This window comes from Micromonospora sp. NPDC004704, from assembly GCF_053601675.1.
The window spans coordinates 1-55,779 of sequence record NZ_JBSGCD010000012.1 but is presented as its reverse complement, the minus strand read 5'-3'; the positions used below and the strand labels follow the sequence as shown (position 1 = coordinate 55,779).

General features: G+C 70.8%; 52 protein-coding genes, 1 tRNA gene and 1 pseudogene (1 of these 54 only partly in view). 21 read left to right on the top strand and 33 right to left on the bottom strand.

All coding sequences use genetic code 11. The annotated features are described in order from the left end of the window. Window positions 1-220, top strand: partial view of an NAD-dependent epimerase/dehydratase family protein gene (locus ACWEFB_RS18455; protein ID WP_452286912.1) — the 3' portion only. It extends 806 nt beyond the left edge of the window; only the last 220 of its 1,026 coding nucleotides appear in the window; the start codon falls outside the window, past its left edge; it ends in the stop codon at window positions 218-220. Window positions 221-256: 36 nt separating this feature from the next. Here the strand turns inward: ACWEFB_RS18455 and ACWEFB_RS18450 are convergent, their stop codons facing one another. From ACWEFB_RS18450 to ACWEFB_RS18435, 4 genes are all read right to left on the bottom strand, one after another. Then, window positions 257-469 (bottom strand): hypothetical protein, encoded by a 213-nt coding sequence (locus ACWEFB_RS18450; protein ID WP_326556912.1) that lies wholly within the window; start codon window positions 467-469, stop codon window positions 257-259. A 28-nt stretch (window positions 470-497) separates the two neighbouring features. After that, the gene (locus tag ACWEFB_RS18445) at window positions 498-1,091 is read right to left on the bottom strand and encodes an N-acetylmuramoyl-L-alanine amidase (protein ID WP_452286910.1); all 594 of its coding nucleotides are present in this window, start codon (window positions 1,089-1,091) and stop codon (window positions 498-500) included. Between the two features lie 221 nt (window positions 1,092-1,312). Next, on the bottom strand, window positions 1,313-2,179 hold the full coding sequence (locus ACWEFB_RS18440; protein ID WP_452286908.1) for a lytic transglycosylase domain-containing protein: 867 nt from the start codon (window positions 2,177-2,179) through the stop codon (window positions 1,313-1,315). 97 nt (window positions 2,180-2,276) lie between these two features. Beyond that, window positions 2,277-3,674 carry a VTT domain-containing protein gene (locus tag ACWEFB_RS18435; protein WP_326563232.1) on the bottom strand — a complete coding sequence of 466 codons (1,398 nt, stop codon included), beginning with the start codon at window positions 3,672-3,674 and terminating at the stop codon, window positions 2,277-2,279. A 131-nt stretch (window positions 3,675-3,805) separates the two neighbouring features. Between ACWEFB_RS18435 and typA the strand changes: the two genes are divergently transcribed. From typA to ACWEFB_RS18415, 4 genes are all read left to right on the top strand, one after another. Further along, window positions 3,806-5,674 carry a translational GTPase TypA gene (gene typA, locus ACWEFB_RS18430; RefSeq protein ID WP_326556909.1) on the top strand — a complete coding sequence of 623 codons (1,869 nt, stop codon included), beginning with the start codon at window positions 3,806-3,808 and terminating at the stop codon, window positions 5,672-5,674. 52 nt (window positions 5,675-5,726) lie between these two features. Next, a complete protein-coding gene (locus ACWEFB_RS18425; protein WP_452286906.1) occupies window positions 5,727-6,596 on the top strand; it encodes a serine hydrolase in 870 nt (289 codons plus the stop codon). A 27-nt stretch (window positions 6,597-6,623) separates the two neighbouring features. Continuing rightward, window positions 6,624-7,697, top strand: coding sequence for a mandelate racemase/muconate lactonizing enzyme family protein (locus ACWEFB_RS18420; protein WP_452286904.1), 1,074 nt, complete (start codon window positions 6,624-6,626; stop codon window positions 7,695-7,697). 192 nt (window positions 7,698-7,889) lie between these two features. Then, complete coding sequence (locus ACWEFB_RS18415) at window positions 7,890-8,831, top strand: C40 family peptidase (RefSeq protein ID WP_452286902.1); 942 nt, start codon at window positions 7,890-7,892, stop codon at window positions 8,829-8,831. A gap of 18 nt (window positions 8,832-8,849) precedes the next feature. Here ACWEFB_RS18415 and ACWEFB_RS18410 read toward each other — a convergent pair whose 3' ends face one another. Further along, window positions 8,850-9,848, bottom strand: a complete 999-nt coding sequence (locus ACWEFB_RS18410) for a TerC family protein (RefSeq protein WP_452286900.1) — start codon at window positions 9,846-9,848, stop codon at window positions 8,850-8,852. Window positions 9,849-10,396: 548 nt separating this feature from the next. Between ACWEFB_RS18410 and ACWEFB_RS18405 the strand changes: the two genes are divergently transcribed. The 3 genes from ACWEFB_RS18405 to ACWEFB_RS18395 all read left to right on the top strand — a co-directional run bounded on the left by ACWEFB_RS18405 (window position 10,397) and on the right by ACWEFB_RS18395 (window position 12,400). Beyond that, window positions 10,397-10,690, top strand: coding sequence for an antibiotic biosynthesis monooxygenase family protein (locus ACWEFB_RS18405; RefSeq protein ID WP_452286898.1), 294 nt, complete (start codon window positions 10,397-10,399; stop codon window positions 10,688-10,690). 160 nt (window positions 10,691-10,850) lie between these two features. Further along, window positions 10,851-11,171, top strand: coding sequence for a hypothetical protein (locus ACWEFB_RS18400; protein WP_326556903.1), 321 nt, complete (start codon window positions 10,851-10,853; stop codon window positions 11,169-11,171). Next, window positions 11,171-12,400: a DUF6745 domain-containing protein gene (locus ACWEFB_RS18395; RefSeq protein ID WP_452286896.1), complete on the top strand. Its 1,230-nt coding sequence runs from the start codon at window positions 11,171-11,173 to the stop codon at window positions 12,398-12,400. The genes ACWEFB_RS18400 and ACWEFB_RS18395 overlap by 1 nt, the downstream gene beginning before the upstream one ends. A gap of 23 nt (window positions 12,401-12,423) precedes the next feature. Here ACWEFB_RS18395 and ACWEFB_RS18390 read toward each other — a convergent pair whose 3' ends face one another. The 7 genes from ACWEFB_RS18390 to ACWEFB_RS18360 form a co-directional block, all read right to left on the bottom strand. After that, window positions 12,424-13,314: an STM4011 family radical SAM protein gene (locus ACWEFB_RS18390; protein WP_452286894.1), complete on the bottom strand. Its 891-nt coding sequence runs from the start codon at window positions 13,312-13,314 to the stop codon at window positions 12,424-12,426. Continuing rightward, window positions 13,311-14,699 (bottom strand): STM4012 family radical SAM protein, encoded by a 1,389-nt coding sequence (locus ACWEFB_RS18385; protein WP_452286892.1) that lies wholly within the window; start codon window positions 14,697-14,699, stop codon window positions 13,311-13,313. The genes ACWEFB_RS18390 and ACWEFB_RS18385 overlap by 4 nt, the downstream gene beginning before the upstream one ends. After that, window positions 14,696-15,517, bottom strand: coding sequence for an STM4013/SEN3800 family hydrolase (locus ACWEFB_RS18380; protein WP_452286890.1), 822 nt, complete (start codon window positions 15,515-15,517; stop codon window positions 14,696-14,698). The genes ACWEFB_RS18385 and ACWEFB_RS18380 overlap by 4 nt, the downstream gene beginning before the upstream one ends. After that, on the bottom strand, window positions 15,514-16,665 hold the full coding sequence (locus ACWEFB_RS18375) for an STM4014 family protein (RefSeq protein WP_452286888.1): 1,152 nt from the start codon (window positions 16,663-16,665) through the stop codon (window positions 15,514-15,516). Before ACWEFB_RS18375 ends, ACWEFB_RS18380 begins: the two co-directional genes overlap by 4 nt. Continuing rightward, a complete protein-coding gene (locus ACWEFB_RS18370) occupies window positions 16,662-17,612 on the bottom strand; it encodes an STM4015 family protein (protein ID WP_452286886.1) in 951 nt (316 codons plus the stop codon). Before ACWEFB_RS18370 ends, ACWEFB_RS18375 begins: the two co-directional genes overlap by 4 nt. Then, a complete protein-coding gene (locus ACWEFB_RS18365; protein WP_452286884.1) occupies window positions 17,609-18,532 on the bottom strand; it encodes an STM4015 family protein in 924 nt (307 codons plus the stop codon). Before ACWEFB_RS18365 ends, ACWEFB_RS18370 begins: the two co-directional genes overlap by 4 nt. 153 nt (window positions 18,533-18,685) lie before the next feature. Next, complete coding sequence (locus ACWEFB_RS18360; RefSeq protein ID WP_452286882.1) at window positions 18,686-19,579, bottom strand: GNAT family N-acetyltransferase; 894 nt, start codon at window positions 19,577-19,579, stop codon at window positions 18,686-18,688. Window positions 19,580-19,766: 187 nt separating this feature from the next. Between ACWEFB_RS18360 and ACWEFB_RS18355 the strand changes: the two genes are divergently transcribed. After that, window positions 19,767-20,405 carry an MBL fold metallo-hydrolase gene (locus ACWEFB_RS18355; protein WP_452286880.1) on the top strand — a complete coding sequence of 213 codons (639 nt, stop codon included), beginning with the start codon at window positions 19,767-19,769 and terminating at the stop codon, window positions 20,403-20,405. 20 nt (window positions 20,406-20,425) lie between these two features. On the opposite strand, the gene uvrB is transcribed toward ACWEFB_RS18355, so the two are convergent. After that, the gene (uvrB, locus tag ACWEFB_RS18350) at window positions 20,426-22,534 is read right to left on the bottom strand and encodes an excinuclease ABC subunit UvrB (RefSeq protein ID WP_452286878.1); all 2,109 of its coding nucleotides are present in this window, start codon (window positions 22,532-22,534) and stop codon (window positions 20,426-20,428) included. Window positions 22,535-22,879: 345 nt separating this feature from the next. Here uvrB and ACWEFB_RS18345 point away from each other — a divergent pair, with 345 nt between their 5' ends. Next, window positions 22,880-24,529: a hypothetical protein gene (locus tag ACWEFB_RS18345; RefSeq protein WP_452286876.1), complete on the top strand. Its 1,650-nt coding sequence runs from the start codon at window positions 22,880-22,882 to the stop codon at window positions 24,527-24,529. A 23-nt stretch (window positions 24,530-24,552) separates the two neighbouring features. Here the strand turns inward: ACWEFB_RS18345 and coaE are convergent, their stop codons facing one another. Together coaE and rpsA are read right to left on the bottom strand one after the other, a co-directional pair. Next, a complete protein-coding gene (gene coaE / locus ACWEFB_RS18340; protein WP_452286874.1) occupies window positions 24,553-25,734 on the bottom strand; it encodes a dephospho-CoA kinase in 1,182 nt (393 codons plus the stop codon). A 238-nt stretch (window positions 25,735-25,972) separates the two neighbouring features. Further along, complete coding sequence (gene rpsA, locus ACWEFB_RS18335; protein WP_329102247.1) at window positions 25,973-27,469, bottom strand: 30S ribosomal protein S1; 1,497 nt, start codon at window positions 27,467-27,469, stop codon at window positions 25,973-25,975. 333 nt (window positions 27,470-27,802) lie between these two features. On the opposite strand from rpsA, the gene ACWEFB_RS18330 reads away from it, so the two are divergent. From ACWEFB_RS18330 to ACWEFB_RS18320, 3 genes and pseudogenes are all read left to right on the top strand, one after another. Beyond that, window positions 27,803-28,621: a class I SAM-dependent methyltransferase gene (locus ACWEFB_RS18330; RefSeq protein WP_452286872.1), complete on the top strand. Its 819-nt coding sequence runs from the start codon at window positions 27,803-27,805 to the stop codon at window positions 28,619-28,621. Between the two features lie 55 nt (window positions 28,622-28,676). Beyond that, window positions 28,677-28,895, top strand: coding sequence for a hypervirulence associated TUDOR domain-containing protein (locus ACWEFB_RS18325; RefSeq protein WP_329102251.1), 219 nt, complete (start codon window positions 28,677-28,679; stop codon window positions 28,893-28,895). Further along, window positions 28,882-29,214, top strand: a pseudogene (locus ACWEFB_RS18320) (DUF3140 domain-containing protein); the annotation flags it as partial. The gene ACWEFB_RS18325 and the pseudogene ACWEFB_RS18320, both read left to right, overlap by 14 nt. An 18-nt stretch (window positions 29,215-29,232) precedes the next feature. Here the strand turns inward: ACWEFB_RS18320 and polA are convergent. The 8 genes from polA to ACWEFB_RS18280 form a co-directional block, all read right to left on the bottom strand. Then, window positions 29,233-31,947 carry a DNA polymerase I gene (gene polA / locus ACWEFB_RS18315; protein WP_452286870.1) on the bottom strand — a complete coding sequence of 905 codons (2,715 nt, stop codon included), beginning with the start codon at window positions 31,945-31,947 and terminating at the stop codon, window positions 29,233-29,235. 145 nt (window positions 31,948-32,092) lie between these two features. Further along, entirely contained in the window at window positions 32,093-32,803 is a 711-nt protein-coding gene (locus ACWEFB_RS18310; RefSeq protein WP_326556886.1) for an ABC transporter ATP-binding protein, read from the bottom strand. Further along, a complete protein-coding gene (locus ACWEFB_RS18305; RefSeq protein ID WP_452286867.1) occupies window positions 32,793-33,716 on the bottom strand; it encodes an ABC transporter ATP-binding protein in 924 nt (307 codons plus the stop codon). The genes ACWEFB_RS18310 and ACWEFB_RS18305 overlap by 11 nt, the downstream gene beginning before the upstream one ends. Beyond that, complete coding sequence (locus tag ACWEFB_RS18300) at window positions 33,709-34,854, bottom strand: branched-chain amino acid ABC transporter permease (protein ID WP_452286865.1); 1,146 nt, start codon at window positions 34,852-34,854, stop codon at window positions 33,709-33,711. The genes ACWEFB_RS18305 and ACWEFB_RS18300 overlap by 8 nt, the downstream gene beginning before the upstream one ends. Further along, on the bottom strand, window positions 34,851-35,792 hold the full coding sequence (locus ACWEFB_RS18295) for a branched-chain amino acid ABC transporter permease (RefSeq protein WP_452286863.1): 942 nt from the start codon (window positions 35,790-35,792) through the stop codon (window positions 34,851-34,853). Before ACWEFB_RS18295 ends, ACWEFB_RS18300 begins: the two co-directional genes overlap by 4 nt. 64 nt (window positions 35,793-35,856) lie before the next feature. Continuing rightward, window positions 35,857-37,011 (bottom strand): branched-chain amino acid ABC transporter substrate-binding protein, encoded by a 1,155-nt coding sequence (locus tag ACWEFB_RS18290; RefSeq protein WP_326556882.1) that lies wholly within the window; start codon window positions 37,009-37,011, stop codon window positions 35,857-35,859. 238 nt (window positions 37,012-37,249) lie between these two features. Then, window positions 37,250-38,443, bottom strand: coding sequence for a hypothetical protein (locus ACWEFB_RS18285; protein ID WP_452286861.1), 1,194 nt, complete (start codon window positions 38,441-38,443; stop codon window positions 37,250-37,252). Window positions 38,444-38,481: 38 nt separating this feature from the next. After that, entirely contained in the window at window positions 38,482-39,102 is a 621-nt protein-coding gene (locus ACWEFB_RS18280; RefSeq protein WP_326556880.1) for an ANTAR domain-containing response regulator, read from the bottom strand. Window positions 39,103-39,210: 108 nt separating this feature from the next. On the opposite strand from ACWEFB_RS18280, the gene ACWEFB_RS18275 reads away from it, so the two are divergent. Further along, window positions 39,211-39,284: transfer RNA gene (locus ACWEFB_RS18275), tRNA-Leu, on the top strand. Window positions 39,285-39,506: 222 nt separating this feature from the next. Here ACWEFB_RS18275 and ACWEFB_RS18270 read toward each other — a convergent pair. Together ACWEFB_RS18270 and ACWEFB_RS18265 are read right to left on the bottom strand one after the other, a co-directional pair. Beyond that, entirely contained in the window at window positions 39,507-40,244 is a 738-nt protein-coding gene (locus ACWEFB_RS18270) for a GAF and ANTAR domain-containing protein (RefSeq protein ID WP_452286859.1), read from the bottom strand. 35 nt (window positions 40,245-40,279) lie between these two features. Then, on the bottom strand, window positions 40,280-41,020 hold the full coding sequence (locus ACWEFB_RS18265) for a GAF and ANTAR domain-containing protein (protein WP_452286857.1): 741 nt from the start codon (window positions 41,018-41,020) through the stop codon (window positions 40,280-40,282). 613 nt (window positions 41,021-41,633) lie between these two features. Here ACWEFB_RS18265 and ACWEFB_RS18260 point away from each other — a divergent pair. Continuing rightward, window positions 41,634-42,236 carry a hypothetical protein gene (locus tag ACWEFB_RS18260; protein ID WP_452286855.1) on the top strand — a complete coding sequence of 201 codons (603 nt, stop codon included), beginning with the start codon at window positions 41,634-41,636 and terminating at the stop codon, window positions 42,234-42,236. Window positions 42,237-42,387: 151 nt separating this feature from the next. On the opposite strand, the gene ACWEFB_RS18255 is transcribed toward ACWEFB_RS18260, so the two are convergent. Together ACWEFB_RS18255 and ACWEFB_RS18250 are read right to left on the bottom strand one after the other, a co-directional pair. Further along, window positions 42,388-43,032 carry a response regulator gene (locus ACWEFB_RS18255; RefSeq protein WP_452286853.1) on the bottom strand — a complete coding sequence of 215 codons (645 nt, stop codon included), beginning with the start codon at window positions 43,030-43,032 and terminating at the stop codon, window positions 42,388-42,390. After that, window positions 43,029-44,240 (bottom strand): sensor histidine kinase, encoded by a 1,212-nt coding sequence (locus tag ACWEFB_RS18250; RefSeq protein WP_452286851.1) that lies wholly within the window; start codon window positions 44,238-44,240, stop codon window positions 43,029-43,031. Before ACWEFB_RS18250 ends, ACWEFB_RS18255 begins: the two co-directional genes overlap by 4 nt. A gap of 176 nt (window positions 44,241-44,416) precedes the next feature. Here ACWEFB_RS18250 and ACWEFB_RS18245 point away from each other — a divergent pair, with 176 nt between their 5' ends. Together ACWEFB_RS18245 and ACWEFB_RS18240 are read left to right on the top strand one after the other, a co-directional pair. Next, a complete protein-coding gene (locus ACWEFB_RS18245) occupies window positions 44,417-45,082 on the top strand; it encodes a DedA family protein (RefSeq protein ID WP_326563231.1) in 666 nt (221 codons plus the stop codon). A 48-nt stretch (window positions 45,083-45,130) separates the two neighbouring features. After that, the gene (locus ACWEFB_RS18240) at window positions 45,131-45,928 is read left to right on the top strand and encodes an SAM-dependent methyltransferase (protein WP_452286849.1); all 798 of its coding nucleotides are present in this window, start codon (window positions 45,131-45,133) and stop codon (window positions 45,926-45,928) included. Window positions 45,929-46,005: 77 nt separating this feature from the next. On the opposite strand, the gene ACWEFB_RS18235 is transcribed toward ACWEFB_RS18240, so the two are convergent. Next, window positions 46,006-46,836 (bottom strand): transglutaminase-like domain-containing protein, encoded by an 831-nt coding sequence (locus ACWEFB_RS18235; RefSeq protein WP_452286847.1) that lies wholly within the window; start codon window positions 46,834-46,836, stop codon window positions 46,006-46,008. A 163-nt stretch (window positions 46,837-46,999) separates the two neighbouring features. On the opposite strand from ACWEFB_RS18235, the gene ACWEFB_RS18230 reads away from it, so the two are divergent. Continuing rightward, entirely contained in the window at window positions 47,000-47,500 is a 501-nt protein-coding gene (locus tag ACWEFB_RS18230; protein WP_452286845.1) for a hypothetical protein, read from the top strand. A 172-nt stretch (window positions 47,501-47,672) separates the two neighbouring features. Next, window positions 47,673-48,023, top strand: coding sequence for a DoxX family protein (locus tag ACWEFB_RS18225; RefSeq protein WP_452286844.1), 351 nt, complete (start codon window positions 47,673-47,675; stop codon window positions 48,021-48,023). A gap of 88 nt (window positions 48,024-48,111) precedes the next feature. Here ACWEFB_RS18225 and ACWEFB_RS18220 read toward each other — a convergent pair whose 3' ends face one another. From ACWEFB_RS18220 to ACWEFB_RS18200, 5 genes are read right to left on the bottom strand one after another with little or no spacing between them, the layout of a single operon-like run. Next, window positions 48,112-49,089, bottom strand: coding sequence for a substrate-binding domain-containing protein (locus tag ACWEFB_RS18220; protein WP_452286842.1), 978 nt, complete (start codon window positions 49,087-49,089; stop codon window positions 48,112-48,114). Window positions 49,090-49,143: 54 nt separating this feature from the next. After that, window positions 49,144-50,145 (bottom strand): ABC transporter permease, encoded by a 1,002-nt coding sequence (locus ACWEFB_RS18215; RefSeq protein ID WP_452286840.1) that lies wholly within the window; start codon window positions 50,143-50,145, stop codon window positions 49,144-49,146. After that, the gene (locus ACWEFB_RS18210; protein ID WP_452286838.1) at window positions 50,142-51,674 is read right to left on the bottom strand and encodes a sugar ABC transporter ATP-binding protein; all 1,533 of its coding nucleotides are present in this window, start codon (window positions 51,672-51,674) and stop codon (window positions 50,142-50,144) included. Before ACWEFB_RS18210 ends, ACWEFB_RS18215 begins: the two co-directional genes overlap by 4 nt. Then, a complete protein-coding gene (locus ACWEFB_RS18205; RefSeq protein WP_452286836.1) occupies window positions 51,671-53,122 on the bottom strand; it encodes an aldehyde dehydrogenase family protein in 1,452 nt (483 codons plus the stop codon). Before ACWEFB_RS18205 ends, ACWEFB_RS18210 begins: the two co-directional genes overlap by 4 nt. A 21-nt stretch (window positions 53,123-53,143) precedes the next feature. After that, the gene (locus tag ACWEFB_RS18200) at window positions 53,144-53,974 is read right to left on the bottom strand and encodes an IclR family transcriptional regulator (protein ID WP_452286834.1); all 831 of its coding nucleotides are present in this window, start codon (window positions 53,972-53,974) and stop codon (window positions 53,144-53,146) included. A 349-nt stretch (window positions 53,975-54,323) separates the two neighbouring features. Here ACWEFB_RS18200 and ACWEFB_RS18195 point away from each other — a divergent pair, with 349 nt between their 5' ends. Further along, window positions 54,324-54,491: a hypothetical protein gene (locus tag ACWEFB_RS18195; protein WP_326556860.1), complete on the top strand. Its 168-nt coding sequence runs from the start codon at window positions 54,324-54,326 to the stop codon at window positions 54,489-54,491. 121 nt (window positions 54,492-54,612) lie between these two features. Next, window positions 54,613-55,608, top strand: coding sequence for an LLM class flavin-dependent oxidoreductase (locus ACWEFB_RS18190; RefSeq protein ID WP_452286832.1), 996 nt, complete (start codon window positions 54,613-54,615; stop codon window positions 55,606-55,608). The last annotated feature ends 171 nt before the right edge of the window (window positions 55,609-55,779 follow it).

Below are 55,779 nucleotides of genomic sequence, written 5' to 3'. Positions count from 1 at the left end.
GACGGCGAACCCCGTGGTGCTCGACATGAGCGTGGCCCAACGACAGCTCGGCTACCGCCCGGTCACCGACTACCTCCGGTCCCTGCCGGAGACGGTGAGCTGGCTGGTGGACGCCACCCGCGACCGGGACTGGCGTGACGTCTTCACCGACCTGCTGGAGTACCGGACCGACTACTTCGACTACGCCGCCGAGGACGCCTGGCTGGCCCGGCACCGCTGACCGGCGGACGGACGCCGGCTCCGGGCCAGGTGCGGCTCAGTTCTGCAGGTAGCCCTGCGAGACGCGGGCCTCGGCGAGCAGCCGGGCGAACGCGTCCGGATTCGGCTCCACCAGCAGCGGCACGGTCGCGCCACCGCCGAGGGAACGGAGGTAGTTGAATTCGACCGGGCCGATGTGCCGGACCTTGCCGCTGTCGTGCACGAGGAAGATGGGGCTCGGGTTCTGCGTCGTGCTCTGGATGAGATACATGGGACGGACCTTTCTGGTCGTCGATCTCCTAGTTGTCGATGATCCATCTGCGCCGGGGCCGATCCGGGGCCACCGGCACCACCTCCGAGCCGCTCAGCTCCAACGCCCGGGAGACGATGGCCGGCTTCTGGTCGATGATGGCGGGACCGGGACACTGGGGGTGTCCCCAGTCGACCCCGTTCTCGGCCCCCATGCTGTGGTGGCCGAGACCCCGCCCCGACGGACTGGTGGCGATCTGCAGTGGGATGTCGTAGACCTGGTTGGCGCGCACGAGCAGGCGCGCGTTCGCCTCGATCTGTTGTGGGGTGAGTGCGCCCGGAACGAAGCCCTCGTTCTCGACGCTGAGCCACGTGGGGTTCCCGGACCGTTGTGCCCAGGATCGGATGTCGGTGTCCACCATCTGCGCGATCCGGCCGTCCTTCGCGACTACGAAGTGTGACGACACGTTGGCCGCCGGGTTCTTCTGCCAGGCGATGGTGCCCTCGAAGTAGCCCTCGGCGATGTGCAACACGATGCCGCGGTGCTCGGTCATCCGGTCGCTGGCCTCATTGCCGTTCTTGTCGCCGTCACCAGAGTTGACGGTGGGACCACGCCAGGTGGCGAGATCGGTCCAGAGTGCCATTGAATTTCTCCTATCGGCGCGTCTTACCCAAATGGATTGACAATGCCGATCGTCCAACCTGTCCGACTTGAGAGTATCGTCGTCTATACGCCTCTGACCAGGGCAAACGTGTGCCATCTTCTGTCGGGCGCACGTCAGATCGACTACCGGCGCAGTGCCGGCAGCCGATTTACGACGACAAATTGATCACAAGGGACGGTGGACCAGGAGGGCCGTCCGGGTCAGAATCCGAGGCACTCGCACTCGGTCATCAACGTACGCACGTTGTCCGTGTACCGGATGTTCGAGACCTTCAGGTCGTACGTGCCGTCCGACTGCTGCACCAACACCGTTCCCGGCCCCATGTTGTACGCGGAGATCACCGCGTTGAGCATGCACGGGTCAACGTGATCAACACAGTCCGTAGCCGAGACCCCGTACCCCAGCCCGCTCAGGTCACCCAGGTACTTGATCAACCAGGCCAGATAGTTCGCGCCGAGCTTCGCGTTGTCCCCGTAGTCGCCGATCCGGTACGACTGGCCGAACCGGTTGTTGACCTGATCCGCCGTACCCGGCATCACCTGCATCAGGCCGACCCCGCCGTCACAGGCCTCGATGTTGGACTGCCAACCGCTCTCCTGCCAGGCAACCGCCTTGACCAGATCGACCGGCACCCTGATCTCCGGCGCCGAAGTCGGCCAGTACGTCACGTTCGCGGCAGCGGTCAGCGCCGCTTTCGACTCGGCCCGGCTCGCCTGCTCGCCCACGTACTTCGGCCCGGTGCAGTCGGCCGGAGCGGGTCGGACGGCCGGCGGGGGCGGAACGTCCTTCTTCGCCACCGGCTTCGGCGGGGCCTTCGGTTTGGTCGGCTTGGGCTTGGCGGTGGTCCTGCTCGGGCTCGGGGACGCCGACTTGGTCGGCCCGGTACCCAGGCCCTCGGCGACCGGGGCGGACGGCGGCACGCTCGGCTCACCGGTCGACCCGTCGGTGGTCACCCCGACCGGCGCGGCCACCCGATCGACCGGGGCGTCACCGCCGCACCCGCCCAGCACCAGGGCGAGCGACAGCGCACCCGCGGCCAGTCCGATCCGGCGCGTCGATCCAGTCATCGGAGCCCTCCCCGTCGAGTCCGAACGCACCGTAACAAGTGAACGACAACCGACCCCGACCCCGACCGCGGCGAATCATCCACTCAACGGGCACGGATCACGACCCGATCGGTTGAGGCTCCGGTGGCGCGGCGCCGCGTACGGCCCGGTCCCGGGTAGCCCAGGCGACCATGAACACCGCCGTCCAGAGCACCCCGAGCAGGATCGACGTGACCGTCTCGCTGGCCGAACTCCAACCGACGTAGAGCCGCGCCGCCCCGACCATGAGCACCCCGACCGCCGCACCCGTCCAGGCGGCCACCGCGAACGGCCACCGGTTCTGCCGGGCCAGCAACCAGGCCAGCGTGCACAGGCTGGCGGTGACGATCGCGTTCTGGTTCGGGAACGCCGCCACCCCCGCACCCGCCTCCTCGGGCGTGCGCTGACCCGGTTGGGTCAGGTCCGCGACCAGGGCCAGCAGCACCAACGGCAGGGACGCCCCGACCGTGCCGACCACGCTGACCAGGTCGGCCTGCCACGGCCGGGACCGCCAACCGACCAGCACCGCGACCAGGGCCACCGCGATGATCAGGAACGACCCGCGGAACACGTTGAGTACGGTGATCGCCGCGTCGGCCGTACCGCTGGCACGCTGTTCGGCGAACCACTGGGCGATCGCGTGGTCCACCACGTACAGGCCGCTCTGGTGGACCACCACGTCGACCAGGTACGCCAGCCCCAGACCGATGGCGAACAGCAGCCCGAGCCCGGCGAGCAGGTTGATCAACAGGGTCCAGCCGGGACCGATGTGCATCGCGAGCAGGAAGAACAGCACCCCGTAGCGGCCGGCGAGCCAACGCACCGGCGGCAACGCGCGGGCCCGGCCCAGCAGCGCGCGTACCGGATCGGGGTTGCGGCCCAGCCACCGCCCACCCAGCACGATCACCAGCACCGCGACCAGCAGCACCAGGACCGCCCCGGTCGCCTTGCCGAGATAACTGGAGACCGTCTCGTACGACTCCCCGGCCAGGTAGCCGACCACCACCGAACCGCCGACCCAGCTCACCACCCCGGCCAGGTTCCACGGGGCGAACCGCCGGTACGGCATCCCGGCGTTGCCCGCGAGCCGGGGCACCAGCGTCCGCGCGTACGCGATCCACCGGGCCGCCAGGACCGCCCGCCCGCCGAGCCGGTCCAGCATCTCGTCGGCCTTCGCCCACCGGCGCGCACCGATCCGCTGCCCCCACTTGCTGGCCCGGATCCGCGGCCCGTGCCGACGGCCGCTGCGGAACGCCACCGAGTCCCCGACCAGCGCCGACGAGATCATCACGACCAGCGCGGTGCCGAGATCCAGCGTCCCGGTGTAGGCGAGGAACCCGACCAGCAGCAGGGTCGCCTCACTGGGCACCAACAGCCCCAGCACCAACAGCCCGGTCTCACCCCCGACCAGCGCCGCGGCCACCAGGTAGACAAGCAGCGGCGGCAACTGCTCAAGCAGCGTCACCACCGTATGCATATCCACCCCCGGACCACGCCGGCCAGCATGCCAGCCCGGAACAACCCCATGACAGCGGTTTGAGGGAGATCCCGACCACCCCAGGGGTGACCCCGACGCAACCGCGCCGGAGGAGGAGGGAGGATAGTGACATGCAGACCCGCGCCGACCTACGCAACGTCGCCATTATCGCTCACGTTGACCACGGCAAGACAACCCTGGTCGACGCCATGTTGCGGCAGTCCGGGGCGTTCAGCGCCCGGGCCGAGATGGCCGACCGGGTGATGGACTCGATGGACCTCGAGCGGGAAAAGGGCATCACCATTCTCGCCAAGAACACCGCCGTGCGCTACGTGCCGGCGGACGGCGGCGACCCCGTCGTGATCAACATCATCGACACCCCCGGCCACGCCGACTTCGGCGGCGAGGTCGAACGCGGTCTGACCATGGTCGACGGCGTGATCCTGCTGGTCGACGCGAGCGAAGGCCCGCTGCCGCAGACCCGGTTCGTGCTCCGCAAGGCCCTCAAGGCCCGGATGCCGATCATCCTCGTGATCAACAAGGTGGACCGGTCGGACGCCCGGATCAAGGAGGTGCTCGACGACACCTACGAGCTCTTCCTCGACCTGGACGCCGACGAGGAGCAGATTGACTTCCCGATCATCTACGCCTGCGCCCGCGACGGCATCGCCTCGCTGACCCAGCCCGCCGACGCCACCGTGCCCGGCGACAGCACCTCCCTGGAACCCCTGTTCCGCACCCTGCTGACCACCATCCCGCCGCCCTCGTACACCGAGGGCGCCCCGATGCAGGCGCACGTCACCAACCTCGACGCCTCGCCGTTCCTCGGCCGGCTCGCGCTGTGCCGGGTCCGCGAGGGCACCATCCGCAAGGGCGAGACGGTCGCCTGGTGCCGTACCGACGGCACCACCGAGCGGGTCCGGATCTCCGAGATGCTGATGACCGACGGACTGGAGCGCAAGCCCGCCGACTCCGCCGGGCCGGGCGACATCATCGCCGTCGCCGGCATCCCCAACATCATGATCGGCGAGACGCTCGCGAACCTGGAAGACCCCCGACCCCTGCCGCTGATCACCGTCGACGAGCCGGCCATCTCGATGACCATCGGCACCAACACCTCGCCGCTGGTCGGCCGGGTCAAGGGCGCCAAGGTCACCGCCCGGATGGTCAAGGACCGGCTGGACAAGGAACTGATCGGCAACGTCTCGCTGCGGGTCCTGCCGACCGAACGGCCGGACGCCTGGGAGGTGCAGGGCCGGGGTGAACTCGCGCTGGCCATCCTGGTCGAGCAGATGCGCCGCGAGCAGTACGAGCTGACCGTCGGCAAGCCGCAGGTCGTCACCAAGGAGATCGACGGCAAGACCTGCGAGCCGGTCGAGCGGCTCACCATCGACTCCCCGGAGGAGTACCTCGGGGCGATCACCCAACTCCTCGCCACCCGCAAGGGGCGGATGGAACAACTGGTCAACCACGGCACTGGCTGGATCCGGATGGAGTGGCTGGTCCCGGCCCGCGGCCTGATCGGCTTCCGGACCGAGTTCCTCACCGACACCCGGGGCACCGGCATCCTGCACCACGTCTTCGAGTCCTACGAGCCGTGGTTCGGCGAGCTGCGTACCCGCAACAACGGCTCCCTGGTCGCCGACCGGTCCGGCGTGGTCACCCCGTTCGCGATGATGAACCTGCAGGAACGCGGGACCCTGTTCGTCGAACCCACCAGCGAGGTCTACGAGGGCATGCTGGTCGGTGAGAACTCCCGCGCCGACGACATGGACGTCAACATCACCAAGGAAAAGAAGCTCACCAACATGCGCGCCTCCAGCAGCGACGAGACGGAGAAGCTGATCCCGCCGCGCAAGCTGACGCTGGAGCAGGCCCTCGAGTTCTGTCGCGAGGACGAGTGCGTCGAGGTGACCCCGGCGGCAATCCGGCTGCGCAAGGTCGTCCTCGACCAGAACGCCCGGGGCCGGGCCACGGCGCGCCGCAAGCACGCCGGCTGACCCAACCCGCACCGCACCACGGAAGATCCGCCGATCGGCTACGGTCGGCGGCATGACCTGGGACAGGCTCGACCGTGAGCTGGCCGACACGGCCGGCACGGTCTCGGTGTACGCGGGCCGGCTCGACGCCGCGCCCGCGTACACCCGGCTGCCGCACCACACCCACTTCGCGGCCAGCACGATGAAGGTCGCCGTACTCGGCGCCCTCTACCGGGCCGCCGACACCGGCGCCCTCGATCCCGACGCCCCGGTCCCGGTCGAGAACGGGTTCGACTCCGCCAAACCCGGCGCATCCCGCTTCCGGTGCAGCCCGAGCTACGACAACGACCCGGCCGTCTGGGCCCGGGTCGGCGGCCGGGCCCCGCTCCGCTGGCTGGCCGAACGCATGATCGTCCGATCCAGCAACCTGGCCACCAACCTCGTCCTCGGACACGTCGGCCTGCCCGCCGTCGCCGCCGTCTGGGCCCTGGCCGGCGCCCGGCACAGCCACACCGGGCGGGGCATCGAGGACTTCGCCGCCCGCGAAGCCGGCATCGACAACCCGGTCACCGCCGCCGACCTGGCCGCCCTACTCCGCACCATCGCCCTCGGCACCGAGGCGCCCGGCCCACTGGCCAGCACGGCGGCCTGCACCACGATGCTCCGGGTCCTGCTCGACCAGGAACACCGGGAGGACCTCGCCGCCGGACTACCGGACGGCACCCGGGTTGCACACAAGAACGGCTGGGTACGCGGCGTACGGCACGCCGCCGGGGTGGTCTTCCCCGACGACGCGCCCCCGTACACGGTGGTGGTCTGCACCAGCGACCACCCGGACGGTGGCGATCCGGACGCGGCGGCCCGGCGGCTGATCGCCCGGATCTCCGCGACGGTCTGGGCCACCCGCCGGGACCTCGCCCCGATGCCGACACCGCCAAACTGAAGATCGCCGGCCGATAGGGTGCCGGACATGGCCATCGCCTCGGTCCGCACCCACCGGCTCACCGCCCCGCTGCACACCCCGTTCGTCACCGCGCTGCGCCGGGCGACCACCGTCGAGACGCTGGTGGTGGAGATCGTCGACACCGACGGCCGGTCCGGCTTCGGCGAGGCACCACAGGTATGGCAGGTGACCGGCTCCTCGATCGCCGGCGCCGAGGCGTGCGTGTCCGAGCTGCTCGCCCCGCTTCTGGTCGGTCGGGACCCCGACGACCTGGTCGCCCGGTGCGCCGAGGTGCACCGGGCCGTCGCCGGCAACGAGGCCGCCCGCGCCGCCACCGACACCGCCCTGCACGACCTGGCCGCGCGCCGGCTCGGCGTACCCCTGGTCCGGCTGCTCGGCGGCACGACCCTGCGGGTGCCGACCGACGTCACCCTGGCCGCCGGCGAGGCCGGCGCCCTCTCCGCCGCCACCACCGGGCGGGTGACCGACGGCTTCACCGTCCTGAAAATCAAGGTGGGTACGGACGCCGCCGGCGACCTGGCCCGGGTCCGGGCCGTCCGGGCCGCCGCCGGACCCGACATCCGGATCCGGCTCGACGCCAACCAGGGCTGGACGCCGAGGGAGGCCGTCCGGATCATCCGGGGCGTCGAGGACGCCGGCCTGGACGTGGAGCTGGTCGAGCAACCGGTGTCCCGGTGGGACCTGGACGGGCTCGCGTGGGTCAGCGACCGGGTCACCGTGCCGATCCTCGCCGACGAGACGGTCTTCGGGCTGCGCGACCTGGTCGCGGTGATCCAGCGGCGGGCGGCCGACATGGTCAACGTGAAACTCGCCAAGTGCGGGGGCCTCGGCGCCGCCCGGGGGCTGCTCGAACTCGCCGCCGCACACGGGATGGGGACCATCGTCGGCTCGATGATGGAAAGCCAGATCGGGGTCGGCGCCGCCGCCAGCCTGGTCGCCGCGTACGGCACCACCGCCGTCTCCGACCTGGACGCCGCCTGGTGGCTCGCCTCCTCACCCGTGCAGGGCGGGATCCGGTACGAGAACGCCTGCGTACTCCTGCCCGACGCGCCCGGCCTCGGCGTCGACGGCGTGCGCTGACGCCCCCACTGGGCAAGACGACTTATTGCCGCTCGTTCGGCTCTTCCGTAGGGTCGGCCGGGAAGACCGGGAGAAGGGTCCCCGCTGATGGCGCAGGCTGGAGTAACAACGCAGGCCGCCAGGACATCGCGATCCGACACGGCATCGCAGGTCGGCGCGGCATCGCAGGTCGGCACGGCAGCACGGTCCGGGATGACGTTACGGGCCGGTCAGGAGGCGGTGGTCCGGGTGGCCGTCGCGACCCTCTGGGCCGGGCCAGAGGCGGTCCGGCCGGTGGACGAGCCGGCCCTCGCCCCGCGGACCACCGACATCCCCGCCTGGATCTCCGCGATGACCGCGGACCAGCAGGTCGGCGACTGCGTGCTCAGTCAGTTGCTGCTCGGCGAACGGGTGCTGATCGAGGAGATCCGGCCGGACGGGTGGGCCCGCCTGATCGCGACCGAACAACCCGCAGCCAAGCTCGACCCGCGCGGTTATCCCGGCTGGCTGCCGGTGGAACAGCTCTCCCCCGCCACCACCGGTCCGGCCGGGGTGGCACAGGTCGTGGTCGACGCCACGGTCACCGCGCTGTTCACCGCGCCGGACGGAAACCCGGTGCTGCCCGGCGTGATCCTCGGAACCCGGCTGACCCCGGCAGGTCCGGCCCGCCACGGGTGGAGCCCGGTGTACGCCCCCGGCCACCACGACCCGCTCTGGCTGCCGACCGACCATCTCGCCCCGGTCCCGAACCGCCCGCCGAACGCGGTTGAGGTGCTCGCGGTGGCGAACCGCCTGCTCGACGTCATCTACCTGTGGGGCGGGGTGTCCGCGTACGGGATCGACTGCTCCGGGCTGGTGCACCTGGCCTGGCGCCGGTTCGGCGTACGGCTACCGCGCGACGCCGACGACCAGGCGAACGCCACCACACCCCTGCCGCTGGGCGCCGAACGCCCCGGCGACCTCTACTTCTTCGCCCGCCCCGGCCGCAACATCCACCACATCGGCATCGTCACCGCCGAGCCGGGCTACGGCGACGACAACCGGCGCATGCTGCACGCCTCGTACACCCAGCGGCGGGTCCTCGAGGAGTCGCTCACCGAGGACCGGCGGGCCACCCTGGTCGGGGTGCACCGGGTCCGCACCTGCGCCGACTGACCCGGTTCGCGCGTCCGGTCAGCGACCCGCGGCGGCGAGCTCCTTGCGCCGGTCGCTGGCCGATTTGAGCAGGCTGGCCACGGTGGCGACGCCCAGCGTGCCGAGGATGACCACCAGCGAGAGCCAGATCGGTACGTGCGGCGCCCAACCGACGTGCTCCCCGCCGTTGATGAACGGCAGGTTGTTGTCGGCCAGTGCCTCCAGGACCAGCTTGACCCCGATGAAGCCGAGCACCACCGCGAGGCCGATGTTGAGGTAGACCAGCCGGTCGAGCAGCCCGCCGAGCAGGAAGTAGAGCTGGCGCAACCCCATCAGCGCGAACACGTTGGCGGTGAAGACCAGGTACGCGTTCTGGGTGATCCCGAAGATCGCCGGGATGGAGTCGAGGGCGAAGATCAGATCCGTGGTGCCGATCGCGATCATCACGACCAGCAGCGGGGTGAACATGCGCTTGCCGTTCTCCCGTACGGTCAGCCGGCCACCGGCGAAGTCCTTCGAGATCGGCAGCGCCCGTCGGCTCCACCGGATCAGCAGGTTCTCCTTGAAGTCCTCCTCCTCCGGCTCACCCTGCCGGAAGAAGTTGATCGCGGTGTAGACCAGGAACGCGCCGAAGATGTAGAAGACCCAGGAGAACTGGGAGATCAGCGCGGCACCGGCCGCGATGAAACCGCCGCGCATCACCAGCGCCAGGACGATGCCGATCAGCAGCACCTTCTGCTGGTACTCCCGGGGGACCGCGAAGCGGCCCATGATGATCACGAAGACGAAAAGGTTGTCGACCGAGAGGCTGTATTCGGTCAGCCAGCCGGTGTAGAACTCACCCGCCGTGGACAGATCCGTGGTCAGCCAGAGTCCGACCCCGAAGAGCAGGGCGAGCGCGACGTAGAAGCCGACCCAGAGACTGGACTCGCGGATACTCGGCTCGTGCGGTCGCCGCCCGATGATCAGGAGATCAACGGTCAGTACCGCGCCCAGCGCGACCAGCGTTACGACCCACACCCAGGTGGACACGTTCAAATCATTCCTCCGGCAGACACTCGGTACACCCGAAACGGCACACCCGTGGGGGCGTGCCGTGGCTGGTGGTGCCGAATGTGGTGACTGTCGGAGGTCTCTTCCGCCACCGGCGCCCGGAGCACCGCTCCGACTACCACTGACCGACGGGCCGGGTCGACCACCGGGAAAGCCGGAGGTAGACCGTGTTGACGACGCCGCCGCAGGGGAATACTCCCCTCCTTGCCGCCATCATCCCCCATCCCGGACCGTTCAGACACCTCGGACCGATGCGTTCTTCCCCACCCTCACCCCACACCCCCTAACCCATCCTAGGAGGCTAGGCGCCACCATCCACCCGTCCCACCCCGCGCCGCCCCCACCCGCCCTCCCCCGGCGATCTTGCAGTTGTGGCGGTTGACATACGCCAACAAGGCGCCCAAATCCAGGCACCACAACTGCAAGATCGACGGGTGGGGTGGGCGGGGAGGGCGGGAGGGCGGGCGGGTGGGCGGGTGGGAGGGGTAGGGGGTGGGAGGGGGTGATGGGTGGGGGCGTGGGAGGGTGGGGGGATGGTGCTTGAGGTTGCGCTGATCGAGGTTGTTCCGGGGCGCGAGGACGAGTTCGCGGCGGCGTACGCCGAGGGCCACAAGGTCCTCGCCAGCACGCCCGGCCTCCGGTCGGTACGGATGACCCGGGGTGTCGAGTCGCCCTCCCGGTTCGTGCTGCTGGTCGAGTGGGACTCGGTCGCGGCGCACGAGGAGAACTTCCGTGCCACCGAACGGTTCACCACCTGGCGCGGGCTCATCGGCCCGTTTTTCGCCGCGCCGCCGGTGGTCGAGCACTTCACCGACGTACCTGCCTGAACCAGGGCGTTCTCCGGCCTGAACCGAGAATGTTCGCCGGTCTGAGCCGGGGACCTTCCGCGGTCTGAACCGGGACCGGCCCGGGCCGGAAGCCGGGGTGTTCTGTCGTACCGCACCGCTAGCCTCTCGTCGTCCACAAGCGACCTGAGGGAGCCGACGCATGTACCGACAGGGCGACGTCCTCGTCCATCCGATCGACCCCGCCACGGTGCCGGCCGGGCTGGTTCCCGCCGGCCGGGACGCGCGGGGGCGGTTGGTGCTGGCCCGTGGTGAGGCGACCGGGCACGCCCACGTGGTCACCGGTGCGGGCGTCAGCCTATGGACCCTGCCGGACCAGACCGAGCCGACGATCCTGCTGATCGAGGGCTACGGCCGCCTCGGGCACGAGGAGCACGGTCCGATCCCACTGCCCTCGGGGGCCTACCGGGTGGTCCGTCAGCGGGAATACCTGCCCGGCACGTGGCGACCGGTGGCCGACTGATGACCACCACTCTGCTCGACGAGACCGCCGCCGCCCTGCTGGCCCGTGCCGCCGACGAGTGGCTGGCCCGGGGACTGGCCACCGGGCCGGCGGGCCGACCGGCCGCGGAGGCCGCCGTCCGGGAGGCGTACGCCGCCGCCGGCCTCGCCGCCCCCGAAACCGTGCTCTGGCTCGGGTCCCCGTACGCCGGGGCGCTCGCGGCGGCACTCCTGTCCGATTCCTCCTCCGGCACCGCCGGACCCGGCGGGTTCGGGGCCGCCGGGCCCGGCGGGCCCTCCCCCACGACCGTCGACCCCGTCGGGGATGCGCCGGCCGCTGTTGACACCCCGTTCGGCCGGGCGCTGGCGCAGGTGATGACCGACCTGCGGGCACAGGGATTCGAGCCATGCGCCGGTGCCGCCGGTCGCTCGGTCCGGGCCCGGGTGCGTACGGCCCCGTGGGCGGCGGCTCGTGCCGACGCGGTGACCCGGCTCGGGGCCACCGGCTGGGCGACGCACTGGGCGGCCGGCGGACAACGTACGTGGCACCTGCTCAACGACCGGGTGGTCACCCCGCTGCGCACCCGGCTCACCGACGAGCTGACCGACGGCGTGCCGGACGGGTTCGCCCGCCGGACCCGGGCGGCACTGCTCGACGTGGTGTTCGGCCAGCACGACGCGGCCTGGTTGAGCGCGTTCGACGACACCCCCGGCCTGACCGGGCTGGCCGGGGTCGCCGGGGCGGCCGGCTGGTGGTGGCCGTACGAGCGGGTGGTGATCCTGTCCGAGCGGCCGGTCCGGGTCGAGCGGGACAATCTCGGCCGGCTGCACCACGGCGACGGTCCGGCGCTGCTCTACCCGGACGGTTTCGGGCTGCACGTCTGGCGCGGGATGCCGATCCCGGCCGAGGTCGCCGAGGAACTCCCCCGACTCAGCGTCGAGCGGATCCGCGCGGAGTCCAACGCCGAGGTCCGGCGAGTGATGCTGGAGCACTTCGGCTACGACCGCTACCTGCGCGACAGCAACGCGAGGGCGATCCACCGGGACGAGTGCGGTGTGCTGTGGCGGATCGAGCTGCCGCAGGACGAGCCCTTGGTGATGGTCGAGGTGGTCAACTCGACCCCGGAGCCGGACGGCACCCGGCGCACCTACTGGCTGCGGGTGCCACCGCAGACGCGTACCGCTCGGGGTGGGGTGGCATGGACGTTCGGTCTGTCCGAGGAGGAGTACGCCCCGCTGGTACAGACCTGAGCGACAGCGCTCGCGTACGCGACTCAGCGCAGGGCGCCGGCCGGTACGCCCCACCGGGCACCGGCCTGCCCCGGTGCCGGAATCCGCTCCAGTACCCCGCCGGCGAACACCTCGTACAGCGGCAGGGTCTTCAGGTGGACGTAACCGATGTGGCAGTCGCAGGCCGCGTTCGGGCACGGGCGCGGGCCCAGCCCGGAGCGGTACGAGCCGTCGTAGAGGTTGCCCAACGGGGTGTCCACGAAGTGGCAGCGCCTGACCTCGCCGTCCCCGCGTACGGAGATGACGCTCTCGCCGGCCCGGCAGGCCGCACCCGCCGACGGGTGCGGCCGGACGCTGTAGCCGAACAGCGGGTCGATCGCCGTCCAGTCGGCCTCCTCCGCCCCGGTGTACTGCCACCCGTCGGCGGCGTTGACCCAGAGGTACACCTCGTCGGGCAGGGCCGCGCGCAGCGCCCGTGCCTCGTCCAGGTGGTCCGGGAGCCCGACCACCCCGACCGAGTAGCGCACGCCCAGCTCCCGTAGCCGCTCGCAGCGGCCCAGGAAGGTCTCCCGGCGTACCTGGTCGGGATGGTAGGTCGCCCAGAGCGCGGCCGTCCGCCGATCGGCGTCGGCCAGCCACTCCACCCGGCCGGCGAGGTTGGTCTGGATCGCGACCCGGTCCACGTGGTCCAGTTTGGACAGCTCCACCAGGGCGTCGCGGTACCAGGACCGGGTCAGGCCCTCGCCCCACGGGGTGAAGAGCACCGAGATCCGGTCGCCGTCCGGGTTTCGCCGCACCCAGTCGACGAACCGGCGCAGCGCCTCCCGGTCCGCGCGCAACTGCGCCGGGGTGTCCCGGCGCTTCGCGAACGGGCAGTACGCGCAGTCGTAGTTGCAGCTCGCGAGCGGTCCACGGTAGAGGATGGAGAGGTTCACCGCAGTGCGTACTCCGCCATCGCGGTGCGTACCGGGCCGGAGACCAGCCACGGGCCGATCGCGTCGGCCCGTTCCAGCCCGGCGTCGGTCAGCGCCAGGCGCTCGGCACGGCCCGGGTCGCCGCTGAGCCAGCCCCGGTCACTGAGCCGGGCGAGCTGGGGGAAGTCGTCACCGACCGCGGTGCCGAACCGCTCCCGGTACGCCGTCGGCGCGAACCCCTCGGCCCGGAGCAGCGACTTCACCAGCCACCGCCGCCGCTGCTCCACCCCGTCGAGCCGGAAACCCACCTCGGCCACCTCGAAGTCGCTGGCCGGACGGCGCAGGTAGTCGTCGATGATGGCCCGGACCTGGCCGATCCCGACCGCGTAGTCGAAGGAGTAGTGCAGGTCGGTGGTGTACGACCGGGCACCGCAACCGAGCCCCACCATCCCGTCGTCCTGGCAGCAGTAGTCGGGCCGGTCACCACCGGTGCCGTCGTCGGCGGACAGGTCGGCCCGGCGGAAGTGGCGCAGCGAGAGCTGCCGGTAGCCGGCCGCCCTGAGCGTGTCCCGTCCCTGCCGGAAGAGGTCGAGCCGCTGGTTGTCCCAGCCTTCGTCGCGGCTGCCGGGCGCACCGTCGAGCGGGGCGGCCCCGGTCGTGGTGCCGCGCCGGCCCAGCCCGGTCAGGGGACGCACGTAGAGCGGGTAGAGGAAGATCTCCTCCGGTCGCCAGTCCAGCGCGGCGGTCAGCGACTGCGCCCAGGTACGGGCCGTCTGCCCCGGTATCCCGTAGATGAGGTCGAGGTTCAGCTCCACCGTCCGGTGCCCCCGGATGGTGGCAAGGGCCCGCTCCACCTCCTCCCGCCGCTGGGGGCGGCCGGCGGCGTGCGCCTCGGTGTCCAGGAAGCTCTGTACCCCGATGCTGATCCGGGTGGTGCCCCGCTCGGCGAGCACGGCGATCCGGTCCGGGGTGGCGGTCGCCGGAGACGTCTCGACCGCCATCGGCACCGCACCGAGCCGGGCACCGAACCCGGCCAGTACGTCGAACATCTCGGTCAGCTCGGCCGCGGTCAGGTACGTCGGGGTGCCCCCGCCGATCGCCACCCTGGCGAAATCGGCGTCGGCGCCGAGCGCGTCGCGTACGCGGTCGGCCTGGCGGGCCAACTGGTCGAGGTAACCGCGCACCTGCTCGGCCGGGGGATTGGCGCGGGTGAACAGGTTGCAGAAGCCGCACCGCATCTCGCAGAACGGCAGGTGCAGGTAGAGGAAGAGGGCGTCGACGGGCTCACCGGCCCAGACGTCGCGCAGCGCCGGCCGGGGCCGCAGCGGGCGGTACGCGGTCTTGTGCGGGTACGCGTACAGGTAGCCCTGGTACGGCGACCCGTCGAGCCCGTCCACCTCGTTCACTCCCAGTCCCCCGGTTTGCCCCACGCGCCCGGCTCCAGCACGAACTGCCCGTACGGCACCGTCCACACCACCTCGTGACCGAGCCGGTGTCCACTGTGGCCGTCCTCGCCGTACGCGGTGCCGTGGTCGGCGCAGAGCACCACCAGGCAGTTCCGGTCACGGGAGCTGGCCAGGGCGAAGAGCCGGCCGATGTGCCGGTCGACGTACTCCAGGGCGGCGGCGTGACTGTCCCGGTTGTCGCGTTCGGCGCCGGGCAGGTAGTGCCGGTTCGGCTGGTGCATCGCGGCCACGTTGACGAACAGGAACAGCGGCTGCTCGTCCGGGACGGTCGGTACGACGGTCGCGATCCGGTCGAGCTGCGCCTCGAAGCAACCCGGTGCGGCGACCCCGAACTCGGGTTCCCAGTGCGACTCGGCGAAGAGTCCCGGCAGGACCGCGCCGAGCGGTGGCTTGCGGTTGAAGAAGCCGACCCCGCCGACGCAGACGGTGTGGTAGCCGGCGGCGCCGAGCCCGGTCACCACGTCCGGGGCGTCGAAGACCCAGGTCTCGTCCCCGGTGCTCTCGCTGCCCGGGAAGGCCGCCGCGAACAGCCGGGGGTGCGGTCCCGGTGTGGTCGGGGTGGGCAGGAAACCGGCGAAGAACGCCTGGTGTGCGGCGTAGGTGAAGCTGGCCGGGCTGTGCCGACGTTCCCATCCGCCGGGCAGCGCACGGGCCAGGTTCGGGGTCCGGCCGGTCTCGGCGAGTTCGGCGGCCACGTCGTAGCGCAGCGTGTCCAGGGTGACGAACAGCAGGTCGTGGCTGCCGATCAAGTCCCTCATCCGACCCACCCCCTCCGGCCGGCGGCCATCGCCACCGCCCGCTCCGGCGTCCGATCGCGCCCGGTCCACCGGTCGAACCGGCCGCTGTGCAGCGCGTGCAGTTGGGCGGCGTAACCGTCCCTGCCCGCGTGGTCGACCAGGTTGGGCAGGAGGTCGCCGAACGCGTTCACCTCGGCCACCATATGCCGCCGCCAGTCGGTGCCGATCATCAGGTCGACCCCGGCGTGCAGGCTGCGGGGAAAGCAGGCGGCGGCGCGTACGCAGGTGTCCAGCGCGGCCGCGTACGCCGGTTCTCCCATCGCCGCGCGGACCTCGGCCAGGTCGCCGCGGTTGTTGCCCAGGTGCAGGTTGGTCAGTGGCCCTCGGCTGGACCGGACCACCACGTGTCCCGGCTCCCCGGCGACCACCAGGACCCGCAGGTCGACCGTCCGCCCGCCCAGCCCGGCCTTGGGAAACCACCGCTCGACGTGCAGCCCGTCCGGTGCGAGCCGGTCGACGATCGCGGCCACCTCCCGTTCGGTGCGGTAGCGGCGCACCCGCAGCGAGTTGAACAGCCGACCGTCGGCGGCGAGTTCCACCGAGGTGGTCGCCTGCACCCGCCCCGACGCGGTCTCCAGGGCCAGTACGCCGGACGCGGACGACCCGTGCGCGGGCTTGACGAACACCCGGGCCCACCCGGCGGTACGCATCGTCGCGCGCAGGTCGCCGTAGTCGGCGGGTGCGGCCGGCAGTGCGGCCGGTACCGGTATCCCGGCCCCGGTCAGCCGGGCGTGGCCGGCGCGTTTGTCGAACATGACGGCGATGTCGCCGGGATCGTTGAGCAGGGTCGCCCCGGCGTCCCGTGCGGCGGTGGCGAGCCGGTCCAGCCCGGCGCGCAGCCCCGCGTACCAGGCGGCGGCGTCGACGATCTCACCGTGTGCGGCGGGTGTGTCTGCGCCCCGCAGGAGTCGGTCGACCTCCGGGTCCTCGCCGGGCGAGTCGACCCGGACCACCGCCCGGTCGGGCAGCCGGACCGGGCCCCGGGCCAACTCCCGCCACGGCAGCGTCCGCACCGGACCGGGCCAGGCGGGTACGGCGGTGGCCCTGAACATCCCGACCCGCCGGTTGTCCGGGTTGCCGACGACCACCAGCGGTACGCCGGTGGTCATTCCGCCACGGCCACGTAGTACTCGTCCTCGTCGTCGGCGTCGTTGCCCTCGGTCAGGTCGACGTCCACTCCGGGCAGTTCGGCGACCAGCCGGGCGGCCAGGTCGTCGGTGACGAAGTGGTGGTTGAGGTTGAGCCGGCGCAGGTGGGTCAGCGGCTGCCCGGCGAGCAGCGCCGCCGCGCCCCGGTCGCCGAGCATGCCCAGCGACAGGTCCAGGGTGTGCAGGCGGGCCACCACCGGCGCACCGGCGAGCGTCGCCGCGACCTGGTCGGCGATCTCGGCGTCCCGCAGGCCGAGGTAGGTCAGCGCGGGCAGCCTGGTCCCGGCCAGGATCGGGGCCAGGTCCTCCACGGTGGCGTCACCGCCGTAGTTGTCGGTGCCGAGCCACAGTTCCAGGTGGGTCAGTGCGGGCAGGTCACACTCGCCGACCGCGCGGACGAGTTCGGCGGGGAGCCCACCGGACTCGAACGCCAGCTCCCGCAGCGACTCGTGGCGTACCGGGCGGAGCCGGAGCAGGCAGTCGTGGGTTCCGGAGCCCCGGACCCGCAACACCTCCAGCGCCGGGTATGCCTCCAGGACCGGCGTCAGGTCACCCTGGCGAATCCAGGAGATCTCGCACTCCTCGCTGACCATGTCGCCGAGGAACAGTGCCCGCAGCCCGGTCAGCCGGTCGGCCGCGGCGCAGAGCTGGGCGTAGGGCGGGTCGTTGAACGCGGCGTACCCCCACGCGCCGAGGACCAGCGCGGTGACCGACTTCGGGTCGACCGCGTCGAGGAACTCCTCGAACCGCTGTTGGAAGGCCGGCGAGGGGATCTCCTCCCAGTTCTCGTCGTCCTCGAATGCCTCGATCCGCCAGGCGACCGCCGAGGGGTCCGGGGGCAGCGGCGCGTCCGGGTCGAACTCGTGCACCGGGAGGCCGCCGAACTCGGTCAGATGCCCCCCGATCATTCGGCCACGTCCACGTACCGGTCGCCGTCGCTGTCGGCCTCCTGGACGTCGGTGAGGTCGACCTCGACCCCGGGCAGTTCCTCGACCAGCCGGGCGGCCAGTTCCGGGCTGATGAAGTGGTGGTGCAGGTCGAGCCGGCGCAGGTGGGTCAACGGCTGCCCGGCCAGCAGCGCCGCGGCACCGGTGTCGGAGAGGATGCCCAGCGACAGGTCGAGGGTGTGCAGGCGGGCCACCACCGGCGCACCGGCCAGCGCCGCCGCCACCGGGTCGGCGATCTCGGCGTCCCGCAGGCCGAGGTAGGTCAGCGCGGGCAGCCTGGTCCCGGCCAGGATCGGGGCCAGGTCCTCCACGGTGGCGTCACCGCCGTAGTTGTCGGTGCCGAGCCACAGCTCCAGGTGGGTCAATCCGGGCAGGTCACACTCACCGACCGCCCGGACCACCGCGGCGGGCAGGCCACCGGACTCGAACGCCAGCTCCCGCAGGGCCTCGTGCCGGGTCGCCGTGATCACGAGGCCGTCCGCGCCGCGCACCCGCAGGGTTTCCAACTCCGGGTACGCGACCAGCAGCGGAGTCACGTCCGCCTGCTGGATCCAGGAGATCTCGCACTCCTCGAAGGTCATCTCGCCGAGGAAGAGCGCCCGCAGCCCGGTCAACCGGTCGGCGAGTCCCACCAGCAGCTCAACCGGGGCCTTCTCCTCGTACGCGGAACCCCACTGGCCGATGATCAACGCCTGGACCGAGGCTGGCTCGACCTTGCCGAGGAACTGCTCGACCAGGCCGGCGAAGTCCCCGGCGGACGTGTCGTAGTCGGCGGTGAGCCGCCAGGCCACCGCACCGGGATCGGACGGCAGGGCCTCCGACGGATCGAAGACAACAACCGGCCGGCCGGCGAATTCGGTGAGGTGGGTGTTGATGGTCATCGACGAGGTCTCCCAGGCGCTGGGGGTGCGGGCGGGCGACACCATAGCAAGCCGGAACGACATCGTCGCCCATCCACACCGCGCCGAGGCAGCGCCCTCGTCGTCGGATTCGGATGGGCGGGCGGCCCCTTCCCGACGCCGGACGCGGCGGGGCTATCCGGCCGGTTCGAAGCGGGCGCGGCGGCCCAGGTCGGTGAAGCCGAGGCGTCGGTACAGGTGCGCGGCGGGATTGTCCACGTTGACGTCGAGCAGCACCTCGACCGATCCGGCGGCCCGCATCCGGGTGAGCGCCTCGACCACCAGTGCCGCCCCCAGCCCCCGGCCCCGCGCCTGCGGGCGTACGCCCACCTGCACGATCCACCCCACGGCGGCGCTGACGAACCCCAGGTCGGCACCGGTCTCGTCGGTGGCGAGCAGGGTCCACTCCGGCCGGAAGTCCTCGTCGTCGGTGGTCCACTCCACCCACTGCCCGACCGACCAGCCGGGGTAACCGGGGCGCTCGGCGAACGCGGCGTGGTAGACGGCGAAGAACCGCTCGGCCAGTTCCGCCGACCACGGCCGTACGCCCAGCCCGGCCGGCAGGTCGATCCGGGGCGGTTCGGCGGCGGCGAGGTCGAACCGGAGGACGTCCTCGGCGAACGTCTGGCGCAGGCCACGGGCGGCGAACAGGGCCGACGCCCGGTCGGTGAGCGACTCGGTTTCCAGGGTGATCCGGTCCGCGCCGACCAGCGCCGGGTCGAGCACCCAGTCGAGCAGGGCACCGCCCAGCCCCCGCCCCCGGTGGGCCGGGTCGACCAGGCCGGTGGCGACGGCTCGGCGTACCCCGTTGGTGTCCTGGGGTCGGATCGCGCCGGCGGCGACGACCATGCCCGTCGCGTCGACCGCGCCCCGGGCCACACCTGCGTCGGCGGCGAAGCGACGGGCCAGGAACGACGGGTCGGCCACCAGCGGGAGTCCCCCGTCGTGGGCCAGGCAGCGCCGGGCCAGGGCGGCGACCGCCGGGAGGTCGTCGGGGGTCAGCGCCCGCCAGCTCGGTTCGGTGTCCACGATCGGGCAGCCTAGGCCGGCAGGGCCGCGACGCCCACCGATTTCCGCCGCCGCCGCACGCCCCCTCGGTACGGTGTCCGCAGGGTCCGGCACCCCGTCCGGGTCCGTCCCGGTCCGGGGCGACGCCGCGCACCGGTACGCGACCTGGCGGAAACGCCACGGCAGATCACGTCGGCGGAGGAGAACCATGCGACTGACGAAGTTGGGGCACGCCTGTGTCCGGTTGGAGCAGGACGGGACCACCCTGGTGCTCGATCCGGGGGCGTTCAGCGATCCGGGCGCCCTGGCCGGCGCGGACGCCGTACTGATCACGCACGAGCACCCGGACCACTTCGTCGAGGACAAGATTCGGGCGGCGGTGCAGGCCGAACCGCAGCTCCGGGTGTTCGCCAACCGTTCGGTGGGCGGGAAGCTCGACGGGCTCGGCGACCGGCTCCGGGTGGTCGGCGAGGGCGACACCTTCTCGGTCAACGGCGTCGAGATCGCCGTGTACGGCGAACTGCACGCGGTGATCCACCCGGACATCCCCCGGCTGACCAACATCGGATACCTCGTCGACGGCCAGCTCTTCCACCCCGGCGACGCGCTGACCGTACCGGACCGGCCGATCAGCACCCTGATGCTGCCGGCGCACGCCCCGTGGTCGAAGACCGCCGAGCTGATCGACTACGTACGCGAGGTGCAACCGGGTCGGGTCGTCCCGGTGCACGACGCCGGCTTGAGCGACATCGGCCGCGGCATGGTCCAGATGCTGGTCGGCGGGGGTGGCCCGAAGACCGACGTGTCGTACCAGCCGGTGCCCGACGGGGAGACCGTGGACGTCTGAACCGGTCTCCCCCGCCCGACCTACTGCACCCCGGTCGCGTCCATCCCGCGCAGTTCCTTCTTCATCTCCTGGACCTCGTCCCGGATCCTGGCCGCCAGCTCGAACTGCAGCTCCCGGGCGGCGGCCAGCATCTGGTCGTTGAGTTCCTGGATGAGCTGGGCCATCTCGGCGCGGGCCATCCCGGCACGGACCGGACCGGAGGCTGCCTTGCCACCCTTGCTGCGGGTCTCCGGCACCGGCGCCTTGCCGCGGGAGAGCTGCCGTACGGCACCGCCGACCCGGGTGTTCTCGGTGTCCTCGGCCTCCCGGTAGATGTCGTCCAGGATGTCGTGGATCTTCTTCCGGAGCGGTTCGGGCGTGATCCCGTTGGCCTCGTTGTGCGCGACCTGCTTGGCCCGGCGCCGGTTGGTCTCGTCGATCGCGTTGGCCATCGACGGGGTCATCTTGTCGGCGTACATGTGCACCTGGCCGGAGACGTTCCGGGCGGCCCGGCCGATGGTCTGGATGAGGGACCGGCCGCTGCGCAGGAAGCCCTCCTTGTCCGCGTCGAGGATCGCGACCAGGGAGACCTCGGGCAGGTCCAGCCCCTCCCGGAGCAGGTTGATGCCGACCAGCACGTCGTAGTCGCCCTTGCGCAGCTCGCGCAGCAGCTCGACCCGGCGCAGCGTGTCGACCTCCGAGTGCAGGTAGCGCACCCGGATGCCGTGCTCCAGCAGGTAGTCGGAGAGGTCCTCGGCCATCTTCTTGGTCAGCGTCGTGACCAGCACCCGCTCGTCCCGGTCGGTACGCAGCTTGATCTCGTGCATCAGGTCGTCGATCTGCCCCTTGGTGGGCTTGACGATCACCTCGGGGTCGACCAGCCCGGTCGGCCGGATCACCTGCTCGACGAACTCGCCCTGGGCCTGCTCCATCTCCCAGTTGCCGGGGGTGGCGGAGAGGAAGACCATCTGGCCGACCCGTTCGAGGAACTCGTCGAACCGCAGCGGGCGGTTGTCGGCGGCGCTGGGCAGCCGGAAACCGTGGTCGATCAGCATCCGTTTGCGCGACGCGTCGCCCTCGAACATCCCGCCGATCTGCGGGATGGTCACGTGCGACTCGTCGACCACGGTGAGGAAGTCGTCCGGGAAGTAGTCGAGCAGGCAGTGCGGTGGGCTGCCGGGCTCCCGGCCGTCGATGTGCATCGAGTAGTTCTCGATGCCGGAGCAGAACCCGACCTGGCGCATCATCTCGATGTCGTAGGTGGTCCGCATCCGCAGCCGCTGGGCTTCGAGCAGCTTGCCCTGCCGCTCCAGGTCGGCCAGCCGCTCGGTCAGCTCGGTCTCGATGCCCCGGATCGCCCGCTCCATCCGCTCCGGACCGGCCGCGTAGTGGGTGGCGGGGAAGATCAGCAGGTGGTCGACCTCGCGGACCACCTCACCGGTGAGCGGGTGCAGGTAGTAGAGCTTCTCCACCTCGTCGCCGAAGAACTCGACCCTCAGGGCCAGCTCCTCGTACGCGGGGATGATCTCCAGGGTGTCGCCCCGGACCCGGAAGGTGCCCCGGTTGAAGGCCATGTCGTTGCGGGTGTACTGGATGTCGACCAGCCGGCGGAGCAGCTTGTCCCGCTCGAACTCCTGCCCGACCTTGATCCGCACCGCCCGGTCGAGGTATTCGTCCGGGGTGCCCAGCCCGTAGATCGCCGACACCGTCGCCACCACGATCACGTCCCGGCGGGTGAGCAGGGACATGGTGGCCGAGTGCCGCAGCCGCTCGACCTCCTCGTTGATCGAGGAGTCCTTCTCGATGTAGGTGTCGGTCTGCGGGATGTACGCCTCGGGCTGGTAGTAGTCGTAGTACGAGACGAAGTATTCGACCGCGTTGTTCGGCAGCAGCTCGCTGAACTCCTTGGCGAGCTGCGCGCAGAGCGTCTTGTTGGGTGCCACCACCAGGGTCGGCCGCTGCAACCGCTCGACCAGCCACGCGGTGGTCGCGCTCTTGCCGGTGCCGGTCGCGCCGAGCAGCACCGAATGACGATCGCCCCGCCGCACCCGCTGCTCAAGATCGTTGATCGCCGTCGGCTGGTCGCCGGAGGGTCGGAATTCGCTGATGACCTCAAACCGGCCGTCGAGTCGTGGGATGTCGAGCGCCATGTCATCAAAGGTACGCCGGGGGTGTGACACCCCTGGTGGGCAACGGTCGGTACACGATCGGCTTCGATATACGCATTGTGTGGTGGAGATCACCGCGCTACCGTTCAGTAGTAGGCCGCTCGCGGCGGCCGACCGGGTTCGCAACCGGGCCTCCACAACGGCCGGTCGCGCCCCGGCGCAGTGGTTGCAGCCCCGGCCTTCGTCGGCGTGCGCACCCGACGCGGTCGCGCCAACGCGCAGACCGGCCGCCGCGAGCGCCCCTCGCGCCCCGCCCCCACCAGCCACACCCCGAGCCACACCAGCGCCGGTACGTCACTTTGCCCCGGATTCGCCGTTCAACCACCCGTGAGCACCTCGTTGCCTCCCGCCGGGCGCCGACGGCCCGCCACCGGTCCGCCACCACCGCCCGCCGAGCCCCGGCAACCCACCCGGACCCTGAGCGGACGGGCCCGGCTGGCGACGCTGGGTGTACTCGGCTGCCTCGCGCTCGGCTCCGGCGCCGGTCTCGCCGCCGGACTGGTCTCCTGTGCCCCGCCCGGCCCTACCGATCCGGCTCGCGCCCTCACCTCGGCCGAGGCGGACCGGCTGGCGGCGATGCGGATCACCAACTACCGCGCCGGACGGGTCGGCGTGTACGCCACGCTCGGCATCCCCGGCACCCAGATCGAACTCGCCGGCACCGTCGACTGGCCGCGCGGGCTGGCCTACCTGAGCGTGGCCGGGCCGGGGGCCGGGAGTCAGCGGGGACTGCTCCAGGCCGTACCCGGACTGGTGTTGAGCCGACCGGACCCGCCGGCCGGGCCCGGACCGACCGGCGGCGGACCGGGCCCGTTCCCTGCCCTGGTCGCCCCGTCACCGCCACCGCCACCACCGCCGACGCCGCCCGGGGACGGCTGGCGGGTCCGCCGGATGGTCACCGGTGGGCCGGTCCCGGCGGCGGTCGACTCGTTCCTCACCCTGCTCTTCGCCGTTGCCGCCGACCGGCCGGACCCGACCGGGCCGCTGCTGGCCCGGGACACCGCCCGGTGGCTGGGCGTGGACCGGGCCGGTGGGACAACCGTCGACGTGCTGCTCGGCCCCGCGGTGCCCGCGCTCACCGGGGGCCCCGCTCCCGGCACCGACGCGACGATCCCGGCACCGCCGACGGGCGGGCTGGGCGGCGGAGCCGTACGGTACTGGCTGGACCGCGACGGACACCTGCACCGGTTCGAGGCCCTGCTCGCCGGTGATGTCCCGGTCCAGGTCGACTTCGACCGGGCCGAGCGGCCCGAGCTGACCGCCGTCGCGGCCCTCGGTGGCGCACCGGTACGACCACGGGCGGCCACCCGCACCGAAACCGACCTCCTCGCCCGGGTACGGGCCGAGAACCGGGCGCTCGGCGGCGCGGAGATCACGCTCGCGGTGCCCACCACCGCGCCGGTCGCCGAGCTGCCCGCCGTGAACCTCCGGGGATCCGGGTGGGTGGACTGGTCCGACAGTGTCGCCTACCTCGCCGTGCACGAGCTGGACCGGCCGGGCGAACGGACCCTGCTGCGGGCCAACCGCACCGGGGTGGCCGTACGCGACGTCCCGTCCGACCCCGACGTCCGGTCCGGGGATGGCGCCGGGCCGCCTCCGCTCCCCCCGCCCCGGGACCGGGACTGGGATCACCTGAGTTGGCAGCGACGTACCGACGCGCTCGGTGCCCCGGACCTGGACCTGCTGGTCAACGAGGCGCTGGCGATCGGAAGCGCCGGGTTGGGGCCGGCGGACCGGCTGCGTGATTCGGTGAGCTGGCTGCGGCAGGACGAGCTCGACGGGCGGCCGGTGACCGTGTTCGAGGTCCCGAAGGAGGCCGAGTCGGAGGTCGGCCGTGGCCAGGCCCGGATGCGCTACTGGGTGGACCGCTCGGGCCTGCTGCGCCGGTTGGAGCTGCGTACCCGGACCGGTGCGTTCGCCCAGCTCGACCTGACCCCCGGCCCGGTGCCGGAGCTGCCCGCCGTGCCCCTGGGCTGAACCGACCGGATCCTCAACCTGCTTCAGGGGCGCCAGTCGGTGGCCGCCGCCCACCGCTCGGCCAGCAGGTGCTCACCGTCGAACCAGGGCTCCTTGGCCGCCGTGTAGCTGGCGGTGTCCGGGCCGCCGGCGGCGAGCCCTCGCTTGAGCGCCTGGTAACCGGCGCGCTGCTCCTCGTCGGCCCGGAGGTGGTCGCGCATCAGCAGGGCGTAGCGCCAGCCCGGCGAGCCGTCGACCCGCAGGTGCAGGTTGACCGGCCGGGCCGGGTCGGCGCTGCCGTGCAGCCGCTTCTCCCACCGCGCCCCGCCGTCCGCGTGCCGGGGTTGGTCCCACCAGTCGCCGGCGCACCGGGGGAACCCGGCGTCGGCGAGCGGGCCGGCGAGCGCGTCGGCCTGGTCCAGGGACTCGACGGTGAGCTGGATGTCGATCACGTTCTTGGCGGCCAGTCCGGGCACCGAGGTGGAGCCGATGTGGTCGACCCGGAGATCCGCGGGGCGTACCGCGTGCCGGATCCGGGCAGCCAGCCGCTGGTACTGGACCGGCCAGTCGGGGTCGGCCTCGGTGAGGACCACCGTCCCGCCCCGGACCGCGACCCGGTCGCGCAGGTGACGCTCGTAGGGCACCAGCCGGTCCCGCCAGAGCGCGTCCACCCGCACGTGCAGGTCGGCCAGGTCGGCGTCGTTGGTCAGCACCACGTCGGCGGCGGCTCGCCGCTGCTGGTCACCGGTCTGGGCCCGGATCCGCTGTTCGGCCTGCTCGACGCTCATCCCCCGGTCGCGGACCAGCCGGGCCACCCGGGTGTCCCGGTCCGCGCTCACCACGACCACGAGATGGTACGTCGGCGCGAGCCCCGCCTCGACCAGCAGCGGTACGTCGTTGACCACGATCGCGTCGGCGGGTGCCCCGGCGGCGAGTTCGGCGGTACGGGTCCGGACCCTCGGATGGGTGATCCGCTCCAGTTGCCGCCGGGCGGGTTCGTCGTCGAAGACGAGGGCGCCGAGTGCCGCCCGGTCCAGGCTCCCGTCGGCGGCGAGCACCCCGTCGCCGAAGGTCGCCACGATCTCGGCCAGCCCCTCGGTTCCGGGGGCGACCACCTCGCGGGCGATCCGGTCGGCGTCGATGAGCACCGCGCCGAGCCCGGCCAGCCGGCTCGCCACGACGCTCTTACCCGACCCGATGCCACCAGTGAGTCCGACCATCAGCACCGGCCCAGTCAACCCCGCCGGGCTGACCCCGGCAACCCACCCCACCCACCAGACGCGTTGATCATGAAGTTAGCGACGGCTCGAGTGCCTGAACCCGTCGCTAACTTCATGGTCAACGAAGCGGGGGTGGGTGGTGGGTGGCCGGGGGGGTGGGGAGGACGGCGGCCCCGTCCTTCTGGTGGGAAGGACGGGGCCGTCGTTTGGTTCTACCTGCGGGCGAAGTTACCCGCGGGGCGGCTCACTTACCGCCGGCGAGCTTCTCCCGCAGTGCGGCGAGCGCCTCGTCGGTGGCCAGGGTGCCGGCCGGCTCCTCGGCCTGACGGGCCGGTGCCGGGGTGGACGAGGAGGTCGCCCCGCCGCCACCGGTGCTGACCGGAGTCGGGTTGGCAGCGGCCTCGGCGTCGGCGGCGCGGGAGGTCTGCACCTGCTTGGTGTGGGCCTCCCATCGGGTACGAGCCTCGGCGTACTGCGTCTCCCAGGTCTCCCGCTGCTTGTCGAAGCCCTCGAGCCACTCCCCGGTCTCCGGGTCGAAGCCCTCGGGGTAGATGTAGTTGCCCTCGTTGTCGTACGTCGCGGCCATGCCGTAGAGGGTCGGGTCGAAGTGCTCCTCGCCCTCGACGAAGCCCTCGTTGGCCTGCTTGAGCGAGAGCGAGATCCGCCGACGCTCGAGGTCGATGTCGATGACCTTGACCATGACGTCCGAGCCGACCTGGACGACCTGCTCCGGGATCTCCACGTGGCGCTCGGCCAGCTCGGAGATGTGGACCAGGCCCTCGATGCCGTCGTCCACCCGGACGAACGCACCGAACGGGACCAGCTTGGTGACCTTACCCGGCACGATCTGCTGGATCGCGTGGGTCCGGGCGAACTGCCGCCACGGGTCCTCCTGGGTCGCCTTCAGCGACAGCGAGACACGCTCGCGGTCGAGATCGACGTCCAGGACCTCGACCTCCACCTCCTGGCCGACCTCAACCACCTCGGAGGGGTGGTCGATGTGCTTCCAGGACAGCTCGGAGACGTGCACCAGACCGTCGACGCCACCGAGGTCGACGAACGCACCGAAGTTGACGATCGAGGAGACGACGCCCTTGCGGACCTGCCCCTTCTGCAACTTGTTGAGGAACTCGGTGCGCACCTCGGACTGGGTCTGCTCGAGCCAGGCCCGGCGGGACAGGACCACGTTGTTGCGGTTCTTGTCCAGCTCGATGATCTTGGCTTCGAGCTCCCGGCCCACGTACGGCTGCAGGTCCCGCACCCGACGCATCTCCACCAGCGACGCGGGCAGGAAGCCCCGCAGGCCGATGTCGAGGATGAGGCCACCCTTGACCACCTCAATGACGGAACCGCGCACGACGCCGTCCTCGTCCTTGATCTTCTCGATCGTGCCCCAGGCGCGCTCGTACTGCGCCCGCTTCTTCGAGAGGATCAGCCGGCCCTCCTTGTCCTCCTTCTGGAGAACCAGGGCTTCGATGTGGTCACCAACGGAGACCACATCCGCGGGGTCCACGTCGTGCTTGATCGACAACTCGCGCGAGGGAATGACGCCCTCGGTCTTGTAGCCGATGTCGAGCAGGACCTCGTCCCGATCGACCTTGACGACGGTGCCTTCGACAATGTCGCCGTCGTTGAAGTACTTGATGGTCTCGTCGATCGCGGCGAGGAAAGCTTCCTCAGAGCCGAGATCGTCGTGGGTGACCCGGTTGGCGCTCGAGGGGGCCTCGATGCTGCTCGTCATGTGGGCGGTTGCTCCGGTCGGATGGGTGTCACAGCAGGCGTTTGTGTCGCAGTGACCTGTTTGCGCCAGCGGATCCGTCGCCGTACACACCTAACGATCATGCGTGAGACCGTGGGATATGCCCGTCGACCGCGGACCTGCTCCCTGCCGAGGCACACGATCCGCGAGCGCATCGAACAGCTTACCGTGCGCATTACCACAGCATGCAAGCCCTCCTGCCACCTGATGCGACACGCCGTCCACAGCGCGGGAACTCGCCCGTACGCAGGCCCGCCCGGCGCGGCGTCGAGGCCGCGCGCGACGTGCGCGTACCCGGCCTCTAGCGTGGCCGGGATGAGTGACGACGAGGCCGCGGGTGTGACCCGGCGCACGGTCAGCGACACGGAGACGCGGCGGGCCAGCCGCCAGTGGTGGGACCGCGACGCCGACGACTACCAGGCCGAGCACGGGGAGTTCCTCGGCGACGTCGACTTCGTCTGGTGCCCGGAGCGGCTGCGCGAGGCCGACGCTCGGCTGCTCGGCGACCTGCCCGGCCGCAGGGTGCTGGAGCTCGGCTGCGGCGCCGCCTCCGCCTCCCGCTGGCTGGCCACGCAGCGGGCCCGGCCGGTCGCCCTGGACCTCTCCGCGGGGATGCTGCGGCACGCCGCCCACGCGGCCGGGACCTCCGGGGTACGGGTCCCGCTGGTCCAGGCCGACGCCCTGGCCCTGCCGTTCGCCGACGGCGCCTTCGACATCGTCTGTACGGCGTTCGGCGCGGTGCCGTTCGTGGCCGACTCGGCGGCGGTGATGCGGGAGGTGCACCGGGTGCTGCGCCCCGGCGGCCATTGGGTCTTCTCGGTCACCCACCCGATGCGGTGGATCTTCCTCGACGACCCTGGTGAGGGGGGCCTGAAGGCGGTGCACTCCTACTTCGACCGCCGCCCGTACGTGGAGCAGGACGCCGACGGGGTGCCCAGCTACGTCGAGCAGCACCGTACCCTCGGCGACCGGGTCCGGGAGCTGGTCGGCGCCGGGTTCCGGCTGCGCGACGTGGTGGAGCCGGAGTGGCCGGAGGGGCACGAGCAGCTCTGGGGCCAGTGGAGTCCGCTGCGCGGCCGACTCTTCCCCGGCACCGCGATCTTCGTTTCCGACAAACCGCCCGTGGCGGGATGAAGTCTCGGCCCCGCACGCCCCGGTTTTCCCCCGGAGCGGCAGGGTAGACCGTGTCATGGACAAGGACGAGAAGCTGCACAAGGGCGATCGGGTGAGCTGGCGCAGCCACGGCGGGACGGCGTACGGCACCGTCCAGGAGGAAATCACAAAACGGACAACAGCCGCCAGACGTACGGTCGACGCCAGCAAGGAGGACCCGCAGTACCGGGTCCGGTCGGACTCCGGCGGCGAGGCGGTGCACAAGCCCGGGGCGCTGCGTCGTGCCCCCCGGTGACGACCAGGCCGACGTCTACCGGAACTTCACCGACGCGGTGAACATGAAACCCGGTGAGCTGGAGACGTGGCTGGAAACCGACGACTCCAAGGCCGTCGGCCAGCACTCCGGCGGGGGTGAGTCGGTCGGCCACGAGTCGGGGCGACGGATCATCGGCCTGCTGCGCCGCAAGCGGGCGGAGCTGACCGACCGGGACTATGCCCACATGCGCAAGGTCGTCGGTTACGTGCACCGGCACATGGCGCAGCGCCCCCGAGGCGACGTCAGCCGCACCCGGTGGCGCTTCTCGCTCATGAACTGGGGCCACGACCCGCTCAAGTGAGCGGGTCGACGCCGGTCAGTGGTCGGCGCTGTTCCAGTCCTGACCCGCACCGACCGAGACCTCCAGCGGCACCGACAGCGGGTGGGCGTTGCCCATCTCGCGCCGGACCAGCTCCTCGAGCTGCTCCCGCTCGCCGGGGTAGACCTCGAAGACCAGCTCGTCGTGGACCTGCAGCAGCATCCGGGACCGCAGGCCGGACCCGCGCAGGGCGGTGTCGACGTGCAGCATGGCTACCTTGATCATGTCGGCGGCCGAGCCCTGGATCGGGGCGTTGAGCGCCATCCGCTCGGCCATCTCCCGCCGCTGCCGGTTGTCGCTGACCAGGTCCGGCAGGTAACGCCGTCGGCCGAGCATGGTCTCGGTGTAGCCGTCGCGCACGGCCCGCCGGACCACCTCCTGGAGGTAGTCGCGGACGCCACCGAACCGGGTGAAGTACTCCTCCATCAGCCCACGCGCCTCGTCGGCGGCGATGTTGAGCTGCTGGGCAAGACCGAAGGCGCTCAGCCCGTACGCCAGGCCGTAGTTCATCGCCTTGATCTTGCGGCGCTGGTCGGCGGTGACCTCGGCGACCGGTACGTGGAAGACGAACGACGCGGTGGCGGCGTGGAAGTCCTCGCCGGAGTTGAAGGCCTCGATCAGCGCCTCGTCGACGGAGAGGTGCGCCATGATCCGCATTTCGATCTGGCTGTAGTCGGCGGTGAGCAGGGTGTCGTAGCCGGCGCCGACCACGAAGGCGCGCCGGATCCGCCGGCCCTCCTCGGTCCGGATCGGGATGTTCTGCAGGTTCGGGTCGGTCGACGAGAGCCGCCCGGTGGCCGCCACCGTCTGGTTGTAGGTGGTGTGGATCCGGCCGTCGTCCGAGATCGACTTGAGCAGCCCGTCGACGGTCGACTTCAGCCGGGCCACGTCCCGGTGGCGCAGCAGGTGGCCCAGCACCGGATGCGGATTCTGCGCGTAGAGCCACTGCAGCGCGTCCGCGTCGGTGGTGTAGCCGGTCTTGATCTTCTTGGTCTTGGGCAGCCCCAGCTCGGTGAAGAGGATCTCCTGGAGCTGCTTGGGCGAGCCGAGGTTGAACTCCCGCCCGACCACCTCGTACGCCGCCTGCGCGGCCGCCTTCACCTCACCGGCGAAGTGCGCCTCCAACTCGGAGAGGTAGTCGGTGTCGGCGGCGATGCCGACCCGCTCCATCTCGCCGAGGACCCGCACCAGCGGGAGTTCGACGTCGGCCAGCAACCGGGCGGAGAGTTCGCCGTCACGGGCAAGCTCGGCGTCGATCGCGTCGGCGAGATCGAGGGTGGCCGCGGCCCGCAGCATCAGGTTCTGCTCGACCTCGCCGTCGTTGCCGAGCCCCTCGAAGGTGAGCTGGCCGGACTCCGGCTGGTCGACCCGCAGCTCCCGGTGCAGGTAGCGCAGGGCCAGATCGCCCAGGTCGTAGGAGCGCTGGTCCGGCCGGGCCAGGTACGCCGCCAGCGCGGTGTCCCGGGTGATCCCCCGCAGTTGCCAGCCGTGTGCGGCGAACGCCAGCGACGCCGGCTTGCTGTCGTGCAGAACCTTCGGTCGCGCCTCGTCGGCCAGCCACTCGGACACCGCCGCCTCGTCGGCCGGGTCGAGGGTGGCCGGATCGAACCAGCCGCCGGCACCGTCGGCGGTGGCCACCGCCACCCCGGTCAGCGTGCCGGTGCCGCGACCGAAGGTGCCGGCCACGGCCAGCCCGGTCGGCACACCGATGGGGGCGTGCCGGGCCAGCCAGGCCGCCACCGTGCCGGTGCCCAGGACCTCCGTGGCCAGCTCGAAGCCGGACTCGGCCTCCGGCTGCACCGCCTCCAGGTACTGGTAGAGCCGGTCGCGCAGGACCCGGAACTGGAGGGTGTCGAAAACCTGGTGCACCGCCTCGCGGTCCCACCCGGCCCAGCGGGAGTCCTCCGCGCCCAGCGACAGCTCCAGGTCGTCGACCAGCAGGTTGAGCTCGTAGTTGCGGATCACGTCGGCGAGCCGCTCGCGCAGGCTCTCACCGGCCTTGCCCTTGATCTCGTCGGCGCGGGCGATCACGCCCTCCACCCCGCCGTACTGGTTGATCCACTTGGCGGCGGTCTTCGGACCGACCCCCGGCACGCCGGGCAGGTTGTCGCTGCTCTCCCCGACCAGGGCGGCCAGGTCGCGGTACTGCTCCGGGCCGACCCCGTAGCGGTCGGTCACCGCCGCCGGATCCATCCGGGCCAGGTCGGAGACGCCCTTGCGGGGGTAGAGCACGGTGACCTGGTTGCCGATCAACTGGAAGGCGTCCCGGTCACCGGTGCAGATCAGCACGTCCATCCCGCTCTCCCGCCCCTGCCGGGCGAGGGTGGCGATGACGTCGTCGGCCTCGTAGCCCTCCTTCTCCACCACCGGCACCCGCAGCGCGGCGAGCACCTCCTTGACCAGGCTCACCTGACCATGGAAGTCGGTCGGCGTCTCCGCCCGGCCAGCCTTGTACTCGGCGTAGCGCTCGGTGCGGAACGACCGGCGGGAGATGTCGAAGGAGACGATCAGGTGGGTCGGCCGCTCGTCGCGGAGCACGTTGATCAGCATCGAGGTGAAGCCGTACACCGCGTTCGTCGGCTGTCCGGTGGTGGTGGAGAAGTTCTCCACCGGGAGCGCGAAGAAGGCCCGGTAGGCCAGCGAATGGCCGTCCAACAACAGGAGGCGGGGTGCGTCGGTCACCTGACCGACTCTAGTCGGGCCCACCGACATGTCGGTCGCACCCCACGCGGCGGCAGAAGCGGACGAGGGCGACGATCGGCGCGACAGGCACCGATACCGCCGCCCGGGTCCGCCGGCTCCTGAGGCGGCGGTGGGCCCGGCGCGCGACGCGCCGGGCCCACCCTCGAACGTCGGATCAGGCGACGCCGAGGTACGCCTCCTTGACCGCCGGGTCGAGCAGCAGGTCCGCCCCGCTGCCCTCCTTGACGATCCGACCGGTCTCCAACACGTAACCGCGGTGGGCCCGGGAGAGCGCCTGCTGGGCGTTCTGCTCCACCAGCAGGATGGTGGTGCCCTGCTGGTTGATCTCCGTGATGATGTCGAAGATCTGCTGGATCACCATCGGGGCGAGCCCCATCGACGGCTCGTCGAGCAGCAGCAGCTTCGGCCGGCTCATCAGGGCCCGGCCGACCGCCAACATCTGCTGCTCACCGCCGGAGAGCGTGCCGCCGGCCTGCTTGCGCCGCTCGGCCAGGCGCGGGAACAGCCCGAGCACCCGGTCCAGGTCGGCCGCGATCCCCGCCGTGTCCCGCCGGGTGTAGGCGCCCATGTCGAGGTTCTCGATCACGGACATGCCGGGGAAGATGCCCCGACCCTCGGGCGACTGGCAGATGCCCCGGATGACCCGCAGGTCGGCCCGGAGGTTGCTGATGTCCTGGCCCTCGAACTTGATCGCACCCCGGCTGATCGGGCGCAGGCCCGAGACGGCCCGCATCGTGGTGGTCTTGCCGGCGCCGTTCGCGCCGATCAGGGCCACCACCTCGCCCTCGTCGACGTGCAGGCTGATCCCGTGCAGAGCCTCGATCCGGCCGTACGCCAGCGTCACGTTATCGATCTCAAGCAGCATCTGCCGGCACCCCCAGGTAGGCCGCGATCACCTTCGGGTTGTCCCGCACCTCGGCGGGCGTACCCTCGGCGATCTTCTTGCCGAACTCCAGCACCACGATCCGGTCGGTGACGCCCATGACCAGCCGCATGTCGTGCTCGATGAGCAGCACGGTGTAGCCGAGGTCGCGGATCTGCCGGATCAGCTGGAGCAGGTCCTCCTTCTCCGCCGGGTTGAAGCCGGCGGCCGGCTCGTCCAGGCAGAGCAGTTTGGGCTCGGTGGCCAGCGCCCGGGCGATCTCCAGCCGACGCTGGTCGCCGTAGGGCAGGTTGCGGGCCAACTCGTTGACCCGGCCGCTGATCCCGACGAACCGGAGCAGTTCCAACGCCTTGCGGCGCGCCGCCTTCTCCTCCAGCGTGTGCCGGGAGATCCCGAACACCTTGGCGGAGGCCCGACGCACCTGCTGCCAGGTACGGACCAGCCCGTTGGTCGAGTCGACCACGGGCAGTTCCTCGGGCTTCGGACGTACCCGGTAGAGCCGGAACAGCGCCCCGACCACACTGGTCTTGTGCTGCGAGTCGGTACCGACCAGCACGTTCTCCAGCGCGGTCATCTCCGGGAACAGCCGGATGTTCTGGAACGTCCGGGCGATACCGAGCCGGTTGATGTCGTGCGGCTTGCGGCCGACGATCTGTCCCTTGTCGAACCGCACCTCACCCTCGGTCGGCCGGTAGACCCCGGTCATCACGTTGAAGCAGGTGGTCTTGCCGGCGCCGTTCGGACCGATCAGCCCGAGGATCTCGCCCCGGTAGAGGCTGAAGCTGACGTCGTCGAGCGCGACCACCCCGCCGAAGCGCAGCGTGACGTGGTCGACGTCGAGCAGCACCTCACGCTGGCGCGGGATGGGGCCGGGAGCCTTGATCTCGTCAGACATTGGCGGGTGCCTCCTCTGCACGGTCCTGCAGCTCGTGTGCCCGCCGCCGGCTCGGGATCAGGCCCTGCGGACGCAGCAGCATGACCAGCACCAGCGCCAGACCGAACACCAGGTACCGGTACTCGGCGAAGTCACGGAACCGCTCCGGCAGGTAGGCCAGCAGGAACGCGCCGAGAGCCACACCGGCCATGTTGCCGGCGCCGCCGACCACCACCATCGCGACGAAGAGGATGGAGAGCTGCGCGTTGAACTGGTTCGGCTCGATGAAACCCTGCCGGCTGGCGAAGAGGAAGCCGGAGAGGCCACCGAGCGCGGCGCCGATCGCGAACGCCCAGAGCTTGAACTTGAACCCGTGTACGCCCATCACGGCGGCGGCGTCCTCGTCCTCGCGAATGGCCAGCCAGGCTCGACCGACCCGGCTGTTCTCCAGCCGGCGCACCGCGAAGACGACGATCAGCACCACGGTGAGCGCCAACCAGTACCACGGCTTGACGTCGATCAGCCCGAACACGTTGTTGTCGGCGGAGGGAGCGCCCTGCGGGCCGGGGATACCGGCCACACCGGCCGGTCCGCCGGACCAGTTCGAGTTGCGGACGACGATCCGGATGATCTCACCGAAGCCGAGCGTCACGATGGCCAGGTAGTCGCCCCGTAGCCGCAGCGTCGGCCAGCCGAGCAGCACACCCGAGATCATGGTGAACGCGATCGCGAGTGGGATACAGATCGCCCAGGTGACCGCCCAGCCCTCGGCCAGGTCGAACCGGTTCTGGAGTGCCTTGACCACCGGCGACTGGGTGGAGCCGAAGAGCGCCACACTGTACGCGCCGACCGCGAAGAAGCCGACGTAGCCGAGGTCGAGCAGGCCGGCCAGGCCGACCACCACGTTCAACCCGATCGCGATGAGGACGTAGACCGCGCAGATGAAGAGCACACCCGCCCAGTTGTTGCCGCCCTTGATCGAGTCGGTACGCAGCCAGGTGAGGCCCGGAATGCCCAGCAGGGGCAGGTAGTAGAGGAAGGCGACGAAGGCGACGAAGCCCACGCTTCGCTGCCACCGTGGCAGTCCCCGCCAACGGTCGCCGATGCCGATCCTGGTCTTGCGTCCCGCCTGCGCCGGACTGTTGCTGGTCGCGGTCATGCGCGCGCCCTCCCCAACGATTCACCGAGCAGGCCGGTCGGGCGGAACAGCAGCACGACCACCAGTACGACGAACGCGGCCACGTCCTCCCAGTTGGATGACGTCAGGGTAGCCGCGTAGACCTCGACCACGCCGAGCAGCAGACCACCGAGCAGCGCGCCGCGCAGGTTGCCGATGCCACCGAGTACCGCCGCGGTGAACGCCTTGAGCCCGAGGATGAAGCCCACGTTGAACCGGGTGTTGCCGTACCGGATCGCCCAGAGCAGCGCGGCGGCGCCGGCAAGCAGACCGCCGAGCAGGAAGATCAGCATGATCACCCGGTCCTTGTTGACGCCCATCAACGCGGCGGCGTCCGGGTTCTGCGCCACCGCGCGGACCCCTCGGCCGTACCGGGTGCGGTTGATGAACTGGTCGAGCCCGGCCATCATCAGCAGCGCCGCCACGACGGTGATCACCTGGGTGTTGGCGATCTCGGTGTTACCGATGGTGAGCCACACGTCCCGCTGGATCAGGGTGGGCATGCCGACGACCAGCCGGCCCTGCCAGAGCCCGAACGCCTCCGAGAGCACCAGCGACAGACCGATCGCGGTGATCAGGAAGATCAGTGGTGGTGCGTTCATCTGCCGCAGCCTGCGGTACGCCACCCGTTCCACCGCCACCGCCGTGGCACCGGAGGCGAGCATGGCCGCCGCCAGTCCGGCGATGAGCAGCAGGATCAGCGTGCCCAGCGGCGGGGCATCAGTGGCGCCGAAGAGGTTCCACACACCGAGGACGGCGAAGGTACCCACCATGAAAACCTCGGAGTGGGCAAAGTTAATCAGCTTCAGAACGCCGTAGACCAACGTGTAGCCGAGCGCGACGAGGGCGTAGATCGAGCCCTTCGCCAAACCGTCCACAGTGTGCTGGCCGAGGTGCCCGAAGAGTTCATCGAAGTTCACGAAATCTCCCTTTGCACCGAGCGCGGCCGGGGGGAAATCCCCCCGGCCGCCTCCGTAAACCGGCTCAGCTGAGCTTGATCTCCTGCTGGGGCACGAACTGGCCGCCCTTGACCTCGTACGACCAGATGACAACCTTCGACTTGTCGACGTCGCCGGTCTCGTCGAACTTGATGTACTTCGACACGCCCTGCTTGTCGTAGGCGTTCACCCAGTCGAAGAGCTCCTTGCGGGTGGTCTTGCCATCCGCGTAGCCCTCGAGCAGGATCTTGGCGCCGTCGTAGCCCTCTGCACCGTAGGAGCCCGGCGCGATGCCGTACTCCTTCTCGTAGTCGGCGGAGAAGGTACCGCCGGCCTCGGCGGCCGGCAGACACGGGCAGGTCACGATCGCGCCCTCGGCGGCGGTACCGGCACCGGCCGGGAAGCCGGGGTCGTAGAGACCGTCGAAGCCGAGGAACTTGGCCGTGACGTTCGCCGCCCGGGCCTGCTTGAGCAGCGGCGCCGCCTCGTTGGTGTAACCGCCGTAGGCGATCACGTCGGCACCCGAAGACTTGATCTTCGAGATGGTGGCGTCGAAGTTCTGCTGGTCGGTCTGGACCTTGTCCTCGCCGACAACGCCGGCAGCCAGGCCCTTCTTGACCTCGGCGATGATGCCGGCGCCGTAGGTCTGGCCGTCGTCGATGACGAAGACCTTCTGCGACTTCAGCACGTCCTTGATGTAGGCAACCGCAGCCGCACCCTGGGTGCCGTCGTTACCGACGACGCGGTGGAACGCCTTGTTGTTCGCCGCGGTCAGCTCGGTCGCGGTGGCCGACGGGCTGACCATGATCAGACCGGCAGCCTCGTAGGTCTGCATGGTCGCCTTGGACTCACCCGAGAAGTGCCCGCCGATCACCGAGGTGAAGGACTGGTCACCGGCCACCTGGTTGGCGACCGGGGTGGCCTGGGTGGCGTCACCCTGGGTGTCGAACTCCTGCAGCGTCACCTGGCAGTCGGCGTTCGCGGCGTTGTGCTGCTTGACGGCCAGCTTCGCGCCATTGAGCGACGGCAGGACCAGACCAGCGTTCGGACCCGTGAAGGCACCGAAGATGGCGATCTTGCCGCCACAGTCTCCGCCGCCAGCGGTGTCGTCCCCGCCGGAGTCCTGGCAGCCAGTCGCGGCGACCATCGCCACCGCCGCCATCGCGACGGTGCCGAGCGCCCGTACATACTTTCGCCTCACGGCTCCTTGACCTCCTCAAGATGCAGGCAACGGCATCCCGGAAGGCGCGGCGCATCTGTTGCCCACGCAGCCAGCACCACCCGGTATAGAGCCGCCCGCCTGCGTGCGGCTCGTGATGGCGCAGCGTACTGGAGCTGTAATCGCTCCCGGAAGACCTGAGAGCCGGGCTTGCTAAAACGTTACGAACACGAGTGCGGACAGGTCCATTGCCGTAACAAACTTTCCGGGGAACCGGACATCACGCACCATCGAGCGGCACCGCTGTCCACCAGGCACTGCCGCCGACACCGTCGTCGGCGACGACAAGCAGGCGGTCCGCTCCGGCGGACACCGCGACCTGCCGTTCGGCCCCGCTCGGCAGGGCGGTCGGCGCCGCGATCGGCCGCCATGAACGGCCCGCGTCGGCCGAGGTCCAGAGCCCGTGCCCGACACCGTCGGAGGTCGCCGCGAAAAGCCGGTCCCCGGTGGCCGCGAGTCCCCGTACGGCCGGCACCCCGTGAGTGCTCCGGCTGCCGAACCGGCCCACCGCCGTCCACCCGTCGCTGTCCGGCCCGGCCCCGCCGCGCCACACCCCGAAGCCGTCACCACTCAGACCGAGCGCGACCGGCACCCCGCCGACCAGCACCACCCGCTGCATCTCCTCGTAGCCGTCGTCGGCCGGGACGGAGAGCCGCCGCCAGGTCCGGCCGTCGGTCGAGGTCCAGGCGAGCGGGTCGCGGTCGATCCGGCCGGTCAGGATGACACCGCCGACCACCAGCCACCGGTCGCCCAGCGGCAGTACGTCGAACGCCCACGTCTCGCCCCGGGCGTCGCTGGCCAGCTCGGGCGCCGCCTCGACGATCTCGAACCGGGTCGCGTCGGTGGAGGTCCAGGCGGCGGCACCGCTCATCCGGTTGCCGACGATCATCCAACCCGCCGGTCCGGCCACCGCCCGTGCCACGTTCACCGCCTGCGGACCGCCGTACAGCTCGAACGGCGCGATCACCTCGGTCAGCGTTCCGTCGGGGTCCTGCCGCCACGTACTCACCCGGGGGTTCGCGTGCGCACCGCCGCTCTTCGCCCCGATCGCCGCGACCCGGCCGTCCCGACAGGCCACCACGGAGAGCACGTTCTGCCGGCCGTAGTAGGTCTTCGCGGTGAGCTCCACCGAACTCCAGGTCAACGCGTCGGTGCTGGTCCATACGGCCGGTCGGGTCTCCCCTGCGGCGTCGGCGACCGCACCGGCGATGTACCAGCGACCGGCGCAGGTGGCCGTGTCGCGCAGGACCAGCCGACCCGCCGCACCGGCCGGCACGGGTAGTCGCAGCGCGTGCCAGCCGGGCCGGACGGGTCCGTCCACGTGTTCCGGATCCTCGGCCGTCGGCCGCTCGCACCCGACCGCGAGCACGGTCAGTACGGCGAGACCGGCGACGATCCGCCAACGGATGGACATGGGCCGATCCTAGGCAGCCGGCCCGGGGCGGGCCAGGTTCAGCTGGTCTCGGCGGGGGTTTCGCCGCCCGTACCCTCGGCCAGGATCCGCTCGGCGACCTCGCGCATGGTCATCCGGTGGTCCATCGCGGTGCGCTGGATCCACTTGAACGCCTGCGGCTCGGTCATGCCGTACGTCGTCATCAGCGCGCCCTTGGCCCGCTCCACCGTCTTGCGGATCTCCAGGCGGTCGGTCAGGCCGGCGACCTCGGACTCCAGCGCGGCGATCTCCGAGTAGCGCGACAGCGCGATCTCGATCGCCGGCACCAGGTCGCTCTTCTGGAAGGGCTTGACCAGGTATGCCATCGCCCCGGCCGCCCGCGCCCGTTCGACCAGGTCACGTTGGCTGAAGGCGGTCAGGATGACCACCGGGGCGATCCGGCCGGCGGCGATCCGCTCCGCGGCGGCCAACCCGTCCATGATCGGCATCTTGATGTCGAGGATGACGAGATCGGGTTTGAGCTCCTCGGCCAGGCGTACGGCGGTCTCCCCGTCGCCCGCCTCCCCGACCACGTCGTAGCCCTCTTCGACCAGCATCTCGGCGAGATCCAGCCGGATGAGCGCCTCATCCTCGGCGATCAGCACCCGCCTACGCTCGATACCCGCCTGCGTGTCGGCCACGAACCTCTACCCCCAGCGCTGTTTGTCCGACACCCGCCCGGCCGGGTGTCGCCGTCATCAGCGTAGTGGGTACCCTAGACCGGGCCTACTCGTCAGGTCCGTGGCAACGTCCCCGTATTCCAACCGGTAGAGAAACGGAGCTCAAACCTCCGACAGTGTGGGTTCGAATCCCACCGGGGGCACGTCGGGCAACACAAACGCGCAGCGTGGTTGCCTACTGACTCTTAGTGCGCATCGTCGCGCACCGGCACCGAGGTGTGATCTTCAACAAGGCGCGACCCGAGCACCGGGTCGCGCCTTTCCCGAATCGACGGCGTACGGGTGTCCGATCACCGACACCGATCGCCGCACGGATGGAGTTACCGGGGTAGCACCCCGACCGCCCCACAGCCCCGGCACCGACGCTAACCGCCGGCTCGGGCGAATTCGGGGATGGCGGCGAGGTCCGTGACGATGGTGTGGGCCACGTCGACGAGCCGCAGGTTCTTGCACCGGGCATATCCCCGGATGAGGATGAACGCCTCGTCCACGCTGACACCGCTGTACTGTGCGATCGCACCCTTCGCCTGTTCGATGACGACCCGGCTGTTGAGCGCGCTCTGGAGCTGAACGGTAAGTTCCTCACCGCGGCTCATGAAACGCTCCTGCAGGATGGCGATCGATGCCAGATCGGCCAACGCCTGGACGACCGGGATGCTGTCGTCCGCGAGCAGCCTGCCGTCGTCCGCGCCGAACACGTTCAGCGCCCCGATGACCTGGGCGCGCAGGCGGAGCGGGAACGCGTACGCGTAACGGAATCCCGCGGCGGTCGCGTGCGGCGCGAATTGCGGCCAACGCGTTCCCGCCGACCGCAGGTCCGTGTCGACGACCGTCACGCCGGTACGGATCGCGTCGAGACACGGTCCCTCGTCATTCTGCTGCTGGAACAACTCCAGCAGTCGGGCCTCCTCACGGGAACCGGCCATGAACTGGAGCTGCCCGTGCTGGTTGGCGAGGACCAGACCCACGACGTCGGCGGCGGCGAGTTCGGCGGCCCGCATGGTAAGCATGTGCAGGAATTCGATCAGGTCGAACCTGTCCACGAGGGTGTCGGAGACCTCGACGAAAACCTTGGCGAGCCGAAGTGGTGAGACTGTGGTCATGACAACTCCATGCTATCCATAGTGAGTGCCGAGATTCATGATCCGGATCCGTCGAATCGCAGCTTGCGGTCGACGACGTCGCGTGCGACCTGGTGCAGCGGGCGCGCCTGCGCATAGGCATGGGCACGCAGCCGGATCAGCGCGTCGCCGATGCTCACCCCGAGCTGCACCATGATCATGCCCTGTGCCTGCGCCACCTCCGCCCGGTAGCCCGACCCATCGTCGAACCCGAGGGCCTGCGCCCCCTTGGCGGAGTTTCCCTCACCGTCGAGCACCGTCATCATGACGATCTCGGCGAAGGTGAGCGCCTGGTCCAGTGTGTCGCCGGACATCGGACCGGCCTGCTCGCAGAAGAGGACCATGACGCCGAGCCGGGCCGCCCCGACCTGGAGCGGAAACGCGTACGCGCCACGGATGCGACGCTCGGTCATCGCGGCGGCCCAGATCGGCCAGCGGCCCACCGCGCCGTCGTCGGCGAGATCGGTCACCAGTACCGGGCGGCGGGTGTCGAAGGCATCAACCCCGGGCCCCTCCCCGAGGGTGAACTGCAACTCCGCGAGCAGGTAGGTGGCTTCGTCGGACGCGACGACGTAGCCCTGCGACCCGTCCCGGGTCAGCACGCTGATCCCGACCCCGGACGCGGAGAGTGCGTGCACGGCCGCGCGGCAGATCCGCGACAGTGACTGCCTGACCCCGGACGTTCCGTCGTCCAGCCGGGGCTGTTCGGCGATCAGACCCAACGCCCGGACCCAGCGGTCCGCGGATTCGGTCACCATCGGTTCTCCGGCGCACCACACCCGGGTCGGCGCGATGAACGAGAGCGGGCCCGGGAAGACACCGGCATTGCGCACCCTCCGGGATCATTCAGAGGTGCCGCCGGGGTGGGAGCGACATCGGCGGATCGACCAGAAGAACGATACCCGCCGTGGCCACGACCCACCCGACCGGTCGCCGGCCTCCGGACCCACTCTTGACATCAAATTCTGCACCGGGATAACGTGGCCGGGTCCATTTAGTGGACATTGCCCCAGACCTCGGCAATAAATTTTCACGTCCGAAGGTGGGGCCCCATGACCTTTTCCCAGGCGCGTTAGCGTCCACAACGATGCCGCGTCCGCGTCGGTTACGGTCCGCGCGAACCGGTCTGAGCGTTCTGTCACCCGGATAACAGGTCGCGACCGCGATCACCACCCATTTGGTCACGGTCGCGCCGCCAGCACAGTGCACACGATGCGTACGGCAGCCGCTGGGCCGCGTGCGGGGAGCAGCACGTCACCGGACTCCCCGGCCGTACCGGTACGGCGCCGTCGGGCCGCGATCACCCCTGCTCCGAATCCATCGAGCGCATTCACCCGACACCGGGCTGCGCCAGGCGGAGGAAATGACACCATGAACAATGAGCCAGTCTTCAGGAACACCTTCGACCGGATGATACTCCCCGCGCAACTGTCGGGAGCGCGGTACAACACGCGTACCGAACCATCGGGCGCGGCCAACACGGCCGATTCCCGAATCAATGGCGCCGATCCCCGGTCGGACTATGACTGGGACTGCCGGACCGTCTCGATGGTCGCGACGAGTTGGCGCCCGTTCGAGGTGACTTTCATGGTCGCCGCCGTGGCGTGCGGAATCGCCATGCTCGTGTCCGGCGCCCGGATGTCGCCACTCGCCGACACGATGCCCATCCTGACCCACACGATCTGGCAGGCGAGTTTCGTGCCGGTGGGCGTCCTCGGCCTGGTCGGCATCACCTGGCGGGGTCAGCACTCCACCGGACTGGCGATCCGACTCGGCGCGCTGATCCTGCTCGGCACCGCCACCAGCATGTGGGCCGTCGCCCTGTTCGCCGTCTCCGGGTTCGCCGCGATGCCGGCGGCGGCGTTCGTCGCCGCGATTCCGGTCGCCGCCTGGTGGCGATCGGGACAGATCACCAAGGACCTGGTGGGGCCGGCGAGGACAACGAGACGACCCCCTCCCGCCGCATCTCCGTGACCGGCCACGGTCGGCGCTGCCGGTCGGCCCCCGACGACCGGAACGCCCGGAACGCCCGGGTGGCCGTTTCCGGTGCCGGACAGGGGTGGGCACGACGGCGCCCGACCCGGCGACGGAACCGGCGGACACCGGTTGACGCCGAGGGGTCCGGTCACCCCTCGGCGTCCCGGACCAGGATCGCCGCCTGGACCCGGTTGCCGAGCCCGAGCTTCGCCAGCGCACGACTGACGTGCGCCTTGACCGTGGCCTCGCTCAGCCCCAGTTCACCGCCGATCCCGGCGTTGGACAGGCCACGGGCGAGCGCGAGAATCACGTCGCGTTCCCGGCCGGTGAGCGCGGCGAGCCGGTCACGGGCCTGCCGGGCGCGGGCCGGCGCCCGCTCCACGAAGGAGCTGAGCAGGCGCATCGTGACCGTCGGGGCGAGCATCGCGTTGCCGGCGTGGACCGTACGGACGGCGGCGGCGAGTTCCGTCGGCGGAGTGTCCTTGAGCAGGAATCCCACCGCGCCGGCACGGAGCGCCCGGTGGACGTACTCGTCGAGGTCGAAGGTGGTCAGCATGATCACCTTTGGTGGGAACGGGACGGCGCGGATCCGGGCCGCGGCGGTGAGTCCGTCCACGCCGGGCATCCGTACGTCCATCAGGACCACCTCCGGCCCGAGCCGGACCACGGCCTCGACCGCCTCCGCGCCGTCGCGTGCCTCGCCCACCACGGCGATGTCACCGGCCGCCTCCAGGATCATCCGCAGTCCCGACCGGACCAGGTGCTCGTCGTCGACCACCAGTACACGGATCACGCCGCCTCCTCCCGGTCCGGGTACGGGATCCGGGCCCGGACGGTGAACCCGCCGTCCGGCTCGGCACCGGCCTCCAACCGCCCGTCGAGCAGTTCCACCCGTTCCCGCAGCCCGACCAGGCCGAGCCCGGCACCGGGCAGCGGTACGCCCGCCGTGGCCGAGGGTCTGTTGCGTACGGCGACCTCGAACCCGTCCGCCAGGTACCGCAGGTGCACGTCGGTCGCGCCGTCCGGGGCGTACTTGTGCACGTTGGTCAGCGCCTCCTGGGTCACGCGGTAGACCGCGCGTTGCACCGTGACCGGCAGCGGCCGGGGAACACCCTCGTCGTGCCGGGTGACCGTGACCCCCACGTCGCGGGACGCGTCGAGCAGGCGGTCGAGGTCGCCGAACCCCGGCTGTGGCGCGAGCACCGCCTCGGCCACCCGCGCCGACCGCAGTACGCCCAGCACCTCCCGCAGGTTGGTCAGCGCCTCCCGACCGATGGTACGGATCAGCGCGGCCGACTCGGCGGTACGCGGATCCGGGGCGTTCACCTCCATGGCTCCGGCGTGCAGCACCATCAGCGAGACCCGGTGGGCGACCACGTCGTGCATCTCCCGCGCGATCCGGTTGCGTTCCTCCGCCCGGACCCGGTCGATCCGGGCGTGCTGCTCGCGTTCGAGCTGGTCGGCGCGGTCGCGCAGAGCGGTGAGCACCTCGCGGCGGGCGTTGACCCAGAGCCCGCCGAGCAGCGGCAGCGCGACCAGGAGCGCACACATGATCAGGAAGTTCCCGGTCGCCACGGTGGTGATGTACCGCTGACCGCCGGCCGCGATGCCGACCGGAATCGACAGGCCCATGACCACCGCCGCCCCGAACAGGTAAACCTTGATCCGGTCGCGGGGCAGGCTCGTCCCGGCGTAGTAGGACGCGACCACGAGCGCCGGCCACATGGCGAGCACGATCCAGGCCACCGCGGCCACGACGAAGATCGGCCCACGTCGTACCCGGGCGAACCCGGCGGCCAGGGCCGAGGCGCCCGCGAACCCGACGAGGGCGAGGCCGGGCCAGGACGAGCGGACGCCGATGTCCCCACTGGCGGACATCCTCGAACAGACGAAGACCGTCACCGCCAACGCGTACGGGACCAGCCGGTGGTAACCGCCGGGTGCCCGGATCGACGCGTACCGGTGGCGCAGCAGGGCGAGCGCCCGACGGTGGTACGTCACCGGCCCAGCGTAGGCGGCAACCGACCGCCCGTTCCCGCTGCGATCGTCGCCGGTGACCCCCTACTTTCGTGGGGGTCACCGGCTGACCCCCGTCGGATGCGGTGGACCCAGTGGTACGGCGAGGGTCGAGACATGACCAACAACTGCGCCAACACCCGGCCGGCGGGGCACCGATGATGGATGCTGTTCTCGACCTGCTCCAGCAGACCATGACCTCACCGTGGGTGTACCTGGCGATCTTCGCCGTGGCGGTGGTCGACGGGTTCTTCCCGGTCGTACCGAGCGAGACCGCGGTGATCACCGCCGGGGTGTTCGCCGCGACCGGTCAACCGGACCTGCTGCCGGTGATCGCGGTCGCCGCCGCCGGTGCGTTTGTCGGCGACCATGTCTCGTACCTCATCGGGCGGGCCTCCGGTGCCCGGCTGGACAGCCGCCTGCCGGCCGGGACCCGCCGGCACGCCGCGTTCGCCTGGGCGCGCGGCGCCCTGCTGAGCCGGGGCGGTCTGGCCCTGGTGGTCGCCCGGTACGTCCCCGGCGGGCGGACCGCGATCACCCTGACCATGGGTGCGGTCGGTTACCCGCGGCGCGCCTTCCTCCTGTTCGACGCCCTGGCCGCGGGGTCCTGGGCGGTCTACTCCGCCCTGGTGGGCTACCTCGGGGGGATGGCGTTCGAGCACGATCCGGTGAAGGGCCTGCTGCTCGGGCTCGGTATCGCCCTGACCATCACGGTCACCGTCGAGGTGGTCCGTTACCTGCGCCGGGATCGGCACGTTCGCGAGCCCGTCGCGGAGCTGTCCATGGTGGAGTCGCGGGGGACGTCAGGCATCGACGTCCGCGACTAGGATCGGGGCCGCGCGATCGAGGGGCATCCATCGTCACGGGGAGCGGGCATGACCCAGCAGGACGACGCACCGGCCGGTATCGACACCACCCAGATGAGCCATGCGCGGGCGTACGACTACGTGCTCGGCGGCAAGGACAACTTCGCGGTCGACCGGGAGGCGGCCGGGCAGGTGATCGCCCTCGCCCCGGACCTGCCCGCGCTCGGCCGGGCCCAGCGCCGGTTCCTGCTCCGGGTCACCCGGATGTGCGCCGAGGCCGGGATCCGGCAGTTCCTGGACGTGGGGGCGGGCATCCCCACCGCCCCCAACGTGCACGAGACGGCCCGCGGCCTCGCCCCCGACGCGCGGGTGGTCTACGTCGACAACGATCCGATCGTGTTCGTCCACAACAACGCCCTGCTGGCCACCGACGACGGCGTGGTCTCGATCAAGGCGGACGTACGCGAACCGGACCAGCTCCTCGACCGGTTGCGGTCCGAGCACCTGATCGACTTCGACCAGCCGGTCCTGGTTCTCTTCATCGGCCTGTTCCACCTGGTCACCGACGCGGAGAACCCGGCCGCCCTGATCGCCCGGTTCCGGGAACGGATGGCAACGGGCAGTTACGTCTGCATCTCCCAGTTCTGCGTCGACGGCAGTGATCCCGCGGCCAGGGCGAAGCTCGAGGAGATCTCGGCCAACTCCCCGGCGCCGATGACGTTCCGGCGCCGGGAGGAGATCGAGGGCTTCTTCGACGGCTTCGACCTGCTGCCGCCCGGCGTGGTCGACCTGCGACGGTGGTCACCCGACGAGGACGCGCCGCCGACCAGACTCAAGGTCGCCGCGGGCGTCGGCCGGGTGCGCTGACCGGGGACGGACCCACCGGGCGGCTCAGTCGTCCGAGCGTGCCGTCCGGCGCCGGTGGCGATCAGGTGCCGGACGGGTCAGGCCAGGGTGACCAGGCCCTCGTGGTCGTCCAGCGGCAGGTCGCCGCCGGAGACCGCGTTGATGTGCAGACTCTCCAGGTCAAGCCGACCGGAGATCACCGTGCAGAACGCGATGTCGGCGGCGTCCCGGCCGGTGGTGATGCGTACCAGGCTCTGCCGGGGTGCCAGCCGGGTCGCGTCCCAGACCTGCCACCGGCCGTCGATGTCGGTCTCCACCACCGCGTGGAAGTCCATCGGGGACAGGCCGGGGGCGTAGACGGCGGCGATCCGCGCCGGTACGTCGACCGCCCGGCACAGCGCGGCCACCAGGTGCGCGAAGTCGCGGCAGACCCCCTGCCCGCTCAAAAGCGTGTCCAGTGCGTCGGTGGTCGGGCCGCTGGACCCGGAGACGTACGCGATGTGCCGCCAGACGTAGTCGGTGATCGCCCGTACCCGTTGTCCGGCGGTCGGCAGGTCGCCGAAGTGGCTCTGGGCGAAGCCGGCGAGCCGGTCGGAGGGGCAGTAGCGACTCGGCCGCAACGCCTCCACCCGGGCCGCGTCGCCGACCCGGTCGGTGGTCCCACCTCCGGTGGTGACCGTCGCCCGGTAGTCGACGGTCAGCTTGCCCGGCTGGACCCGGATCAGGTGCGCGCGACCGCCGACCGGTCCGGCGATCTCGCCGGCGGTCACCGGCACGGTGTTGTTCACGATGTCCAGGCGTTCGCTGAGGTCACCGCCGGCCGGTCGGGCGGGTGCGATCTGGAGCACCACACCGGCCGGTGCGGTGACGTCGAGGGTCAGGGTGCAACCGACCTGCACGGTCTCCGGACCGGTCTGTGCAAGGTTCACCGTTGGTACGTCCCGTCCTCGTCACCTGGGGCGCGGACCCGTACCCATCCGGACCGGTGGTCCCTCGCCGGATTCAGGCCCGAGCCGCCGTCGCGGAATCCCGCCGGGACTGATTATGGCCGTTACCGCCCTCGCCCGCTCGGGACGACAACGGCGGACCGGGATGCCGCTGTTCCGACCGCCGGATGCCGAGGATGACCGGACCGGCGTCGAACGTGGCGAACCAGCCCACCCGCGCGACCCGGTCGCCGATCCTCCTCGGAGTAGAGTGGTGGAGGCCGCACCGCAGATGGCTCCTGCTACCGGGCGGCGAGCTCTCTTTCATTCAACCGCGGTCGCCGCGCTCGACGGCCCGGAGTGGGCGGCGGGGATGTCGCGCCCGGGGACCCGGAAACGTATGCGGGTGGGCGGCGAAGGCGACCATCCGGCCCACGAGCCGGAGCACGATCGACAGTTTCTCGACCGACTAGGTGCGTCCAGAGAGCGGGACATGGAAATCGACAAAGATAAGATCCTTGAGGCGTTGCGACGGCGCGGTCAGCACCAGCGGGCCGAATGGCTCGACAAGGAGATGCCGGACCGGATAGACACCGTCCGCAACTCCGGCCTGCTCTCGATGCTCAACCTCGACCCGGCCGAGTTCGCCGACCAGCCGACCCCGTGAGGGTGGCCCCTACCGGGGGCGGTGGCACGGCGTACGCCAACGCGGCGATCGTGCGAGGAGGTCGATAGTCAGCGACAGCGAATCGTTGACACCGACCAACGGTCTCTCTAGGGTGACGAGCGCCGACCCCACTCCCGGCCTCGACGGCACCCACATCCACCCAGGGAGCACCATGTCCATCGCCTACGTTGTCCTCGCGATCCTGCTCTCCGCCATGCTCCTGATGTCCGCCCGAGGCAAGCTGACCAAGGACGAGAGGGTGGTCAAGGGGCTTACCGCCGCCGGAGTCCCGCTCACCTGGTACCCGCCGCTGGCCATCATCGAGATCATCGGCGCGGCCGGGCTGATCGTCGGGATCTTCTTCGCGCCGCTCGGCGTCGCCGCGGCCATCGGGGTGGTCCTCTACTTCGTCGGCGCGGTCATCGCACACGTACGCAACGGCGACACCAAGGGCGCCGGCGCACCGGCGACGATCCTGCTCGTCGCGATCGCGACCCTGGTCACCCGCATCCTCTCGCTGTAGCGCTCCCGACCGGTTGACCGGTCCCGCACCAGGCGTGGACCGGTCAACCGAAGCCGGCGATCATCGATCGCCCCGAGATCGTCCCCGCTCAGAAGCCGCCCTTGGGGTCGAGGAACTGGGCCGCGTTCTCCTTGGTCACCCTCGGCGAGGGGACCACGGTGTCCTTCTCCGTCTTGGTGCCGCCCAGGATCTCGACCGCCCGGTCCAGGCCCAGGCTGCCGATGATGTCGGCGTCGTTCAGGCCGGTGACCAGGTAGTTCGTACCGTCGAGAATGGCCTTCAACGCCTCGGCCTGACCGTCGACCCCGGCGATGATGATCTGCTTGTCCTTGCCCGCGTCGGCGATCGCCCGCTGCGCACCCAGGCACATCGCGTCGTTCTCACAGAACACCGCGGCCAGGTCGGCGTTGGTGGCGAGCAGGCTCTCCATCACGGTCAGCCCGCCGTCGGAGCCCCAGTTGCCGAAGTCCGGCGCCTCGACCAGGGTGATTCCCGGCTTGCCGCCGAGCACCGACTTCACCCCGTCGGTACGGGCCAGCCCGATGCTGTTGTCCGCCGGCCCACCCTTGATGATGGCGACCTTGCCGCCGCTGGGCAGCTTCTCGGCCAGGAACTCCCCGTTCTGTACGCCGATCGCCTTGTTGTCCGGGCCGATCCAACTGGTGTACTCGCCGGTCTGGAACTTCCGGTCGACCAGCACCACCGGCTTGCCCGCCGCCTTGATCGCGTTGAGCGCCGCCGGGGCCGACTCCAGCGGTCCACCGGAAATGATCACCGCGTCGACGTTCTTGCTGAGCAGGTCCTCGACGTTCGCGGCGAGCTTGGCGGCGTCACCGTTCGCGTCGGTGCTGATGATCTCGACGTTCCCCTTCTTCTTCGCCTGGGCCGCGATGGCCTTGTCCATGCCGCTGAAGTAGGGCCCGCTCAACATGAAGTTCGCCACGCCGATCGTGTACGAGCCGTCCCCGCCGGCACCCGAGCCGCCGGACTCGGAGCAGGCGGTCAGGCCGAGGGCGAGGGCGAGGGTGCCGGTGACCAGCAGTCGGCTGAGCTTCTTCGGGTTCATGCCAACATCTCCCGTGGTGTGGTGGGTGGGGTGGTGGTGTGGGCGCGTCCCGGGTCAGGGGCGTACCCGGTTGACCCGCTGGACCAGGATCACCGCGATGATGATCAGTCCCTTGAGGACCTGCTGCCAGAAGCTCTGCACGCCGTACAGGTTCAGCAGGTTGTTGATCAGGGCGAGGACGAGGACACCGCCGAGGGTCGCCTTCGCCGTACCGCGCCCGCCGGCCAGGCTCGCCCCGCCGATCACGCACGCGGCGATCGCGTCCAGTTCGAAGGCGACACCGACGCTCGGCTGGGCGATCCCGACCCGGCTGGCCAGGATCACCCCGGCCAGGCCGGCGCAGGCACCGCTGATCGTGTACGCGAGGATCACGTGCCGGCGTACGTTGATGCCGGCGAGGCGTACGGTCTCCGGGTTGCCGCCGATCGCGATGATCGACCGCCCGGCCGGGGTACGGGACAGGAACACCCCGCCCAGGCCGAAGACCGCCAGCATGATCACCGTGGTCAGTGGAATCGGACCGACCATCGCCGTGCCGAGGGTGAAGAACGCCGGGTCGTCCGGGGCGATCGGGACCTCGGAGTAGACGAACGCCAACCCCCGGACGGTGGTCAGCGCGGCCAGCGTCACCACGAACGGCGCCAACCCGAACCGGGCGATCAGGGTGCCGTTGACCAGCCCGAACCCGATCCCGGCCAGGATGCCGACCAGCATCGCCAACGGGATCGGCAGCCCCGAGACCAGTCCGGCGGTGACGATCCCGGCGAACGCGACCACCGAACCGACCGAGAGGTCGATGCCTCCGGTGAGGATGACCACCAGCATGCCGAAGGCGAGCAGCCCGGTGGTCACCATCTGCTTGAGCAGGTTGGTCAGGTTGGTCTGGGTGAAGAAGGTGTCGGAGGTCAGGGCGGCCACCACGATCAGCCCGACGACGAGCGTGCCGAGCACCGCCTCGACCGTACGGTCCCGGCCGTTGACCACGAGTCGCAACGGCCGTCGTGGTCCGCCGCCGGTGGCGGTGTCCGGCGCGGTGTCGGTGAGCTGCCCCGTCATACCCTCTCCTCGTGCCCGGTCACGGGCGTCTGCTCCATCCGGCCGGCGGCCGGTCCGATCGCGTACCCGAGCACCTCGTCCTCGGTGGTCCGGTCGGCGGCCAGCTCACCGGTGAGCCGGCCCTGCCGCATCACCAGGACCCGGTCGCTGGCCCCGAGTACCTCGGTCAGGTCCGAGGAGATGAGCAGGACGCTCAGCCCGGACCGGGCCAGGTCGTCGATGATGCGGTAGATCTCCACCCGGGTGGCCATGTCCACGCCCCGGGTCGGTTCGTCGAGGATGAGCACGCTCGGGCCGACCAGCAGCCACTTGGCCAGCACCGCCTTCTGCTGGTTGCCGCCGCTGAGGTTGACCACCGGCATCGAGGCGCAGTGCGCCGGTTGGATGGCGAGCCGGTCGACCATCGTGGTCACGTCCCGCCGCTGGCGGGCCCGGTCGACCAGGCCGACCCGGCTGTGCCGGTGCAGGGTGGTAAGGGCGATGTTGTCCCGGACGGTCAGGTCGAGCACCAGCCCGGTGCGCTTGCGGTCCTCGGTGACCAGTGCGACCCCGGCCGCGATCGCCTCCGCCGGGGTACGGAAGTCCCCTCCCCCGCCCGCGACCCGGACCTCGCCGGTCGCGGCCCGCTCGGCGCCGAAGACGCACCGGGCCAGTTCGCTTCGGCCCGAGCCGACCAGCCCGAACAGGCCGACGACCTCGCCCTCGTGCAGGGTGAACGAGACGTCGGTGAACTCCCCCGGCCGGCCGAGCCCGGTGACGGTCAGCCGGGGAGCGCCCCTGCCCTCCCGCCGGTCCGGGTAGATCTGGGCCAGTCGCCGCCCGGCCATCAGCCGGATCAGCTCGTCCTCGTCGGTCTCGGCCGGAGTGGTCGTGGCCACCACCCGACCGTCCTTGATCACCACGATGGTGCTGGCGAGTTCGAGCACCTCGGCCAGCCGGTGCGAGACGTACACCACCAGCACACCGCGTTGGGTCAGCCGCCGTACCAGCGCGAAGAGCGAGTCGAGGTCGCTGCCGGCCAGCACCGCGGAGGGCTCGTCGAGCACCAGCATCCGTGGCTCGGCGACCAGCGCCTTCGCGATCTCGACCATCTGCTGCCGGGCCACCGAGAGCCGGCCCGCGACGGTACGGGGGTTGATCGCGCCGAACCCGATCGAGTCGAGCAGGGCACCCGCCCGGCGGTGCGCGGCGGCCCAGTCGATCAGGCCGGCCCGGCGGGGGAAGTTCCCCATCAGCAGGTTCTCCGTGACCGACAACTCGGGGACGAGGCTGAGTTCCTGGTAGACCGTACGGATGCCGTGGTCGTGCGCGTCGTGCGGCGAACGCAGCTCGACCCGCTCGCCGTCGAGGCGCATCTCGCCCGCGCTCATCGGCTGCGCCCCGGCCAGGATCTTGATCAGGGTGGACTTGCCGGCACCGTTCGCACCGACCACGGCCAGCACCTCGCCCGGCTGTCCGACCAGATCAACCCCGTGCAGCACCTCGACGCCGCCGTAGTCCTTGTGCACCCCCCGCAGTTCGAGGCTCATTCGAAGGCCTCCATCACCACGATGGTCTTCTGCCGGGTGAAGTCCAGGGCGGTGTCGTGTACGCCCTCGCGGTAGCCGCCGGTGTCCTTGGTCCCGCCGAACGGCAGGTTCTCCGCGCGTACGGCGGTCGAGCCGTTGATCAGCACCCCGCCGACGTCGAGCCGCCGGGCCAGGGTGAAGGCGCGCGAGATGTCCCGGGTGAACACCGCCGCGTGCAGCCCGTACGGCGACTCGTTCGCCATCGCGACCGCGTCGAACGGGTCGGTGAACCGGGCCACCGGCGCCACCGGGCCGAAGATCTCCGCGGCCAGGGCGGGACTGTCCGGCGGCACGTCGACCAGGACGGTCGGGTCGACGAAGGCGCCCCGCCGGGCCCCACCGGCGACCAGCCGGGCACCGTCGTGCACGAGCCGGCCGACCGCGTCCTCGACCTGTGCCGCCGCCGACTCGGCGATCAGCGGACCGACGTCGGTCGTCTCGACCAACTGGTCGCCGACGGTCAGCTCGGCGGTCTGCGCGAGCAGCGACGCCACGAACGCGTCGTACGCGCCGTCCTGCACGTAGACCCGCTTGACCGCGCAGCAGATCTGCCCGTTGCCCCGGGCCAGCCGGCCGAGCACCACCGCCCGGGCGGCCTGCTCCACGTCCGCGTCGTCGCAGACGATCAGCGCATCGTTGCCGCCGAGTTCGAGAAAGACCTTCTTCAGGGTGGCGGCGGCCCGTCGGGCGATCTCCCGCCCGGCCGAGGTGCTGCCGGTGAGGCTCACCGCCGCGATGCCGGGCAGTTCGGCCAGGAGTTGGGAGACCCGTACCCCGCCGGTGACGACCTGGTGCGCGTACCGGGGCGCACCGGCCAGTTCGACCAGTTCGGCGATCCGGACCAGGCTGAGCGGGCAGCGCGCGGGTGGCTGCACCACGACGGCGTTGCCGGCGGCGAGGGCGGCGGCGGCCTTGTGCGCGTACAGCTCGACCGGGTAGTTGAACGGGACCAGCGCGGCCACCACGCCGATCGGTTCGCGCACGGTCACCGCCAGGTGCCGCTCCATTCCGGGTACGGCGTCCAGCGGGATCTGCCGGCCGAAGAGCCGGGTCGCCTCGCCCACGTGGGCGCGGAAGATCCGGATCGCCGCCTCGACCTCGCCCCTGGTCTGCGGCAGCGGCTTGCCGTTCTCGGCCGCGAGCAGCCGGGCCAGGCTCTCCTGTTCGGCCTCGACCAGGTCGGCGATCCGGCGCAGCAGCCCCGCCCGCTCGTGTGCGGGCAGCGCGGCCATCGCCCGCTGACCGGCCTGGGCGGCGTCGACCACCGCCAGTACGCGTTCCTCACCGGCAGCCTCGACCTCGCCGAGCAGCGCGCCGGTGCCCGGATTGTGCACGGTGATGACCGACTCGGCCGCCGGGACGGCGTCGGTGGACGGGGCGGAACCAGTTGACGATGTGACGGCGGACATCCGTTCCACTCCTTGGCTGGGTCAGCGGGCGTGTTCGCTGATGCTCGGGTGTTCCGGTCGGGTGTGGTTTTCCGGCGACGGGCGGCGGCGATGGGCCGGATAACCGATCCGTCGACCGATATTGACGGCCATGGCCAGTGCGGTCGGCGCGAGGCGATGGCAGTCGTCGATGCTGAACCGGTGCGCCGGAGCCGACACGCTGAACGCGCCGACCGGCTGGCCGGAGGCACTCAGGATCGGCAGGCCGAAACACCGGACGCCCTCCTCGTTCTCCTCGTCGTCGATCGCGAAGCCGCGGGCCCGGACGAGGTCGAGTTCGGTGCTCAGCGCCGCGCCGGTGAGCGTCCTGGCGGTACGGACCGGCAGTGGACCGGTGAGGATCTCCGCGCGTCGCCGCTCGTCCAGCGCGGCGAGTACGGCCTTGCCCATCGAGGTGCTGTGCATCGCCACCCGGCTGCCGATCCGGGAGACCAGCCGTACGGACTTCGCGCTCTCCACCTTGTCCACGTAGACGATGTGGTTGCCGACCGGGATGCCCAGGTGCACCGTCTCCCCGCTCAACTCGACCAGTTCGACCAGGTACGGGCGGGCCGCGGCGCGCAGACCGTCCTCTTCGAGGTACTGCCCGGCGAGCGCGATGAGGGTGACGCCGAGGTGGAAGGCGCCGGCCGGGTCCCGTTCGAACACGCCGAGTTCGAGCAGTGAGGTGGTGTACCGGTGGGTGGTGCTCAGCGCGATGCCGGCTTCCGCGGCAAGCTCGCCCAGGGTCAGTCCGGCCCCGCCAGCCTCGGAAACCGCGCCGATCAGCTCGAATGCCTTATCGACGCTGGACGATTTTCTTCCGCTCCTCATTCGAGTTACTCGAATCCATTTCCATCGAGTTCAGATATCGGCGATGTTTACACCGTGAAACAACTCTGTCAACCTTTTGAGCCGCCAGACATCGGAGGTATCCGCCCACCTCAAGATCAGCCAGGGCTCGCCAAAACCCACAAAGCGCTGGTCATCGACGCTCCCACGCGTATCGGGGGGACCGACCCCGCAGCCAGGTCCGGATCGATCTTTTCCCGCAGAGGAAGACATCCAATGTCTTCACCCATTCCGCACATACCTTGATCAATGTCACCGAGCCGGTCCGGCCCACCGCCGGGGCCGCGACCACCCGGCCCGGCCGTCGTACCGGGGCGGTAGGGTCCGAGTCATGACAGGTGACGAGCAGGAGCGGCGCCAGGCCGACGAGGACTGGAACCGTTTCGTCGACGGGCAGCTCGCCGAACTGGGACTCAGCCGCGAGGAGCTGGCCCAGCAGGCCGCCCGGGGTGAGTTCGAGTCGCCCTCCGCCCAACACCTCTGGACCCTGATCGGCTGACGGGCAACAGGCTGCCGACACCCGTGCCGACGAGCACCTCGGTGGGCAAGCTCACCCGATCCGCCCGAGTGGAACAATTTGGGCGGGCCGACTGTTGATCGACTGTGTGATCGACGTACCCATGTCTGTTCTTGACCTTGCCCCGGTCGCCGCCGGCACCACCGCCGGTGAGGCCCTGCGGCACACCACCGCCCTCGCGCGGCGGACCGAGGAGTTGGGCTACCAGCGCTTCTGGGTGGCCGAACACCACAACATGCCGGCCATCGCCAGCAGCGCCCCACCCGTGGTGATCGCCCACCTGGCCGCGGCCACCTCGACGATCCGGGTCGGTTCGGGCGGGGTGATGCTGCCCAACCACGCGCCGCTGGTGGTCGCCGAACAGTTCGGCACCCTGGAGGCGCTGCACCCTGGCCGGATCGACCTGGGCATCGGCCGGGCGCCGGGGACCGACCAGGTGACCGCGCTGGCGCTGCGTCGCACGATGGAAGGACTCTCGGCCGAGAACTTCCCGCAGGAGCTCGCCGACCTGATCAACTACTTCACCGGGGACCGCCCCGGTCCGATCACCGCCAGCCCCGGCCGGGGGAACATGCCCGCCGTCTGGCTGCTCGGGTCGAGCGGCTTCAGCGCACAGCTCGCCGGGCTGCTCGGCCTGCCGTTCTCCTTCGCCCACCACTTCAGCTCCACCAACACCCTGCCGGCGCTGGCCCTCTACCGGCAGAACTTCCGCCCGTCGCAGTGGCTGGACAAGCCGTACGCGATGGTCGCGGTGAACGCGATCTGCGCGGAGACCGACGAGCACGCGCAGTGGCTGTCCGGGCCCGCCGCCCTCTCCTTCCTGCGCCTGCGCTCGGGTCGGCCGGAGCCGCTGGCCACGCCCGAGGAGGCCGCCGCGTACCCGTTCACGGAGGCGGAGCGGCAGTTCAGCCGGGAACGGATGCAGGGGCAGGCGATGGGCAGCCCCGAGACCGTCCGCAGGCAGCTCACCGAGCTGCTGGAGCGGACCCGGGCCGACGAGCTGATGCTGACCGCGATGGTCTACGACGTCGACGAGCGGATCCGCTCGTTCGAGCTGATCGCCGAACACGTCGCGGGCGGGCTCCGGCGCGACAAGTGACGGGGAACACCCCCCGATCCGGGGCCACGAAACAGCATCTTCACGTGGCTGTCACCGGCACGCCCCGTAACCCCGCCTAGCCTCGGTCTTTCATGAGTGATTGATCTTGGTTGGTGGTGTGCCGTTAGTGGTCTTTCTGCTGGTGGGCATGGTGGTGACCCGGCGTGTGGC

What these genes read in the sequence shown, in the direction of transcription:
- ACWEFB_RS18450 (WP_326556912.1), bottom strand. Translation starts at nt 469, where the DNA reads ATGTATCTCATCCAGAGCACGACGCAGAACCCGAGCCCCATCTTCCTC.
- ACWEFB_RS18445 (WP_452286910.1), bottom strand. Translation starts at nt 1,091, where the DNA reads ATGGCACTCTGGACCGATCTCGCCACCTGGCGTGGTCCCACCGTCAAC.
- ACWEFB_RS18440 (WP_452286908.1), bottom strand. Translation starts at nt 2,179, where the DNA reads ATGACTGGATCGACGCGCCGGATCGGACTGGCCGCGGGTGCGCTGTCG.
- ACWEFB_RS18435 (WP_326563232.1), bottom strand. Translation starts at nt 3,674, where the DNA reads ATGCATACGGTGGTGACGCTGCTTGAGCAGTTGCCGCCGCTGCTTGTC.
- typA (WP_326556909.1), top strand. Translation starts at nt 3,806, where the DNA reads ATGCAGACCCGCGCCGACCTACGCAACGTCGCCATTATCGCTCACGTT.
- ACWEFB_RS18425 (WP_452286906.1), top strand. Translation starts at nt 5,727, where the DNA reads ATGACCTGGGACAGGCTCGACCGTGAGCTGGCCGACACGGCCGGCACG.
- ACWEFB_RS18420 (WP_452286904.1), top strand. Translation starts at nt 6,624, where the DNA reads ATGGCCATCGCCTCGGTCCGCACCCACCGGCTCACCGCCCCGCTGCAC.
- ACWEFB_RS18415 (WP_452286902.1), top strand. Translation starts at nt 7,890, where the DNA reads ATGACGTTACGGGCCGGTCAGGAGGCGGTGGTCCGGGTGGCCGTCGCG.
- ACWEFB_RS18405 (WP_452286898.1), top strand. Translation starts at nt 10,397, where the DNA reads ATGGTGCTTGAGGTTGCGCTGATCGAGGTTGTTCCGGGGCGCGAGGAC.
- ACWEFB_RS18400 (WP_326556903.1), top strand. Translation starts at nt 10,851, where the DNA reads ATGTACCGACAGGGCGACGTCCTCGTCCATCCGATCGACCCCGCCACG.
- ACWEFB_RS18395 (WP_452286896.1), top strand. Translation starts at nt 11,171, where the DNA reads ATGACCACCACTCTGCTCGACGAGACCGCCGCCGCCCTGCTGGCCCGT.
- ACWEFB_RS18380 (WP_452286890.1), bottom strand. Translation starts at nt 15,517, where the DNA reads ATGAGGGACTTGATCGGCAGCCACGACCTGCTGTTCGTCACCCTGGAC.
- ACWEFB_RS18375 (WP_452286888.1), bottom strand. Translation starts at nt 16,665, where the DNA reads ATGACCACCGGCGTACCGCTGGTGGTCGTCGGCAACCCGGACAACCGG.
- ACWEFB_RS18370 (WP_452286886.1), bottom strand. Translation starts at nt 17,612, where the DNA reads ATGATCGGGGGGCATCTGACCGAGTTCGGCGGCCTCCCGGTGCACGAG.
- ACWEFB_RS18365 (WP_452286884.1), bottom strand. Translation starts at nt 18,532, where the DNA reads ATGACCATCAACACCCACCTCACCGAATTCGCCGGCCGGCCGGTTGTT.
- ACWEFB_RS18355 (WP_452286880.1), top strand. Translation starts at nt 19,767, where the DNA reads ATGCGACTGACGAAGTTGGGGCACGCCTGTGTCCGGTTGGAGCAGGAC.
- uvrB (WP_452286878.1), bottom strand. Translation starts at nt 22,534, where the DNA reads ATGGCGCTCGACATCCCACGACTCGACGGCCGGTTTGAGGTCATCAGC.
- rpsA (WP_329102247.1), bottom strand. Translation starts at nt 27,469, where the DNA reads ATGACGAGCAGCATCGAGGCCCCCTCGAGCGCCAACCGGGTCACCCAC.
- ACWEFB_RS18330 (WP_452286872.1), top strand. Translation starts at nt 27,803, where the DNA reads ATGAGTGACGACGAGGCCGCGGGTGTGACCCGGCGCACGGTCAGCGAC.
- ACWEFB_RS18325 (WP_329102251.1), top strand. Translation starts at nt 28,677, where the DNA reads ATGGACAAGGACGAGAAGCTGCACAAGGGCGATCGGGTGAGCTGGCGC.
- polA (WP_452286870.1), bottom strand. Translation starts at nt 31,947, where the DNA reads ATGTCGGTGGGCCCGACTAGAGTCGGTCAGGTGACCGACGCACCCCGC.
- ACWEFB_RS18310 (WP_326556886.1), bottom strand. Translation starts at nt 32,803, where the DNA reads ATGCTGCTTGAGATCGATAACGTGACGCTGGCGTACGGCCGGATCGAG.
- ACWEFB_RS18305 (WP_452286867.1), bottom strand. Translation starts at nt 33,716, where the DNA reads ATGTCTGACGAGATCAAGGCTCCCGGCCCCATCCCGCGCCAGCGTGAG.
- ACWEFB_RS18300 (WP_452286865.1), bottom strand. Translation starts at nt 34,854, where the DNA reads ATGACCGCGACCAGCAACAGTCCGGCGCAGGCGGGACGCAAGACCAGG.
- ACWEFB_RS18285 (WP_452286861.1), bottom strand. Translation starts at nt 38,443, where the DNA reads ATGTCCATCCGTTGGCGGATCGTCGCCGGTCTCGCCGTACTGACCGTG.
- ACWEFB_RS18270 (WP_452286859.1), bottom strand. Translation starts at nt 40,244, where the DNA reads ATGACCACAGTCTCACCACTTCGGCTCGCCAAGGTTTTCGTCGAGGTC.
- ACWEFB_RS18265 (WP_452286857.1), bottom strand. Translation starts at nt 41,020, where the DNA reads ATGGTGACCGAATCCGCGGACCGCTGGGTCCGGGCGTTGGGTCTGATC.
- ACWEFB_RS18260 (WP_452286855.1), top strand. Translation starts at nt 41,634, where the DNA reads ATGAACAATGAGCCAGTCTTCAGGAACACCTTCGACCGGATGATACTC.
- ACWEFB_RS18245 (WP_326563231.1), top strand. Translation starts at nt 44,417, where the DNA reads ATGGATGCTGTTCTCGACCTGCTCCAGCAGACCATGACCTCACCGTGG.
- ACWEFB_RS18240 (WP_452286849.1), top strand. Translation starts at nt 45,131, where the DNA reads ATGACCCAGCAGGACGACGCACCGGCCGGTATCGACACCACCCAGATG.
- ACWEFB_RS18230 (WP_452286845.1), top strand. Translation starts at nt 47,000, where the DNA reads ATGCCGCTGTTCCGACCGCCGGATGCCGAGGATGACCGGACCGGCGTC.
- ACWEFB_RS18225 (WP_452286844.1), top strand. Translation starts at nt 47,673, where the DNA reads ATGTCCATCGCCTACGTTGTCCTCGCGATCCTGCTCTCCGCCATGCTC.
- ACWEFB_RS18220 (WP_452286842.1), bottom strand. Translation starts at nt 49,089, where the DNA reads ATGAACCCGAAGAAGCTCAGCCGACTGCTGGTCACCGGCACCCTCGCC.
- ACWEFB_RS18215 (WP_452286840.1), bottom strand. Translation starts at nt 50,145, where the DNA reads ATGACGGGGCAGCTCACCGACACCGCGCCGGACACCGCCACCGGCGGC.
- ACWEFB_RS18210 (WP_452286838.1), bottom strand. Translation starts at nt 51,674, where the DNA reads ATGAGCCTCGAACTGCGGGGGGTGCACAAGGACTACGGCGGCGTCGAG.
- ACWEFB_RS18205 (WP_452286836.1), bottom strand. Translation starts at nt 53,122, where the DNA reads ATGTCCGCCGTCACATCGTCAACTGGTTCCGCCCCGTCCACCGACGCC.
- ACWEFB_RS18200 (WP_452286834.1), bottom strand. Translation starts at nt 53,974, where the DNA reads ATGAGGAGCGGAAGAAAATCGTCCAGCGTCGATAAGGCATTCGAGCTG.
- ACWEFB_RS18195 (WP_326556860.1), top strand. Translation starts at nt 54,324, where the DNA reads ATGACAGGTGACGAGCAGGAGCGGCGCCAGGCCGACGAGGACTGGAAC.
- ACWEFB_RS18190 (WP_452286832.1), top strand. Translation starts at nt 54,613, where the DNA reads ATGTCTGTTCTTGACCTTGCCCCGGTCGCCGCCGGCACCACCGCCGGT.